The 57,671-nt window shown below is 46.3% G+C and carries 48 protein-coding genes (1 of these 48 running past the window's edge); 42 read left to right on the top strand and 6 right to left on the bottom strand.

Annotated features, from left to right (window positions below; genetic code table 11):
• The 7 genes in view from nikB to AOA56_RS11870 are tightly spaced (at most 32 nt apart) and all read left to right on the top strand, a layout consistent with a single transcriptional unit that may run on beyond the window.
• Nucleotides 1-848, top strand: partial view of a nickel ABC transporter permease gene (nikB, locus tag AOA56_RS11900; RefSeq protein WP_024733831.1) — the 3' portion only. Its footprint begins 76 nt before the window's first position; 848 of the gene's 924 nt are visible here — the last part of the coding sequence; the start codon falls outside the window, past its left edge; it ends in the stop codon at nucleotides 846-848.
• Between the two features lie 15 nt (nucleotides 849-863).
• Nucleotides 864-1,721 carry an ABC transporter permease gene (locus AOA56_RS11895; RefSeq protein ID WP_024733830.1) on the top strand — a complete coding sequence of 286 codons (858 nt, stop codon included), beginning with the start codon at nucleotides 864-866 and terminating at the stop codon, nucleotides 1,719-1,721.
• An 18-nt stretch (nucleotides 1,722-1,739) separates the two neighbouring features.
• Nucleotides 1,740-2,729 carry an ABC transporter ATP-binding protein gene (locus AOA56_RS11890; RefSeq protein ID WP_024733829.1) on the top strand — a complete coding sequence of 330 codons (990 nt, stop codon included), beginning with the start codon at nucleotides 1,740-1,742 and terminating at the stop codon, nucleotides 2,727-2,729.
• Entirely contained in the window at nucleotides 2,722-3,690 is a 969-nt protein-coding gene (locus tag AOA56_RS11885; RefSeq protein WP_024733828.1) for an ABC transporter ATP-binding protein, read from the top strand. The genes AOA56_RS11890 and AOA56_RS11885 overlap by 8 nt, the downstream gene beginning before the upstream one ends.
• An 18-nt stretch (nucleotides 3,691-3,708) precedes the next feature.
• The gene (locus AOA56_RS11880; RefSeq protein WP_048621125.1) at nucleotides 3,709-5,238 is read left to right on the top strand and encodes an ABC transporter substrate-binding protein; all 1,530 of its coding nucleotides are present in this window, start codon (nucleotides 3,709-3,711) and stop codon (nucleotides 5,236-5,238) included.
• Between the two features lie 32 nt (nucleotides 5,239-5,270).
• Nucleotides 5,271-6,728: a chlorohydrolase family protein gene (locus AOA56_RS11875; protein ID WP_053769736.1), complete on the top strand. Its 1,458-nt coding sequence runs from the start codon at nucleotides 5,271-5,273 to the stop codon at nucleotides 6,726-6,728.
• 12 nt (nucleotides 6,729-6,740) lie between these two features.
• Complete coding sequence (locus tag AOA56_RS11870; protein WP_053769735.1) at nucleotides 6,741-8,240, top strand: amidohydrolase family protein; 1,500 nt, start codon at nucleotides 6,741-6,743, stop codon at nucleotides 8,238-8,240.
• A 101-nt stretch (nucleotides 8,241-8,341) separates the two neighbouring features.
• On the opposite strand, the gene AOA56_RS11865 is transcribed toward AOA56_RS11870, so the two are convergent.
• Nucleotides 8,342-9,196: an alpha/beta hydrolase gene (locus AOA56_RS11865; protein ID WP_242843457.1), complete on the bottom strand. Its 855-nt coding sequence runs from the start codon at nucleotides 9,194-9,196 to the stop codon at nucleotides 8,342-8,344.
• Nucleotides 9,197-9,399: 203 nt separating this feature from the next.
• Here AOA56_RS11865 and allE point away from each other — a divergent pair, with 203 nt between their 5' ends.
• From allE to AOA56_RS11755, 21 genes are all read left to right on the top strand, one after another.
• A complete protein-coding gene (gene allE, locus AOA56_RS11860; RefSeq protein WP_024733823.1) occupies nucleotides 9,400-10,188 on the top strand; it encodes a (S)-ureidoglycine aminohydrolase in 789 nt (262 codons plus the stop codon).
• A gap of 308 nt (nucleotides 10,189-10,496) precedes the next feature.
• On the top strand, nucleotides 10,497-11,549 hold the full coding sequence (gene allD, locus AOA56_RS11855) for an ureidoglycolate dehydrogenase (protein WP_024733822.1): 1,053 nt from the start codon (nucleotides 10,497-10,499) through the stop codon (nucleotides 11,547-11,549).
• Nucleotides 11,550-11,563: 14 nt separating this feature from the next.
• A complete protein-coding gene (locus AOA56_RS15615) occupies nucleotides 11,564-14,569 on the top strand; it encodes a bifunctional FdrA/YlbE family protein (RefSeq protein WP_082349985.1) in 3,006 nt (1,001 codons plus the stop codon).
• A gap of 28 nt (nucleotides 14,570-14,597) precedes the next feature.
• Nucleotides 14,598-15,533, top strand: coding sequence for a carbamate kinase (arcC, locus tag AOA56_RS11840; protein WP_053769734.1), 936 nt, complete (start codon nucleotides 14,598-14,600; stop codon nucleotides 15,531-15,533).
• A 17-nt stretch (nucleotides 15,534-15,550) separates the two neighbouring features.
• Nucleotides 15,551-17,161: an L-lactate permease gene (locus AOA56_RS11835; protein WP_053769733.1), complete on the top strand. Its 1,611-nt coding sequence runs from the start codon at nucleotides 15,551-15,553 to the stop codon at nucleotides 17,159-17,161.
• A 12-nt stretch (nucleotides 17,162-17,173) separates the two neighbouring features.
• Complete coding sequence (locus AOA56_RS11830; protein ID WP_053769732.1) at nucleotides 17,174-17,404, top strand: hypothetical protein; 231 nt, start codon at nucleotides 17,174-17,176, stop codon at nucleotides 17,402-17,404.
• A complete protein-coding gene (locus AOA56_RS11825) occupies nucleotides 17,394-18,635 on the top strand; it encodes a M20 family metallo-hydrolase (RefSeq protein ID WP_053769731.1) in 1,242 nt (413 codons plus the stop codon). The genes AOA56_RS11830 and AOA56_RS11825 overlap by 11 nt, the downstream gene beginning before the upstream one ends.
• 130 nt (nucleotides 18,636-18,765) lie before the next feature.
• Entirely contained in the window at nucleotides 18,766-20,430 is a 1,665-nt protein-coding gene (locus tag AOA56_RS11820) for a PucR family transcriptional regulator (RefSeq protein ID WP_024733819.1), read from the top strand.
• A 138-nt stretch (nucleotides 20,431-20,568) separates the two neighbouring features.
• Nucleotides 20,569-21,816, top strand: coding sequence for a Zn-dependent hydrolase (locus AOA56_RS11815; protein WP_053769804.1), 1,248 nt, complete (start codon nucleotides 20,569-20,571; stop codon nucleotides 21,814-21,816).
• Between the two features lie 22 nt (nucleotides 21,817-21,838).
• Nucleotides 21,839-22,996, top strand: coding sequence for an NAD(P)/FAD-dependent oxidoreductase (locus tag AOA56_RS11810; protein ID WP_024733817.1), 1,158 nt, complete (start codon nucleotides 21,839-21,841; stop codon nucleotides 22,994-22,996).
• A gap of 78 nt (nucleotides 22,997-23,074) precedes the next feature.
• Nucleotides 23,075-23,869 (top strand): electron transfer flavoprotein subunit beta/FixA family protein, encoded by a 795-nt coding sequence (locus tag AOA56_RS11805; protein WP_053769730.1) that lies wholly within the window; start codon nucleotides 23,075-23,077, stop codon nucleotides 23,867-23,869.
• Nucleotides 23,869-24,849 carry an electron transfer flavoprotein subunit alpha/FixB family protein gene (locus tag AOA56_RS11800; RefSeq protein ID WP_024733815.1) on the top strand — a complete coding sequence of 327 codons (981 nt, stop codon included), beginning with the start codon at nucleotides 23,869-23,871 and terminating at the stop codon, nucleotides 24,847-24,849. Before AOA56_RS11805 ends, AOA56_RS11800 begins: the two co-directional genes overlap by 1 nt.
• Before the next feature lie 24 nt (nucleotides 24,850-24,873).
• Nucleotides 24,874-25,398 carry a nitroreductase family protein gene (locus tag AOA56_RS11795; protein WP_024733814.1) on the top strand — a complete coding sequence of 175 codons (525 nt, stop codon included), beginning with the start codon at nucleotides 24,874-24,876 and terminating at the stop codon, nucleotides 25,396-25,398.
• A gap of 242 nt (nucleotides 25,399-25,640) precedes the next feature.
• A complete protein-coding gene (locus AOA56_RS11790) occupies nucleotides 25,641-26,975 on the top strand; it encodes a glycoside hydrolase family 3 protein (protein ID WP_053085735.1) in 1,335 nt (444 codons plus the stop codon).
• Nucleotides 26,972-27,757, top strand: a complete 786-nt coding sequence (locus AOA56_RS11785) for a TrmH family RNA methyltransferase (protein ID WP_053769729.1) — start codon at nucleotides 26,972-26,974, stop codon at nucleotides 27,755-27,757. Before AOA56_RS11790 ends, AOA56_RS11785 begins: the two co-directional genes overlap by 4 nt.
• 80 nt (nucleotides 27,758-27,837) lie before the next feature.
• Nucleotides 27,838-28,161: a type II toxin-antitoxin system RelB/DinJ family antitoxin gene (locus AOA56_RS11780; RefSeq protein WP_024733811.1), complete on the top strand. Its 324-nt coding sequence runs from the start codon at nucleotides 27,838-27,840 to the stop codon at nucleotides 28,159-28,161.
• A complete protein-coding gene (locus tag AOA56_RS11775) occupies nucleotides 28,162-28,731 on the top strand; it encodes a Fic/DOC family protein (RefSeq protein WP_034595014.1) in 570 nt (189 codons plus the stop codon). It begins immediately after the preceding gene.
• Between the two features lie 190 nt (nucleotides 28,732-28,921).
• Nucleotides 28,922-29,668: an SDR family NAD(P)-dependent oxidoreductase gene (locus AOA56_RS11770; protein ID WP_024733810.1), complete on the top strand. Its 747-nt coding sequence runs from the start codon at nucleotides 28,922-28,924 to the stop codon at nucleotides 29,666-29,668.
• Between the two features lie 202 nt (nucleotides 29,669-29,870).
• Entirely contained in the window at nucleotides 29,871-32,402 is a 2,532-nt protein-coding gene (locus AOA56_RS11765) for an FAD-dependent oxidoreductase (RefSeq protein ID WP_053769728.1), read from the top strand.
• Between the two features lie 129 nt (nucleotides 32,403-32,531).
• The gene (gene gnpA, locus AOA56_RS11760; RefSeq protein ID WP_053769727.1) at nucleotides 32,532-34,697 is read left to right on the top strand and encodes a 1,3-beta-galactosyl-N-acetylhexosamine phosphorylase; all 2,166 of its coding nucleotides are present in this window, start codon (nucleotides 32,532-32,534) and stop codon (nucleotides 34,695-34,697) included.
• A gap of 116 nt (nucleotides 34,698-34,813) precedes the next feature.
• Complete coding sequence (locus AOA56_RS11755; protein WP_082349984.1) at nucleotides 34,814-35,965, top strand: radical SAM/SPASM domain-containing protein; 1,152 nt, start codon at nucleotides 34,814-34,816, stop codon at nucleotides 35,963-35,965.
• Nucleotides 35,966-36,028: 63 nt separating this feature from the next.
• Here the strand turns inward: AOA56_RS11755 and AOA56_RS11750 are convergent, their stop codons facing one another.
• A complete protein-coding gene (locus AOA56_RS11750; protein ID WP_053769726.1) occupies nucleotides 36,029-37,489 on the bottom strand; it encodes an arylsulfatase in 1,461 nt (486 codons plus the stop codon).
• Nucleotides 37,490-37,581: 92 nt separating this feature from the next.
• Nucleotides 37,582-38,418: an AraC family transcriptional regulator gene (locus tag AOA56_RS11745; protein ID WP_024733806.1), complete on the bottom strand. Its 837-nt coding sequence runs from the start codon at nucleotides 38,416-38,418 to the stop codon at nucleotides 37,582-37,584.
• 294 nt (nucleotides 38,419-38,712) lie between these two features.
• Here AOA56_RS11745 and AOA56_RS11740 point away from each other — a divergent pair, with 294 nt between their 5' ends.
• The 4 genes from AOA56_RS11740 (at nucleotide 38,713) to AOA56_RS16140 (ending at nucleotide 42,133) form a co-directional block, all read left to right on the top strand.
• Complete coding sequence (locus tag AOA56_RS11740) at nucleotides 38,713-40,095, top strand: carbohydrate ABC transporter substrate-binding protein (protein ID WP_053769725.1); 1,383 nt, start codon at nucleotides 38,713-38,715, stop codon at nucleotides 40,093-40,095.
• Between the two features lie 73 nt (nucleotides 40,096-40,168).
• The gene (locus AOA56_RS11735) at nucleotides 40,169-41,059 is read left to right on the top strand and encodes a carbohydrate ABC transporter permease (RefSeq protein ID WP_024733804.1); all 891 of its coding nucleotides are present in this window, start codon (nucleotides 40,169-40,171) and stop codon (nucleotides 41,057-41,059) included.
• 17 nt (nucleotides 41,060-41,076) lie between these two features.
• Complete coding sequence (locus AOA56_RS11730; protein ID WP_024733803.1) at nucleotides 41,077-41,949, top strand: carbohydrate ABC transporter permease; 873 nt, start codon at nucleotides 41,077-41,079, stop codon at nucleotides 41,947-41,949.
• A 13-nt stretch (nucleotides 41,950-41,962) separates the two neighbouring features.
• Nucleotides 41,963-42,133 carry a DUF6903 family protein gene (locus tag AOA56_RS16140; protein WP_167337751.1) on the top strand — a complete coding sequence of 57 codons (171 nt, stop codon included), beginning with the start codon at nucleotides 41,963-41,965 and terminating at the stop codon, nucleotides 42,131-42,133.
• Nucleotides 42,134-42,215: 82 nt separating this feature from the next.
• On the opposite strand, the gene AOA56_RS11725 is transcribed toward AOA56_RS16140, so the two are convergent.
• On the bottom strand, nucleotides 42,216-43,133 hold the full coding sequence (locus AOA56_RS11725) for an AraC family transcriptional regulator (protein WP_048621112.1): 918 nt from the start codon (nucleotides 43,131-43,133) through the stop codon (nucleotides 42,216-42,218).
• A gap of 209 nt (nucleotides 43,134-43,342) precedes the next feature.
• Between AOA56_RS11725 and AOA56_RS11720 the strand changes: the two genes are divergently transcribed.
• The 3 genes from AOA56_RS11720 (at nucleotide 43,343) to galE (ending at nucleotide 46,549) form a co-directional block, all read left to right on the top strand.
• Nucleotides 43,343-44,269, top strand: a complete 927-nt coding sequence (locus tag AOA56_RS11720; RefSeq protein WP_053769724.1) for a nucleotidyltransferase family protein — start codon at nucleotides 43,343-43,345, stop codon at nucleotides 44,267-44,269.
• Nucleotides 44,270-44,271: 2 nt separating this feature from the next.
• Nucleotides 44,272-45,387 (top strand): phosphotransferase enzyme family protein, encoded by a 1,116-nt coding sequence (locus AOA56_RS11715; RefSeq protein ID WP_024733801.1) that lies wholly within the window; start codon nucleotides 44,272-44,274, stop codon nucleotides 45,385-45,387.
• Between the two features lie 139 nt (nucleotides 45,388-45,526).
• Nucleotides 45,527-46,549, top strand: a complete 1,023-nt coding sequence (galE, locus tag AOA56_RS11710; protein WP_048621109.1) for a UDP-glucose 4-epimerase GalE — start codon at nucleotides 45,527-45,529, stop codon at nucleotides 46,547-46,549.
• Between the two features lie 63 nt (nucleotides 46,550-46,612).
• On the opposite strand, the gene AOA56_RS11705 is transcribed toward galE, so the two are convergent.
• The gene (locus AOA56_RS11705; protein ID WP_053769723.1) at nucleotides 46,613-48,313 is read right to left on the bottom strand and encodes a cache domain-containing sensor histidine kinase; all 1,701 of its coding nucleotides are present in this window, start codon (nucleotides 48,311-48,313) and stop codon (nucleotides 46,613-46,615) included.
• A gap of 181 nt (nucleotides 48,314-48,494) precedes the next feature.
• On the opposite strand from AOA56_RS11705, the gene AOA56_RS11700 reads away from it, so the two are divergent.
• Genes AOA56_RS11700 through AOA56_RS11680 form a run of 5 tightly spaced genes read left to right on the top strand, consistent with a single transcriptional unit; the run spans nucleotide 48,495 to nucleotide 53,968 of the window.
• Nucleotides 48,495-49,772: an ABC transporter substrate-binding protein gene (locus AOA56_RS11700; RefSeq protein WP_053769722.1), complete on the top strand. Its 1,278-nt coding sequence runs from the start codon at nucleotides 48,495-48,497 to the stop codon at nucleotides 49,770-49,772.
• A gap of 12 nt (nucleotides 49,773-49,784) precedes the next feature.
• Entirely contained in the window at nucleotides 49,785-50,663 is an 879-nt protein-coding gene (locus tag AOA56_RS11695) for a carbohydrate ABC transporter permease (protein WP_024733797.1), read from the top strand.
• A 25-nt stretch (nucleotides 50,664-50,688) separates the two neighbouring features.
• Nucleotides 50,689-51,510: a carbohydrate ABC transporter permease gene (locus AOA56_RS11690; RefSeq protein WP_053769721.1), complete on the top strand. Its 822-nt coding sequence runs from the start codon at nucleotides 50,689-50,691 to the stop codon at nucleotides 51,508-51,510.
• Nucleotides 51,511-51,529: 19 nt separating this feature from the next.
• The gene (locus AOA56_RS11685; RefSeq protein WP_053769720.1) at nucleotides 51,530-53,107 is read left to right on the top strand and encodes a glycoside hydrolase family 43 protein; all 1,578 of its coding nucleotides are present in this window, start codon (nucleotides 51,530-51,532) and stop codon (nucleotides 53,105-53,107) included.
• A gap of 54 nt (nucleotides 53,108-53,161) precedes the next feature.
• Nucleotides 53,162-53,968, top strand: a complete 807-nt coding sequence (locus tag AOA56_RS11680) for a response regulator transcription factor (RefSeq protein WP_024733794.1) — start codon at nucleotides 53,162-53,164, stop codon at nucleotides 53,966-53,968.
• Here the strand turns inward: AOA56_RS11680 and AOA56_RS11675 are convergent.
• Complete coding sequence (locus AOA56_RS11675) at nucleotides 53,965-54,897, bottom strand: AraC family transcriptional regulator (RefSeq protein WP_048621104.1); 933 nt, start codon at nucleotides 54,895-54,897, stop codon at nucleotides 53,965-53,967. The two genes, AOA56_RS11680 and AOA56_RS11675, sit on opposite strands and share 4 nt — an antisense overlap.
• Nucleotides 54,898-55,049: 152 nt before the next feature.
• On the opposite strand from AOA56_RS11675, the gene AOA56_RS11670 reads away from it, so the two are divergent.
• On the top strand, nucleotides 55,050-56,933 hold the full coding sequence (locus AOA56_RS11670; RefSeq protein ID WP_024733792.1) for a DUF5696 domain-containing protein: 1,884 nt from the start codon (nucleotides 55,050-55,052) through the stop codon (nucleotides 56,931-56,933).
• A 240-nt stretch (nucleotides 56,934-57,173) separates the two neighbouring features.
• The coding region (locus AOA56_RS11665; protein ID WP_162224706.1) for a Gfo/Idh/MocA family protein at nucleotides 57,174-57,671 on the top strand (498 nt) is incomplete at its 3' end.

Genomic DNA, 57,671 nt, shown 5'->3' with positions numbered 1-57,671 from the left:
TGTTGTCACTGACTCCGGGGGATCCGGTCAGAATGATGCTTGGTGAATCGGCGACGCCGGAGGCACAAGAAGCTTTGCGGGAGGAGATGGGGCTGAATGATCCGCTTCTTGTACAGTATGGGCGGTACATGAAAAATATCATTGTACACCAGGATTTAGGGACGTCCTATACGACCCAAAGACCCGTACTAGGAGAAATTTTAAATGTTTTTCCCAATACAGTTACGTTGGCCGTGGCAGCGGTTATCATTGCTATCGTTGTTGGGATCTTTTTAGGGATTATCTCGGCGGTTAAGCAGAATTCCCTGCTGGACAATATTGTTATGGTACTCGCTCTTATCGGGACGTCAGCTCCGATCTTCTGGATCGGTATCCTGATGATTTTGTTGTTTTCCGTTCAGCTCGGTTGGTTTCCGCCTTCGGGATTTGGAAGCTTTAAACAGTTGATTATGCCTGCCATTGCGCTTGGCCTACAAAGTACGGCCGTGGTGGCCAGAATGACCCGATCCAGTGTTCTGGAAGTCATCCGTCAGGATTTTGTTAAGACGGCAAGAGCCAAAGGTCAAAAGGAGATTGTCGTTATTGTGAAGCATGTATTTCGGAATGCATTGATCCCGATCATCACAGTTGTCGGCCTCCAGTTCGGTACTCTTCTCGGAGGTGCGATGCTGACAGAGATCGTGTTTTCCATTCCGGGGGTCGGTCGTCTGATGATTGATGCAATTAAACAGAGAGATTTCCCGATTGTGCAGGGCAGCGTGCTTTTTGTGGCGGCGTGCTTTTCCCTTGTTAATCTGGCGGTTGATCTTTTGTATGCGGTAGTTGATCCGAAAGTATCGAAAGAATAGGAAGGAGGATGGAAAATGGAAGAAAAAAAATCCAGAAGCCAGTTTATGATGGTTTTAAAAAGATTAAGTAAAAACAGGATGGCGATTCTCGGTCTGATAATCCTTCTTCTCTTAATTATCATGGGGATTTTTGCTGATTTTATTGCTCCATACGGATATGCGGAAATGGACTGGAAGAGTCCGTTTCAGCATCCAAGCGCACAGCACTGGTTTGGCACAGATGAGTTTGGACGGGATATTTTCAGCCGTATTGTTTATGGAGCGAGAATTTCTCTTCTTGTAGGATTTGTATCAGTCGGAATTGCGGTTGTAGTAGGGGGAACACTGGGAGCAATCGCGGGATTTTATGGAAAACGAGTAGACAATGTAATTATGCGTCTTATGGATATTCTTCTGTCTATCCCGCAGACTTTGCTGGCAATCGCGATTGTGGCGGCGCTTGGAACCGGACTTGTCAACCTGATGATTGCGGTTGGCGTCTCATCAGTTCCGACTTATGCCAGAATCGTGCGGGCGTCTGTGCTTACGATCCGTGAAGAAGAATACATTGAGGCAGCCAAGGCGTCCGGTACAAAGAACTCAAAAATTATTATGAAACATATTCTTCCAAACTGTGTGGCTCCGGTGATAGTCCAGGTGACGCTTGGAATGGCAGGGGCAATCCTGACGGCGGCCGGCATGAGCTTTATCGGACTCGGAATCCAGCCGCCGAACGCAGAGTGGGGCAATATGCTCTCGGCAGGACGTGACTATATCCGGGGATATTCTTATATGACCCTGTTTCCTGGACTTGCAATCGTCATCACTGTGCTCTCACTGAATCTTTTGGGCGACGGACTTCGCGATGCGTTGGACCCGAAACTGAGAAATTAAAGAAAGGCGGAGCAAAATATGGGAAACGAGAAATTATTGGATATTAAAAATTTAAGTGTGACGTACAAGACGGAAGATGGGATTGTCTATGCGGTCAACGATCTGAATATGGAGATCGGACATAAGGAGACGCTCGGATTTGTAGGTGAAACAGGAGCTGGGAAGACGACAACTGCCATGACTATCATGGGACTTCTGCCGACGCCTCCCGGGAAGGTGACTTCAGGGGAGATCCTGTTTGACGGCCGGGATATGCTGACAATCAGTGATAAAGAGCGAAGAAGTATCTTGGGAGAGGAGATCTCTATGATTTTCCAGGACCCAATGACTTCTCTGAATCCATCTATGCGGGTAGGGGATCAGATTGTTGAGATGATTCGTCTCCACAAGAAGATCGGGAAGAAAGAGGCCATGGTGGAAGCGGAAAATCTGCTGGAAATGGTGGGGATTCGTAGAGAACGTGCAAGGTCTTATCCGCACCAGTTTTCCGGTGGTATGAAACAAAGAGTTGTGATTGCTATTGCGTTGGCGTGCCGGCCGAAACTTATCATTGCGGACGAACCGACGACGGCGCTGGATGTGACTATCCAGGCGCAGGTAATGAACTTAATCAAAGAATTGAAAGAGAAATTCGGGACATCTATGATTCTGATTACTCACGACTTGGGAATTGTAGCCGAGATCTGTGATAAGGTCGCAATCATGTACGCAGGGCAGATTGTCGAGTATGCAAGTGTAGAAAAAGTATACAATAATCCGAGCCATCCGTATACAAACGGGCTGTTCAACTCCATTCCGAAGCTTGATACGGAGGAAGAGTGGCTTGAGGAAATTCATGGTTTACCTCCGGAGCCGACGGAGCAGATCGAAGGTTGTGCATTCAGTCCTCGTTGTCCAAATTGTATGGAAATCTGTAAACATAAAAAACCAGGCATCACCCATATAGACGAAGAACATTATGTGAGATGCTTCTTATACGAAAAGGAGGAGGGAGAAGCAGATGACTAAAAGTTCGGAAAAACTGGTGGAAATCAATCACCTAAAAAAATATTTCAAAGTGGGAAAGGGTTTTCTACATGCGGTCGATGACGTCAGTTTTTATATTAACAAAGGTGAGACGCTCGGTCTCGTAGGGGAGTCCGGATGCGGCAAATCTACAACGGGACGAACGCTCATCCGACTTCTGGAAGCTGACAGCGGTGAAGTGAATTTTCACGGAAAAAATGTTTTATCTCTCAATAAAGCAGAAATGCAGACGTTTCGGGAGAATGTGCAGATGGTTTTCCAGGACCCGTATTCTTCTCTGAATCCTCGTCTGTCTGTCTTTGATTTGATTGCGGAGCCGCTCACCAATATAGAAGAGTATCGAAAAGACAAGAAGAAATTGGATGCGAGGGTGCGGGAGATGATGGATGTCGTTGGGCTTTCCAGGAGACTGATTAATGCCTATCCGCATGAGCTGGACGGGGGGCGCAGACAACGTGTTGGTATTGCACGGGCATTGTCTGTCAAGCCGGAGTTTATCGTTCTTGACGAGCCTGTCTCCGCACTGGACGTCTGTATTCAGGCGCAGATCATCAACCTCCTGAAACGACTGCAGCAGGAGTTGAACCTGACGTATCTGTTTATCTCCCACGATCTGAGCGTCGTGAAACATATCAGTAATCGAATTGGGGTTATGTATCTTGGAAAGATCGTGGAACTCGGAGATTACCGTACGATTTTTGGAGATTCACGCCATCCGTACACGAAAGCACTTCTGTCGGCGATTCCGATTCCCAAGATTGGTGTAGAACGGAAACAGATCATTTTAAAAGGCGATGTACCAAGTCCGGTAAATCTTCCTGGAGGATGCCGTTTTGCGGGGCGCTGCCCGTATGCAACAGATAAATGCCGTCAGGAGGAACCAAAGTTAAAGGATGTTGGGAATACACACTATGTGGCATGCCACTATGACAATCTGGAATAGACGGGGAGGAGAGAGAATATGAGAAAAGGGAAGAGATATTTCAGTCTCATTCTGGCAGGTTTACTTGCGGTGTCTTTGCTTGCAGGCTGTGGCGGCCAGGAGAAAAAAGATAAAAATACATTGACTGTTGCGATTGCGGCGGATCCTCCAACGTTAGATCCTCATGCGGCGTCGATCGATTCTGCGGTCAATAATTTGAATCCGGTATACGAGACGCTTGTAAAATATGACGATGACGGTGAAATTGTGCCGTGTCTTGCGACCGAATGGGAGCGGATCGACGATCTGAGATGGAGATTTAAGCTTCGAAACGATGTGAAGTTCCACAATGGGGAAAAGATGACGGCAAATGATGTTCTTTTTAGTTTTAAGAGAGCAACTGGACCGGAAGGAGCGAAGGTAGCGTACATCATGTCTGCGATTGACGCGGAAAATTGTGTGGTGGAGGACGACTACACCATTGTGATCGCAACCCATGAACCTTTTGGTCCTCTGATTGGGTATCTTCCGTATATCGGGGCGGTTGTAGTCAGCGAGAAAGAATTTACAGAAAATCCGGAGAAAGCTGCTATGAACCCGGTTGGCACGGGTCCGTTTAAGTTTATAGAGTGGAAAAAGAACGACCAGTGTTCTTATGAACGATTTGATGATTACTGGGGCGAGAAGCCTTCTTATAAAAATCTGATTATTAGAACCATTGTTGAAGCAAACAGTCGTGTCATCGAGCTGGAATCCGGAACGGTAGATATTGCCTATAGTATTCCGGCCAATGATATCGAGAGACTAAAAGAAAACGAAAACACAGATGTGGTGGAACGTCTGAGTACAACTGTGGAATATCTGGATATGAACGTCACGAAGAAACCACTCGACGACGTACGTGTGCGTCAGGCGATTGATTACGCGATCAACGAGCAGGCGATTGAGGATATTGTGTATCGTGGAACAGCGTCGTACTCTCCAACGACCGTCACACCGGGAATGAAGTATTTTGATGATTCAGATACTGACTACCGGTATGATGTGAAGAAGGCAAAACAGCTTCTGAAAGAAGCTGGAGTATCCGACCTAAAGCTGACGCTGATCTGTTCCGAGAGTGTAACTCGTCTTAATGCGGCAACAATTATTCAGAGTATGCTGTCAGACGTGGGTATTGATGTGGAGATTCAGTCTTATGAGTCCGGAACTGTCCTCAATATGATTGACGCTGGTGAGACAGAACTCTTTATCATGGGATTTGGTGCGGTTGGATTTCCGGAGCCGGACAATAATATTTACGGTCCGTTCCACAGCAAACAGATTCCGACCAATAATATGGGATTTTACAAAGATCCAAAACTTGACGAGATGCTGGATGAGCAGAGATTTATGACGGATGGACCGGAGCGAGAAAAGCTTATAAAAGATATCCAGAAATATCTAAGGGAGAATCTTCCGGTTATCCCGCTTGCGAACACAAAGCAGGTGATCGGAATCCGTAGCAACATCAAGAATTTTGTTCCAACACAGGCTTCCAGCCATTTTGTGGACAAAGTGGATATTGAATAAGAGTCTGACAGAAAGATTCCGGGAGGAACACTATGATTACAAAAATAAAAGCTGCCTACGTCGTTGGATTTGACGGCGTAGGACATGAAATCATCACCAACGGCGAGGTAGTGTATGAAAACGATACAATTCTCTATGTTGGAAAACATTACGAAGAAGCGGTGGACAGGACAGAGGATATGGGTAACGCGGTTGTGATGCCGGGATTTATTGATCTCAATGCTCTTGGAGATATTGACCATGATATTATTCACCTGGAAGTATACCCGGATGTACGCAAAAGCCTGAGCCCGTCAGAAGAATATTTTGACAAAGGTCCACATGAATGGATGACACCGGAGGAGGAGGCATTTAAATCACTGTTTGCCTATACTCAGCTCATTATGAACGGAGTGACGACAGCGATGCCAATCACATCCACCTATTATAAACGGTGGGCCGACACCTATGAGGAGGAGGAAGCGGGCATACACCACGCAGGGAAGCTTGGGCTTCGTCTTTATACCTCTCCAAGTTACCAGTGTGGATTTAATGTTGTCCAGCCCGACGGTACGATGACGGTTCGTTTCCTGGAAGGTGAAGGAGAAGAAGGACTGGAACGGGCGGTTCGTTTCATTCGGAAATACGATGGAGCTTACGGCGGCCTGATCCGTGGAGCACTGCTTCCGGAAAGGATCGAAGTACAGACGGAGGAAAATCTGATCCGTACAAAACAGTATGCGGATGATTTGGAATGTCCCATCAAACTTCATGCCGCACAAGGGCTGTTTGAGTATCGGTATATCAAGGAGAAAACAGGACTTAGCCCTATCGAGTATCTGGACGGTATCCACTTTCTGGATGATAAAGTGGGGATACCGCACTGCTACATTGTGAAAGGGACCCGCTGGGTTTCAGACGATGGGGACGATCTCGGTATCCTGGCAAGAACCAAGGCGACCGCTATCTATTGCCCGGTTATCATCGGACGAAGCGGCGGATATCTGGATTCATTCCCAGAATACCGGAATTCATCCGTCAATGTAGCCATCGGAACGGATACTTTTCCACCGGATTTCTTCCAGAATATTCGTGTTGCGTCCATGTATGCCAAGATGGTGAGCGGAACGGCCGAAGGGGCTTCCTACGCGGATATCTACAATGCGGTCACACTGGGCGGAGCGCAATATCTGGGACGTCCGGATCTGGGACGGCTCTGCAAAGGCGCCAAGGCGGATCTGATCGCTGTGGATCTTGACAGTTTCCATATGGGGGCTGTGGACGATCCGATCCGGACGATCTTCCTGTGCGGTTCAGGAGCGGATGTAAAGCTTTCCGTTATCAATGGACGTACGGTTATGAAAGACCAGCAGATAGAAGGCGTTGATCTGGAGGAGATCAAGGCAAAAGGACAGATTTATTATAATAAAATGAAGCTCGGTTACATGGAGCGGGATTATCAGCATCTGCCGGCGGAGAAATTGTTCCGACCGTCATTCCCGATGAGATAGAGGAGGAAAATCATGTACGACGTATTACTGTCAAATGCGACCGTTATTACGATGGATGAAAAACGCCGGGTTCTTGATAACGGAGCGGTAGGAATCGAAAATGGACGGATTGCTTTTGTGGGAACAAGTGAGGAAGCAGAAAGCCTGGAGGTAAAGGAAGTCATCGACTGTAAAAATCACGTCGTGATGCCAGGATTCGTAGATGCCCATGGACATGGCGGGCACTCCGTTTTCAAATCGATTGTGGAGGACACAAGCTACTGGATGCCGGTTATGACCCATGCGTATAAAAACTATATCACTGACGAGTTCTGGTACAATGAGGGAAGATTGTCCGCACTGGAGCGGCTTCATGCGGGCGTGACAACCGGAGTGTGCGTGCTTGGTTCCCAACCAAGATGCGACTCTCCGGTACCGGCTAGAAACAATGCGAAGGCATATGCGGAAGTCGGGGTGAAGGACATTGTCTGTACAGGACCTTGCCATACACCGTGGCCGCACCGGTTCAGCCGGTATGTGGACGGTGTGCGGAACATGCGGGAAGTCAGCTATGAAGAAGTGCTGGAGAGCCTGGAAACAGTGATATCTGAGCTCAATCATGCAAACGACGACCGCACGAGAGCATACGTGACGCCATTTGGCGTTGTAACCAGTGTGGATCCTTCCGCACCGACGCCGGCAGATCGCTGTGTGAAGCTTACGGACCATGATATCCGTCAGGCAAAAGAAATGCGCCGGATTGCGGAGAAATACAGTACAAGAATTCATACGGACGCATTTGGGGGAATGATCCACCTGGCATACCAGGATAAGGAAAACGCTCTTCTCGGACCAGACGTCCATTTACAGCACTGTACCGGGCTGTCCTTTGATGAGGCGATGATTCTGGCAAAGACAGATACCCACGTCAGCTTTGCGCCTGGTATGGGCCAGATCGTGAACCGGACGCCGGTGATCGAACTTCTGAATCTGGGGGCGACGGTTGCTATTACAACGGACGGTTCCATGCTATCATCTGGATTTGATATGTTCGACGCCATGAGGAGAGCTCAGATGATATTCCGCCGTGCAATGAATGATCCGTATTATCTGCCATGCGAAAAACTTCTGGAGATGACGACCATAGACGCCGCGAAATGTGTCGGCATGGAAAAAGAAGTCGGATCTCTTGAGGTAGGAAAAAGAGCGGATATCATTGCGATCAATCTGATGAATCCTAGACTGATGCCAAGGATCAATATTATAGATACTCTGGTTGGAAACGGACATCCATCCGACGTGGATCTTGTTCTTGTTGACGGACAGATTGTCCTTCGGGACGGAAAAGCCACGACTGTGAACGAGGAAGAGGTACTTCTTGCGGCCGAGCGGGAAGCGCTGGAGACAGCTTGGAGGGCGTCTCACCTACATCCGTTCTTAAATCGTCAGCCACAGTGGGGCAATGTAAAAATATATTTTGATGAAGTTCGATTCAATATGGAGGAGAATCGCAGAGACGGCGGCCACTATTAAACCCTCCTGGAAGCCGGATATTTTATAGAAAGGACGCAGCCACCTCAACTGTTTACGGATTGTAAATGGTTGAATGGCTGCGTTTTATAGATTTTTGATAACTAGTTGACTGTTTTTTTGAGAAAGGCCAGCGTCTCGTCCAGCAGCTTTGCTGTATCCGGGGAAGTCTCATCCCGGTCAAAGTCGTGGGTGTTTCCGGCGCAGAGAAAGCGGGATGGATGATATTTATCGCAAAGCGCCAGAAACTCCGCATACGGTACGTCCGGATCGCCGGTGCAATGGGCAGCAAACAGCGGACACGGCAGGAAATCGCACGTCCGCAGAGAGTAATCGAGATAGAAAAATTTTTCCCGGCCTTTGTAGATCAGGGATTTCCATTTCCCGGTCTGGCGGGCGTATACATAGACGCTGTAATGGGTATCCAGATCCCCGGATGTGTGGATTTCTGATGGAATGGCTTTCAGACAGTTCTCCGATACCGCGGGGAGAGAGGCGTAATAGCTGCTTTTTGTCTCAAACCAGTTGTCGCACAGAAAGCCGTATCCGTAGTAAGAGAGGATTCCGGCGGGCTTTTCGGCCAGAACTCCGTGAGCAGCGGCGATCAGGCAGAGGTAGGCTCCTGCAGAGCGGCCGAAGAGCACATACGGAAGCTTGTGGGATACATACTGTTCAGGATGACAAAGGTAATGATTGATGGAGTACGTCACGCTGGACAGGATCATACGCAGATCTGCGGCCGGAGCAAGCGGGTACTCAAATGAGGCCACCGGGTATCCGGTGCTAGTGAGCCGCTCCAGGTGTGTGCGTGGCAGATCATCCGAGTGACCGTAGAGGAGGCCGCCGCCATGAAAATAGAGGATACATGCCTTTGGGACAACGTCCGGATTGTCGTACAGAACGACGCGGACCGGACAGGTATTTCCCTGAGTGTAAAATTCTTTCTTTGATATCATCATCGGATTCCTTTCTTAAAAATATGATATTGATTTTTATTATAACACGAAATCTGTCGTGAATTTTTTGTCAAAACGGAAAACATGGATAAAAAAAAGACAGGATTTTATCTGATATTTTGATTGAAAAAATAGAGAAGAACTGCAATAATAAACATAGAAAGACTGAAATGGTCGTTGATGAAAAATGAAAGAGAGGTTATGTTATGAGCTACTTAAATGGTCAGACAGGCTATCGTGAAGATCTTCTGAATACAAGATCCGTTGTGAAAATGGGAAGTTATGCGGTGATCGAACCGGACGGAATCGTAAAGAACGCAATTCCTGGATACGAAAACTGTGACGTGACAATCCTTGGATCACCGTCTATGGGAGCATCTTTTGCGGATTACCTGATTACCGTACATGAGAACGGGGGCAACCCTTCATTTGGCGGAGAAGGACTGGAATCTTTCATCTATGTCGTAGAAGGTAGCATTACAGTAAAGAACGAGGATGAAGAAGCGACTCTGACAGAGGGCGGATACATCTACTCTCCGGCCGGCAATACGATCGCGATCAAACATGCCGGCACAGGCGACGCGACATTGTTCGCTTATAAACGCAGATATGTGGCTGTAGATGGATACAGTGCGCACACCGTTGTCGCTAATATCAACGACACACCGTGGATGCCATACGAGGGAATGGAAAACTGCCATAGCAAAGATTTTCTTCCGGCAGCAGGGGACTTTGGCTTTGATATGAATATGCACCTGCTGAAATTCAAACTTGGAGGATCACATGGATATATCGAAACCCATATCCAGCAGCACGGTATGTACTTCCTTCAGGGTAAGGCGATGTACAGAATCGGTGACGACTGGATTCCGTTAAAGAAAGGCGACTATGTGTTTATGGACTGTTACTGCCCGCAGGCTTGCTACGGGGTAGGAAAAGAGGAAGATCTGATCTACATCTACTCAAAAGACTGCAACAGGGACGTGCAGCTCTAGGCAGTACTGATTAAAGGCAGTTCCCTATAGTTTAAATAAATTTGTTTGCGCTGAAATCGGCATTATCCATTTTGGATAATGCCGATTTCGTACTGTCCGGCAAAATTTGCGTATCATTTCGACAGGAAGTCATACAAATTTACAGAGTGAAAGAACAGGAATTGATAAAAAACAGACAAAATGCACAAAAGTAGATAAAAATGATTTCGCACTTTATCTACATACCTGCTTGAAAAAAGAGTGGTAAATTGGGATAATAAAATCATGAAGTTTTAGAAGGGAACGAAATTTAAGGAGAGGATGAATTTATGAAACTATCGAGGGAAGAACTGAAAGGCCTGATGAAGAACAAACTAGTAAAGGCTGGACTGAACGAGAAACATGCCGATATCGCGGCGGAGGTTATGACTTGGTCGGACGAGAGAGGATACCATTCACACGGAGCAGTTCGGGTAGAATACTACAGCGAGCGAATTGCAAAGGGTGGTATTACGGCAAATCCGCATTTTACATTTAAAGAGACAGGACCTTGTTCAGGGATGTTTGACGGAGATAATGGCTGCGGATACGCTGCGGCAAAAGAGGCGATGGATAAGGCAATCGAGATGGCAAAGAAGAATGGAATCGCAGTGATCGGTATCAGTAATATTTCCCACAGCGGATCTATCGGATATTATACGGAGATGGCAGCCAAGGAAGATCTTGTGGCGATTTCTTTCTGCCAGTCAGACCCGATGGCAGTACCTCCGGGCGGAACAGAACCATATTACGGAACGAACCCTATTTCCTTTGCGGCTCCGACAGCAGATGACAGAACAGTCGTATTTGATATGGCAACGACAGTACAGGCGTGGGGGAAGATTTTGGACAAGAGATCCAGGGGAGAGTCTATTCCGGATACCTGGGCAGTAGATGAAAAGGGAAATCCGGTGACGGATCCGAATAAGGTTAATGCTCTGCTTCCGATTGCGGGAGCAAAGGGATACGGACTCATGATGATGGTAGACATTTTCTCAGGAATCCTGACGGGAGTACCATTTGGCAAACATGTCAGCTCCATGTACCACGATTGCTCCAAGGGAAGAGAGCTTGGACAGATGCACATTGTTATGGATCCGAACCGCTTCGTAGGACTGGAGACATTTAAGAAAAATATGTCCGCTACCTGCGACGAATTAAATGCGATGCCGACGGCGGAAGGATATGATAAAGTATACTATCCGGGCGAGCGTGCGGTAATGAGAAAGAAGAAAGCGTACGAGGCAGGTGGAATCGAGATTGTGGATTCCATCTACAAATATCTCAAGAGTGATGATATTCACTATAATCGTTACGATCATAAAAACAGATTTGCAGAATAGGAGAGATACGAAGAATGTTAAAGACAGTAGTAAAAAAGGGCAGTTACCATGACTCGGTTGTATTAATGCTTCTGACAAACAAGATTTCGGCAATCGAAGGTGTCAAAAAAGTTTCTATTATGATGGCAACGCCTGCTAACAAAGACATTTTCAAACAAAGTGGGCTTGATACTGAAGAGCTGATGGCAGCTTCCGCAAACGACATGGTTGTTGTCGCGGATATTGACGATGACGCGCTTCTGGATACGATTATGGAGCAGACAGAAGAGTTTTTCCGTCAGCAGTCTGCCAAGAGCGGCGAGAAAAAGGGCGCCGAAAGTGTGAAATCCTGGGATAAGGCGCTTCAGAAGCTTCCGGACGCCAATCTGGCCGTTATCTCCATCCCGGGCGCATATGCTGCCCTGGAGGCGGATCGTGCCCTGGACGAGGGCATGAATGTCTTCATGTTCAGTGATAATGTGACACTAGAAGACGAAGTGAAGCTGAAACAGAAGGCGCACGAAAAGGGACTGGCTGTGATGGGACCGGACTGTGGTACGGGGATCATTCAGAGTGTTCCGATTGCATTTACAAATAATGTAGCTCCGGGCTCCATTGGTATTATCGGGGCATCGGGGACGGGAATCCAGGAACTGACAACGATCATCGACCGTCTGGGCGAGGGTGTGACAAATGCCATTGGTATCGGAGGAAGAGACTTGAACGCCGCGGTAGGTGGGATTACCATGATGGACATGATCGACGCTATGGAGGACGACGATGCAGTGAAAGTGGTCATCATCGTTTCCAAGCCACCGGCAAAAGAAGTACGTGACAAGATTGCCGCAAGACTGAGTAATTTCAGCAAACCGATTGTGACGCTGTTCGTAGGAGAAAAGCCAGAATACCATGAGGAGAACTTCTACCATGCATACACGCTGGATGAGGCGGCAAGACTTGCGGTCGGCCTGGTAAGAGGCGAGAAGGTTCCAGAAGCGGTTGCTGATGTAGATGAAAGTACCTTCTATAAAGCAGAAGATCATAAGACAATCAAAGCTTATTATTCCGGTGGGACGTTGGCGAATGAAGCGGCGATGCTCATCAAGGACGCCATGGATGTCAAAGTACCGCCGGAAGATATCGAAGGATATATGCTTCAGCTTGATGGCAATATCGTCGTGGATCTCGGTGACGACGCCTATACGCAGGGCAAGCCGCATCCGATGATCGACCCTGCAAAGCGAATTGAATGTATGCAGGAAGCGGTTGATGACGAGACGACTGGCGCGGTTCTTCTGGACATTATGCTTGGATACGGTTCCCATGAGGATATGGCAGGAGCGCTGCTTCCGACGATCAGGGAGCTCAAAGCAAAGGCAGAGAATGCCGGAAGAAAGGTATTTTTTATTGCCACAGTATGCGGAACGAGAAGAGATTACCAGGGGTATGACGAGGCAGTCCATAAATTAAGAGAGGCAGGTGTGATTGTCTGCGAAAATAATAAACTGGCATGCCGTACGGCGATCCGCGCCATCGGAAGGGATTTTGTGGAGCCGGAAAAGGAAGTACGTGTAAAAGAAGTTGTGGACGCTCCGAAAGGAGTTCCATCCGAGAAGCTTCGTGCACTTCTCTCTGAGAAACCAAAGATTATCAACGTCGGACTCAAGAGTTTTGCGGAAGTCGTAGAACAGTTTGGATGCGAAGTCGTACAGTACGACTGGATGCCGCCGGCAGGAGGAAATGTGGAGCTGATCAAAGTGCTTAATTTCCTGCGTCACTACGACGGATTGGATATTGATGAGGCAAATCGTGAGGTCATTGCAAAGGTTGTTGCAAGCCAGCCGGTGATTATCGATAATGTCAGAGCAAAGGAAGTGATCCCGGATCTGAATACCGGAAAAGTGATTCTTCATGCAGGACCTCCGGTTGCATATGAGAATATGCCGGACCCGATGCAGGGATCTTGTGTGGGAGCCGTTCTCTTTGAAGAGTGGGCTGACAATGAAGCGGACGCAAGAAAGCTTCTCGAATCAGGTGAAATTCACTTTATCCCATGTCATCATGTAAAGGCGGTTGGGCCGATGGGAGGTATCACCTCTCCGAATATGGCAGTTTTTGTTGTCAAGAATATGACAGACGGAAATGAAGCATACTGCACCATGAATGAGGGAATCGGGAAAGTACTGCGCTTCGGAGCATACTCCGAAGAAGTTGTTGACCGGCTGCGATGGATGAGAGATATTCTGGGACCGACCCTTGGAAAAGCCATTCGCAAGCTTGGCGGTATTGCGGTGAATCCGCTGATCGCAAAAGCGATTGCCATGGGAGATGAGTTCCATCAGAGAAATATTGCGGCGTCCCTTGCGTTCTTAAAGGAAGTGGCGCCGACGATCACAAAGATGGAGATGGATGAAAAAGACCGTTACGACGTCATCAAATTCCTCTCCGATACAGACCAGTTCTTCCTCAATATTATGATGGCGACCGGAAAAGCAGTGATGGATGCGGCGCGTACCATCGAGAGAGGAACGATTGTCACCGCAATGTGCAGAAACGGTTATGAATTTGGTATCCGCATTGCGGGAATGGGGGATCAGTGGTTTACAGGTCCGGTCAACACACCACAGGGGCTGTACTTTACAGGATATGACGGAGAAGACGCATGTCCGGATATGGGGGACAGCGCTATCACAGAGACTGTTGGTGTCGGCGGCATGGCCATGATTGCGGCTCCTGCCGTTACAAGATTTGTCGGCGCTGGAGGATATGAGGATGCGCTTCGTACCAGTACAGAGATGACAGAAATCACGATTGACCGGAACCCGAACTTTATTATCCCAAACTGGAATTTCCAGGGAACCTGTCTTGGAATCGACGCAAGACTAGTAGTGGAAAAGGGTATTACTCCGGTGATCAATACAGGGATCGCACATAAAATTGCCGGTTACGGACAGATCGGAGCAGGTACGGTGCATCCGCCGATCGAATGTTTTGAAAAAGCAATCAAAGCTTATGCGGAAAAATTGGGCTTTACTTCATAAAGTATCACAGCCGGAATAGGAGGAAGCCGTGGAAAAGAAAAAGATTGTGATCGCCCTTGGCGGAAACGCACTGGGCAACGATGTGGAAGAGCAGAAAGAGGCAGTTGCGAAGACGGCGGAAGTGATCGTCGATCTGGCGCAGCAGGGACATCATCTGATCGTGACGCATGGAAATGGACCGCAGGTCGGAATGATACAGAATGCAATGGACAACTTTGACAAAGATCTTGCGGCATCCAAGAAAGTTCCGCTTCCGACGAGCGTGGCCATGAGCCAGGGATATATCGGGATTGACTTGCAGAATGCGATCAAGTATGAGCTTTACAAAAGAGACCTTGATATGAAAGTTTCTACCATACTTTCCCAGGTGGAGGTTGATGAGAACGACGAGGCATTCGCCCACCCGACCAAGCCAATCGGAAGATTTATGACAGAAGAAGAAGCAAAAGAAAAAGAAGCTGAGGGCATCTACTGCATGGAAGATGCGGGGAGAGGCTACCGTGTAGCGGTAGCTTCCCCGATGCCAAAGCGAATCCGGGAGCTGGAAACAATCCGGACGCTGATGGAAGCAGGACATATTGTAATTACCTGCGGCGGCGGCGGTATCCCGGTAATCAACAGAGGAGGAAAGCTTGTCGGCGTCAGCGCCGTGATTGACAAGGATAATGTGAGCAGCCTCCTGGCATCTAAGATCGGGGCAGATTACCTGGTGATCCTGACCGCGGTTGAAAAAGTTGCTATCAATTTTGGAAAGGAAAATCAGGAATGGCTGTCCGACCTTACCGTGGAACAGGCAAAGAAATATATTGCCGAGGAGCAGTTCGCCAAAGGATCGATGCTTCCGAAGATCGAAGCGGCGGTACGTTTTGCCGAGTCCGGCGAGGGAAGAAGAACACTGATTACGTTGCTTGAGAAGGCAGCGGACGGAATCGCGGGAAAGACAGGTACAGTCATTCATAAGTAAATCAGGTGAGATAAACTATGAATATACCAGTAAATATATTTATGTGGCTGCTGGCATGTCTGCCGATCATTGTACTCCTGGTGCTGATGATTAAATTTCAGTGGGGAGCGACGGACGCTGCTCCGATTGGTCTTGCCATCACCATATTCACAGGAATTGTATTTTATAAAGCAGATTTGAAAGTGATCGTATCAGAGGCAAGTAAGGGAATCTGGAACGCTCTGACCATTCTGGTTATTGTCTGGACGGCGGTTCTTCTTTATCAGGTCGGTAATGAGACGAGGGCGTTTCTCGTGATCCGGGACGGGATGAGAAGGCTGCTTCCGAACGAACTGCTTTTAGTACTTGCCATGGGGTGGATCTTTGAAAGTTTTCTCCAGGGCATCACGGGATTCGGGGTACCGGTGGCAGTCGGAGCTCCGCTTCTGATCGGGATCGGAGTGAAGCCGATGTGGGCAGTCATTATCCCGCTTTTAGGCCAGTCTTGGGGGAATACTTTTGGGACTCTGGCAGCAGCGTGGGATGCCTTGGTGATGAGCGCAGGAATCAGTTCGGGAAGTAAGGAATATCTGATCACCGCATTCTGGACAGCGCTTTTTATCTGGTTCTGGAATCTGATTATCGGCATAACCATCTGCTGGTTCTACGGAAAAGGGAAGGCCATCCGCAAAGGTTTTTTGCCGGTACTTTTGCTTTCCTTGGTCCAGGGCGGAGGGGAGCTCCTTCTGACCCAGGTCAATACAACGATTGCATGTTTCGTGCCGGCCTGCATTTCTCTCATTGTTATCCTGCTGCTTGGAAGACTTCCGGGTTACAAACAGGAATGGAGTGTTCGGGACAGCCGGGTGATGGACAGAGAGAAGTCTGCCGAGAAGGGGGAAGTAAAGCCGGAGGGAATGACCCTCATACATGCGTTTGTGCCATATTTTCTTCTCTCCGTGATCGCGCTGATCGTGCTTCTGGTGGAGCCGGTACATACATTGCTTGGCAAAGTGCAGATCGGATTTTCTTTTCCGGAGACGGTCACGGGGTATGGATATGTCAATGAAGCGGTGGAAAGCTTTTCACCGTGGACGCCATTTACACATGCAAGTATGTTCCTGTTTGCGTCGGCCGTCATCGGGATGATCTACTACAAGAAAAAAGGATGGATCGTATCCGGCGGAATCGGGAGAATCTTTCTTCGTGCGGTCTCCATGACAATGCCGTCCGGCATGGCGATTATCGGACTTGTTATCATGTCCAAAATCATGGCAGGAACCGGACAGACTGAGGTACTGGCTAATGGAATCGCGGGAGTACTTGGAAAGGTTTATGTCATCTTTTCCCCGTTTATCGGACTTCTTGGATCATTTATGACCGGAAGCAACATGAGTTCCAATATCCTGTTTGCAGGATTCCAGTCGACAACGGCGAATCTTCTGGAAGTTCATTCTGCTATTGTTCTTGGGGCGCAGTCATCGGGCGCATCGATCGGAAGCGCGCTTAGCCCAAGCAATATCGTTCTTGGTACGACAACAGCTAATATTTTGGGAAGCGAAGGAAAGGTGCTCAGAAAGATTATTGTGATTACTGTTCCGGCAGCGTTGATGATTGGTGTATTTGTACTGGTGCTGACCAGCCTGTAGAGGAGGACGAAAATGGAAGAGAAAGGATTTTTTCAGACAAGAGCAGGGAGGCTTACGATTGCTTTTTGTATTATCATGGTGGCATTTGCCCTCATGCTGAACGGGCTACGTTTAAACAACGACATCTTATGTCTCGTCGGGTTTCTTTTGACAGCGGGCGCTTTGCTTTACTCCCCGATGGAAGGACATCTGTATGCGCGTTTAAAAAAAGATAGAAAGGTGAGGAAAGAACATGGAAATTGAAGAAGTAACAGGGAGAATCGCGGAAAATCTGGAACACTTGAAACGGTACACAGCTACACCTGGAGATGGATGTACCAGACTTCCTTTCACAAAGGAAGCAAGGGAGGCAGCAGAGTATCTGAAAAGCCTGATGACAGAAGCGGGACTGGAAGTCCGTGAGGATGCGGCGGGAAACGTAATCGGCGTAATGAAAGGAGAAGATCCGGCGCTGCCGTGCGTTATGATGGGATCTCATTATGATTCTGTTGTAAATGGCGGAGATTTCGATGGAATCGCAGGTGCGGTCTGCGCGATTGAAGTGGCAAGACAGTTAAAAGAAAAGGGCGTTACGCCGAAAAGAAATTTTGTGGCGGTTGGTTTTTGTGATGAAGAGGGGATGCGCTTTGGAACCGGATACTTCGGATCCGGAGCAATGCTTGGAAACAGGGATGTGGAGTATTGCAAAAAATTTAAAGACACGGATGGCGTTTCTATCTATGACGCAATGAAAAGTTATGGCCTGGATCCGGAGAAGATCACAGACGCAAAATGGCCGGAAGGCTCAATCGGCCATTTTTTGGAAGCACATATTGAGCAGGGTCCTGTTCTGGATGCCGAGAATATTGAAATTGGACTGGTAGACTGCATCGTAGGAATCCAGCGTTATATGGTAACGGTACATGGAAGAGCAGATCATGCAGGAACGACGCCGATGGATATGAGATTAGATGCTGTGGATGCGGCTACAAAGGTCATCTCTAAGATTGCTGACTGGGCAAGGGAAAAAGCGGACGGTACGGTATCCACAGTAGGATATATCAACACGGTCCCGGGAGGTATGAATATTGTTGCGGAAGAATGTCAGTTTACTGTAGATATCCGTTCTAAAAACAATGATAACATTAACGATATCGCAAACCGTATTCGTGCGGCACTTGATCGCGAAGTAAAAGCGATGGGTGGCAGCTATGACATAGAGACAAAACTTATTATTACACCGGTAAACCTTTCTCAGGAAATGCTTGGTATTATGGAAGAAAGCTGTAAAGCACATGGATATAGTTATAAATATCTTCCAAGCGGTGCCGGACATGACGCATTGGAGATCGGACAGGTACTTCCGACAGTAATGCTGTTTGTACCAAGTAAGGAAGGAAGAAGCCACTGTCCGGTTGAATTTACAAAATACAGTGACTTCGCGAAAGCATCTGTCATTATGACGGAACTTGCTGAGAAACTGCTCTCTGAATAGTAGAGAAAATGAATAAGGCAGGGAAGATGTTTGCTGCGGTGAACATCTTCCCTTTTGTTTTTTCCACTTTTTCAAAAATCTATGCTATACTGTTACTATTATAGATATAGAAAGAAACGGATGAAGAAGCATGGGATTTATGGTGGAAGATCTCCTTCGCACAGAGGAGTGTAGGGAGATGAAATTGATTTGCGGGGAACAGGGGCTGAAAAATGAAATTAAGGGTGTTACAATCATCGAAGCTCCGGATATTGTGAAGTTTATTAACGGAGGAGAGTTGCTTTTGACAGGGCTCTATGCCTTTAAGTCGTGCAGCATCGAAGAGTTCCAGAATTACCTTCAGGAGTTACGGAAGAAGGAGATCAGTTGCCTTGTCATCAAGAAAGGACGTCTGGTAGAGCACGCAGACAGGAAAATTGAGCTGTTGAGGGAATATGCATGCAAGAATGGGATTCCACTTTTGGATGTTCCATTTGATATGTCATTTCAGCGGGTGCTTGCAATCGTCATGGAGCATCTGTTCAATGAAGAGGTCACATTATTAAAGTATTTTAAGACAACACATGATAATTTTACGGCACTGACACTCGGAAATATCAGATCAGAGAATCTCACCCGGCCCATTCTGGAGATGCTGGAGAAACTGATCCGTAATCCGGTTGCTCTTTACAATCAGAACCGGACTTGTTTTGAATCGACTGCGGAAGACCGGTCTGATCTGGTATTTCTTGACAATCTGGAAGATTATGATCCGGATGTGCTGACAAATTATCAGTACTGGAGGCAGAAGGGGGAACAGAACCAATATGTGATCCGGATTCATATGAGTGTCGGTGTGCAGATGTATCTGGTTGTTACGGAGAAGACGCCGCCCTTTACCAAGATGGATTGTATTGCGATTGAAAATGCTATTGTGGCTCTTCAATACGAGTTTTCCAGACAGTTTGCGATCGAAGAGCTGGAGAAGAAGTTCCAGAATGATATCCTGAATAATATTCTGAATGGTAAGGTGTCGTCTGATGCCGAGATGGAGAAAAGTGCGAATCTCCTCCAGATGGACAAGAACGGCTCCTATCGGGTGATTGTATTCGGAGTAAAGAATGAGGGGAGAGCAGCAAAGAATGTCAATGACAGGCTGATGCATATTAGTTGTCTGGAGGAGGCAGTGAGACACCGGTTTTCCGATATGAAGCTTCACCGGGAGATTGATAAAATTGTCGCTGTCAGAAAAGCCGATCTAAATGCTACGCAGGCGGATTATCGTAAAGAGATGCGGGAGATGATTGAGCAGGTGCAGACAGAGATGCGCTACCAGAATAAGAATCTGAGCGTCCGGGCAGGAGTCGGAAAGATCGTTACAGGTCTTGGTCAGCTTCCGGAGTCTTATAAGGAGGCAGAAGACGCACTGTCCTTTATTGACATTGGAGGAGATATTTCCGGGGATGGAAATGCTTCTGTTATGATGTTTTCCGATTTTGGTATCTTTAAGCTGCTCTGTCAGTTGGATGAGCCGAAGATTCTGATGGAGTACATACCAGAGTCACTGCAAAGGCTTTTGTCATACAAAAAGCCGCAGCAGGAGGATCTGATTGCGACGCTTAAGGCCTATCTGAAAAACAATCAGAATCTTTCCAAGACTGCCCAGGAGCTCTACGTCCACTACAAGACAGCAGCTTACCGGATTGAGAAAATCGCAAAAATCACGGGAATGGATTTCGACAATGCGAATGAGATGCTGGCGGTTCGGATTGGTCTTGTTGTATGCAAAATGATAGAAAATTACAATAAAAAGTGAGATAGAGCAGTGTTTTTAGGCAGTTTATCCAAAATGGATAAACTGCTATCTTTTTTTTATCATATTCCGCCGATGCCAACTGTTAAAAAAATATCTATACTTGAAATCATGAGGAACAGCCAGAAAGGAAGGGATTACGTGGAAGTTGATGTAAAGAAAGTCATGGAACATCTGAACGAAATCTACCAGTGCGGTGCAAAACCGGATGGCACTTTTACAAGGATGGCATACTCCCGGGAGGATAAAAAGGGAAGAGAAGTCTTCTGCGGCTATTTTGAAAAGCTGGGTATTCCGACACGGGTCGATCAGGCAGGGAATCTGATCGCACGCATGGAGGGTACAGACCCGTCTCTTCCGGCGATTATGGTCGGCTCCCATTTGGATACGGTGCCGGATGGCGGGAAGTACGACGGAGCGGTCGGATGCATGGGAGGACTTGCCGTGTGTGAGACACTGATTCAGGAAGGACGAAAATTAAAGCATCCCCTGGAAGTTGTTGTCTTTACCGATGAAGAAGGATTCCGGTTTGGTAGTGGACTTCTGGGAAGCAGCGCCTTGTGCGGAGAAGAGCTGGACATCCATCCGGAGGATCTGGATATCGAAGGAAAAACGAGAAGAGAAGTGTTCGAGGGTTGCGGCATGTCTGTAGAGCATGTTGCCGGAGCAAAGCGGGATCCGGAGTCGATCCACTGCTTTATTGAGCTTCATGTGGAGCAGGGGGGAACCCTTGATAAAAAGCAGATTCCGGTAGGTATTGTATCTTCCATCGCAGGGGTGAGCCGGTTTGAAGTGACGATCACTGGAGAAGCGAACCATGCGGGAAGTACAATGATGGAAGACAGAAAGGACGCGCTTGTAGCAGCATCACATTTTATCGGACAGGTTCCGGAAACAGTGCGGACACATGGAAATCCTTATACTGTGTCAACTGTAGGAACGATCCGGGTAACGCCGAATTCTGTCAATGTGGTGCCAGGTACCTGTACATTCCAGTTAGAGATCCGGGATCAAAATGACGCGGTTATGAAAGAGATTGAGACAAGACTTCACACGACACTTGAGGAAATATGCCAGAGAGAAGATGTCAGCTATACATGGGATCCAATTTCCTACCACGCACCGGCCCCGATGAATGAGGCAGTGAAAAAAGCCATCGAGACGGCGGTAAAGAAGACTGGAACAGACTATATGGTTCTTCCAAGCGGTGCGTTTCACGATTCTCTCCTGATGACAGGGCTCGTCCCGACAGGAATGATTTTTGTACCAAGTGAAAATGGAATCAGCCATTCCCGGTATGAATTTACAAAAGAAGAAGATATCGGACTGGGATGTGCAGTATTATTAGAAACAATTTTAGAAGTAGATAACATGGAAATGTCATGTTAATGATAAGAAAGGAGAACATCTTATGGAGAAAAAAAGAATTGGAATCATTGGCGGAGGAATTTCCGGAACATGTCTCGGCTACCACTTAAGCCTTTATGACAATGCAGAGGTAATCGTATTTGAGAAAGATACGATCGGCGGAGCCTCCACAGCAAAATCAGCGGGGACGGTATGTCTGTTTGATGATTCTTTGAAAAACAGATACTGGGATGTCAGACTGTACGGTTTTGAGTCCTACCTCAAAATGGAAGAGGAAGAAAAAGGCTCCGCAGGGTTTGACAAAACAGGAACACTTGTTGTTGCGACGAATGAGCAGGTAGAAGCAACCATTAAGACCGGTATCGCACTAGCGAAGGCAGCAGGATATAACGGAGAATACATTACAGATAAAGACAGAATCAAAGAGATACTTCCAGATATCTCTACCGATAACATCCTCGGGGCAGGATATACCGCAGACGACGGATACTTTGACGGAACCATGATCTCCAATACATATGCTAAGAAAATGCAGAAAAACGGCGGCGTAATTAAGACGGGCGTCAAAGTGACAGAGGTCGTAGTAAAAGACAACAAGATCAAAGGATTAAAGACAAGCGAAGGCGAAGAATATGAATTTGATTATGTTGTAGACTGTACAGGACCATGGAGTAAGTTCACAGGAGAACTTGTAGGACTGGATGTACCGATCTGGCATACAAAAGCCGAGGCATTTTTCCTCTGCCCTCCGGGAAAGAAATTAGATTACACCTTCCCGGTACTGAAATACCCGGAATTTTATGGATTAAGAGCGGGAGATAACATCTTCATCTGTAAGTCTCACCTCTCCATGGACCTGAACAACCCTATGCACGCAGGACAGTGGGATCCGGATAAACTTCCGGCAACAGGCGGAACAGACGATTACTTCATCGACTTCCTTCTTGACCAGCTCGAAGTAAAGGTTCCTGGAATCGTAGACAGCGGACTTGTATCTTCCTGGCTATCCTATCGTGCGGAGCCGAAGGATTTCCTTCCGATCCTCGGAGAAACACCAGTCGAAGGTTACATTCTTGCTACAGGTTATGGCGGAAACGGTGTCATTGAGGCACCGGCAGCAAGCAGAGACCTTGCAAAACTTATTATGCGTGGAGAGTCCACACCATTACTGGAAGACTGGGCATTCAAACGTCTGCTTTAATATTAAAACAATCAGTAACAGCTCGGCCATGGATGTTCGTTCATGGCCGGTCTGCTATTAAAATTTTAGGAGGAAAACATGGATATAGCGGTTCTTATTAAACAGGTACCTGTTTCAAACAATGTATCAGTAGATCCGGAGACACATGCCCTGATCCGTGCAAGTGCGGAAGGCATGATTAACCCGGCAGACTTAAATGCGATCGAAGAGGCAATGGTGCTCAAAGAGCAGACCGGCGGCAAAGTTGTAGTATTTACGATGGGACCTCCGGATGCGGAGAAAGCGCTTCGTGAGGCTATGGCTCATGGATGCGACGAAAGCTGTCTGATTACAGACCGTGTCGTAGCTGGCGGAGATACGATCGCAACAGCAAGAGTACTCGCAGAAGCGATCAAAAAATACGGCCATTTTGATTTGATTCTCGGTGGTGCGCTCTCCGCGGACGGTGCGACCGGACAGGTAGGGGCAATGGTGGCAGAATGCCTCAGTATTCCACATATCTGTGAGATCCAGAGTATTCAGTACGACGAAGCGGCACCGGATAAGATCGAAGCGGTCAAGAAAGTATACGGAGAGCGTTTTCGTGTACGCGTATCCCTTCCGGCTGTTATCTCCGTAAACTTTGGATGCAATGTTCCGAGACTTGCGACACTTCGGAGTACGAGAGCGGCGAAGAGTAAACCGCTTACAACCTATACGAACGCAGACCTGGAACTTCCGGAAGACCAGGTGGGAATCAAAGGTTCCCCGACAACAGTGATCGATTCCTTCGAACCAACCGGAGGACGTATTGCAGAGATGATTGAGGGTACACCGGAAGAACTGGCAGCGAAACTAAAAGATCTGATCGAGGAGGAGAAAGGAAATTTATAATGGCGAATGGAATTTGTATTTTTGCAGAAAATTATAATGGAAAATTAGAGCCGGCATCCGCAGAACTTGTCTCCGCAGCGCGTCGGATTCAGGAAACGACAAAGGAAGAGATCAGCGCCCTGGTTGTGGCGGAAAGCTGTGACGGTATCATTGAAGAATTAAAGGGAATCGGCGTGGAGAAAATCTATGCGATTAAGACAGACCACGACCTGCTCCTTCAGGACGATGCGGCAAGTCAGATGATTGCGGATATGTTAAAGAAAATCGATCCGTCTTCCGTACTGATTCCGGCGACACCGACGGGAAGATCCCTGTTCTCACGTGTGGCGATGAAATTAAACTGTGGTCTGACAGCGGACTGTACCGAGCTTTTAGTAGGAGCAAAAGAAGACGGTACTTACTATATTAAACAGAACAAACCGTCCTACGGCGAAAATGTCTTTGTCACGATCATCACAAGAGAAGGATACTATCCGCAGATGATGACCGTACGTCCGGGCGTATATATGGTTCCGGAGCAGACTGAAGGACAGGCGGAAGTCATTTATATGGATGACATCCAGGCGCCTGTTTCCCAGGTAGAGGTGGTAGAGATCCTTCCGCAGGAAGAATCCACAGACAGCATCCTCTCTTCCGAGATTGTTGTCGTCGGAGGAAGAGGAGCGCTGGAAGACGATAACTTTACGCTCGTGAAGGAGTTCGCGGATAAAATCGGGGCGGCGATAGGAGGCACCCGCCCGATGGTTGACACCGGAACAATCCCGTTCGATCACCAGATTGGGCAGACCGGTCTTACGATTCGTCCGAAGATCTGTATCTCCCTTGGTGTGTCCGGAGCAATTCAGCATACAGAGGGTATTAAGGATACGAAGCTTTTTGTGGCAGTCAACACCGATGAAAACGCGGCGATTTTCAAAGTAGCCGACTATGGAATCCAGGCAGATTTAAGGGAAGTTCTGGAAAACTACATGAAACTGTAGTACAATACAACTGAGGTGAGATATATGGAATTATTAGAATTAATGAGAACAAGACGCAGCATCCGGAAATACACCGACGCGCCGGTATCTGAAGAAAATATTACAAAAATTCTTCAGGCAGGAATGCTTTCCGCAACAGGAAAGGGAATCCGGCCTTGGGAATTCATCGTCGTGACAGACAAAGATGTCCTTCAGAAGATGGCAGACTGTCGTGCGGGTTCTGTAAAGATGTTAAAGGAAGCTCCGTGTGCCATTGTAGTACTTGGAAATGAGGATGCGTCCGACGTCTGGACAGAAGACTGTTCCGCAGTGATGAGCAACATGCATCTGATGGCTCATGCTCTCGGACTTGGAAGCTGCTGGGTACAGGGGAGACTCAGAAAGGCAGAAGATGGAAGAGATACCGAAGCCTATGTCAGAGACATTCTGGGCTACCCGGAGAACGATAAGCTTCAGGCGATTCTGACGATTGGGGTACCGGATGAAGAGAAGGCACCGTACGAATTAAGTGATCTTCCTATGGACAAGGTTCATTATGGAACATACTAAAACACAGACGACAATGACCTCTGACGGAGAACGCCAGAGGTCATTGCCTGTTTATGGGGAGAAAAGGGATGCAAGCTTGCGACAAATTGTTACTGTTTCAGGCCGCATGGCTGAATAGATACCGCAAACAGGCGATTTTGAGGGAAACGGGGTTGACATGGTGCGTCGATTATAATACTCTAAAAGTTAATATAATTAAGAGTTTATAAATTTTTGAAAAAGTTACCAGATAAGGGGAGTATATGAGCAAAAGGAAAAGAAAACAAAGAAGAATGGGGAGATGGGCTCTTGGGATCGGCTGTATGCTGCTTTCCGCAGGAGCGTTTGCGGCAGTGATCTATTTCAGCCATGCAGGCCGTGATGAAACGGATGGCACAGACGGGACACAGCAGGTGAAAGAAGATCAGAAGGAAAAAGACATACAGAAGAAAGAGGAGAACAAAAGGCAGATTGATGAGAAACTGGGGGAGCTTTCTATAGAGGAAAAAGTGGCACAGATGTTTATCATTACGCCGGATGCCCTGACGGGAGTCGAAGGCACATGGAATCCAGGGAAAGTCACAGAGACTGCCTATCACGAGACGCCGGTAGGAGGTCTTATTATGATGGGGAATAACCTGATTTCCCAGGAACAGGTTCAGACGTGGAACGATGCAGTCACTGGGTTTTCTAAAGAGGCGGTGGGACTGGTTCCGTTTTTATCAGTCGAGGAAGAGGGCGGAACAGTGGCTCCAATTTCCGGGAATCCGAATTTCGGAATCGAAAATGTAGGAAATATGTCTGAGATCGGGGCAACCGACGACAGTAAGAAGGCATACGAGGCCGGAAAAACGATTGGAACCTATCTGAAAGAATTGGGATTTAATCTGGATTTTGCCCCGATGGCGGACGTAAGGCTGAATTCGGAGAACATTACTGCTCAACACCGGTCTTTCGGATCAGACCCGAAGCTGGTATCGGATATGGTATCTGAGTCAGTGGAAGGATTTCACAGCCAGGGAATCTATACTGTGGCAAAGCATTTTCCGGGAGATGGCGGCACTGAGGGGGAATCCCATGAGAAAAGCGTTCCTTTGAACCGAACAAAGGAGGAGCTAAAAGAGAGTGAACTTCTGCCGTTTGAGGCAGCGATCGGGGCTGGTACTGAGTTTGTGATGGTAGGGCATATTTCCCTGCCGGAGATTTTGACAGACGATACCCCTGCGTCATTATCGGAGGACGTTGTCACCGAAATGCTGCGGGAAGAACTTGGCTACGAGGGGATTATTATTACCGACTCCATGGACATGGGAGCGATTACAGATCATTACACTTCCGGGGAGGCAGCGGTCAAAGCCGTGCAGGCAGGGGTCGATATGATCCTGATGCCACAGAATTTTGAGGAGGCATACCAGGGAATTCTGGAAGCAGTCCATCAGGGGACAATCTCCGAAGAGAGGATCGACGCCTCAATAAAACGGATTCTGGAAGTCAAGATGAATGAAACATCCAACCTAAAGACAGGTGATTCATCAGAAAGGCAGACTGCAGACCGGACTACGAATTACACAGGAGAGCAGGGAGCGGATAGGCCATGATTATAAGTACAGCAAACCAAAAAGTAAAACGGATTTTAAAACTGCAGAAGAAGGCAAAGGCCAGAAACGAGGAGCATGTCTTTTTGGTAGAGGGGATCCGGTTGACAAGAGAGGCTCCAAAGGAACGCCTTTTGGAGCTGTACATTTCGGAAACCTTCTTACAAAAGCATCCGGGGCTTGACGATAGACTTCTGAGGAGGGCGGAGGTCGTTAGTGACGAGGTCTTCGCGCATATGTCGGACACAAAAACGCCGCAGGGGATTTTGGCGGTCATCAGGAGAGAGGATGCAAGACTGGAGAGCCTTTTTGAGAAAAGGGACGGCACGGAGCCGTTTCTAATCGTGCTCGATCATCTTCAGGATCCAGGTAATCTTGGAACGATTCTTCGGACGGCGGAAGGAGCTGGGGCGACTGGCGTTATCCTTACAAAGGACTGCGCCGACCTGTACCAGCCAAAGACGATCCGTTCTACCATGGGAGCTATCTACCGGATGCCGGCGGTGATCGTGGAAGATCTGAAAGCGACGCTTGGAAAGATGAAGGAGTGTGGGATTCATACATATGCCGCGCATCTGGATGACAGCCGTTTTTATGATGAGGAGGATTATACGAAGGCAACTGCATTTCTGATCGGAAACGAAGGGAACGGATTGCCGCAAGAGATCTGCGCCGAGGCAGAGCACAGGATTAAGATTCCGATGCACGGGCAGGTGGAGTCGCTGAATGCGGCAATGGCGGCAGGAATCTTGATGTATGAGGTGTGCAGACAGCGACGAAGATAAGCAGATCATGTTGCCCCTGCGTATCTGTATTGACAATGTAAATACAAAAAAGTAAAATAGAATCCAGGAGGTGCGAAACAATGGCGAAGACTTTTTTGCAGGTGCGGACAGACGAGAGAGATAAAGAGCAGGCCAGCGTGATTTTAGAGCAGCTTGGAACGAATCTGTCCTCTGTAGTGAATATGCTGTTGAAACAGATTATTATGACAAAGAGTATTCCGTTTGAAGTAAGGATGTCGAAGGATTACACAGAAAAGGAAAAGACAGAAGAAGTCAAAGCCTCCATGGAGATGGAAAGACTGACGCTGACTGAGGAAGACCTGGAGCTTCTGAAGCAGTATCAAAGAGCGGCGGACAAAGAGAAATTCAGGGAGAAGATCCTGGCAGAATACACGGAGGCATAGATGAGCGATACGATTTACTGTTATCCGGATTCGGACGTTTTGATGAACAAGATGGATATTCGTGATCAAGCGAAGCTGGAGGAGGCCGAGAGGCGCCTTACGATGTTTCGTATGAGTGATCTTCTTGATACGCCTGTCAAAGGCGATTTTGATCTGAAGCATCTTCAGAGTATTCACAGATACCTGTTCCAGGATCTTTATTCCTGGGCAGGTCAGATCCGCACGGTCGATATTTCCAAGGCAGCGGTCTTTTGCAAAGCACGATTTATCGAGGAACAGGCACACGTGCTGTTTGGAAAACTAAAAGATGAGAACTGCCTCTTAGGGATTTCCAAGGACCGGTTTATCAGAAGGATTGCCTATTATTTTTCTGAGATCAATGCCCTGCATCCATTCCGGGAGGGTAATGGGAGAACGCAGAGAGAGTTTGTTCGTGAGCTGGCGCTCAAAAGAGGATATGTGATCCGGTTTGCCCGCATTTCGAGAGATGAGATGATGGAGGCGAGCAGAGAATCGTTTTTGTGCAGATATGAAAAGATGGAAGAGGTGTTCTGGAGGGCAATACAGTAACAGCAGCTTACATAGAATATATGGATCAAATGTGGAGAGTGGTCCGGTAGAAAGTCAGTTGATTTCTACCGGACCATTTTAGTAATTGCGGAAGAAAGTTTATCACACGATTGTGAGCTTGTCACTGAAAAATCTGAGAAAAGTGTTATAATAACTATATAAACGGACGATAGTAAAGGAGGTATATCGTATGAAGCTAAAAGAAAAAGTTGCGATTGTTACCGGGGGAAGCCGTGGAATCGGATTTGCCACGGTGAAGAAATTTCTGGAAGAGGGGGCGACAGTGGTCCTGACGGCCAGCAGGAAGGAGACAGCAGAGAAAGCGGTGACACGGGTCAAAGAGAGCTGTCCGGACGCAAAAGTGGAAGGGATCTGGCCGGATCTTTCCAGTTTGGAATCTGTCAAAGAGTCATTCGCAAAGATCCACGAGAAGTATGGGCGGATCGACATCCTCGTAAATAATGCGGGGATGTCCGACAGTGCACCGTTTACGAATTATACTGAGGATTTGTTTGAGAAAGTAATGGATCTGAACGTGAAAGGTGTATTCCATGCTTCCAGAGCGGTAGTGGACTATATGGTGGAACAGGGCAGCGGCGTGATTCTTTCTACCTCCTCCATGGTCAGCATCTCCGGACAGGCTGCGGGGGTGGCTTACCCGACATCCAAGTTTGCGGTAAATGGATTTACGATCTCTCTCGCAAGGGAACTTGGGCCGAAGGGAATCCGTGTCAATGCGGTGGCGCCTGGTATCACGGAAACGGATATGATGAAGGCTGTACCAAAGGAAGTTATTGATCCGTTGATTGCCCAGATTCCGCTGCGAAGATTGGGACAGCCGGAAGATATCGCCAATGCCTTTACGTTTCTTGCTTCCGACGAGGCGTCTTATATCACGGGAGTGATCCTGAGCGTGGACGGTATGAGCAGGGCGTAACTCTTTCAAAGGGCTTGCACAGAGAAGTATATACATACCGCAAAATTGAATAAAGAGCAGAATAAAAACCGGCAGAGGTAATTGCTTTTGCCGGTTTTATAATGAAGATAAAACAAAAGAAAAAAGACTGGATTTTTTTGGAAGAGGGGATTATACTAGAAACAATAATTGTTATTTTTATTGTCGAAAATCGGAGGTAAATATGAAAACACTCAAATTAAGGGAGAATTTTTATTGGACGGGGATTGTAGATGCCAACTTGCGTGTCTTTGATATCATTATGTACACGGAATTTGGTACAACATACAATTCTTACGTGCTGAAAGCAGGGGACAAGACCATTCTTTTTGAAACCGCAAAGGAGAAATTTTTCGACGAATATCTGGAAAAGCTGAGGGAGATCATCGATGTGGAGCATATCGATTATCTTGTAGTGGAGCACACGGAGCCGGATCATGCAGGAAGCGTAGAGAAGCTTTTGGATCTGAATCCGGGCATGAAGATCATTGCGACCGGATGCGCTCTCGGATTTTTAAAGGAGATCGTGAACCGGGATTTCACAGGGATAGCGGCGAGGGACAATATGGCGATGACCATCGGGGATCGGACACTTCGTTTTCTGTTTGTGCCAAATCTGCACTGGCCGGATACGATGTACACTTATATTGAGGAGGAGCAGATCATGGTGACCTGCGATTCCTTCGGATCCCATTATGCATTTGACGGCGTGCTTTTAAGCAAAGTGACAGACTGGGAAGATTATATGAAAGCTACGAAATACTATTACGACAATATCATCGGGCCGTTCAAGCCTTTTATGTTGAAAGCACTGGCGAGGGTCAGAGATTTCGATATTTCCATGATCTGTACGGGGCACGGGCCGGTTATCGACGACAAGATTGACCAGATCCTGAATCTTTATGAAGAATGGAGTACGGTGGTCAATCCGAATCCGCATAGAACAGTAGTTATTCCGTATGTAAGCGCCTACGGGTATACGAAATCTCTGGCGGAAAAAATTGCGGACGGAATACGGGCAAGCGGGGAGATTGACGTGAGAGCCTATGACATGGTAGAGGCAGATCCGTCGAAAGTCCTGGAGGAGCTTGGCTTTGCGGATGGAATCTTATTGGGGTCTCCAACGATCCTTGGAGAAGCACTTAAACCGATCTGGGATCTGACGACGTCCATTTTTGCGGGCACCCACGGGCAGAAGCTGGCAAGTGCTTTCGGAAGTTACGGGTGGAGCGGGGAGGCAGTACCGCATCTGTTGGAGCGGCTCCGTCAGCTAAATATGAAAGTAGAAGAAGGATTTAAGGTGCGGCTGAAACCAGATGAAAATAATCTTCAGGACGCCTTTGATTACGGATTTAATTTTGGATGCATGTTACAGGAAAAGGAGAACCCGAAAAAGAAGCAGGGCAGCAGAACACTTGTCAAATGTCTTGTTTGTGGAGCAATCTTTGATTCTTCTATTGACATTTGCCCGGTCTGCGGCGTGGGACGGGAGCAGTTTGTGGAAGTGGAGGTGGAGGAGACTGAATTCTCTAACGACACAAAGAATTTCTATGTCATTCTTGGAAACGGAGCGGCGGGACATTCCGCAGCGAAGGCTGTCCGGGAGCGGGACCGCACAGGAACGATCGTGATGATTTCCAATGAGCCGTACCGGACTTATAATCGACCTATGCTGACAAAGTCTATCATGGCCGATCTGAGTGAAGAACAAATTGCTGTGGAGGACGCGTCCTGGTATGAGGAGCAGAAGATTTATCAGATTCTTGGGCGAGAGGTTGTGGGGATCGATCCTGAGACAAGAGAAGTCCATCTGGACAATGGAGAAAAATATCATTATACAAAGCTGATCTACGCTCTGGGATCGGAATGTTTCATTCCTCCAATCAAAGGGGTGGACTTAGATGGCGTGGTAGCTGTCCGAAGACTTGCGGACACCCGGAAGGTGGCAGAGAAACTAAAGGAAACGAAACACGTTGTTGTCATCGGGGGAGGCGTTCTGGGACTGGAGGCCGCATGGGAGTTGAAAAAAGCAAAATGCGAGGTAACGGTTCTGGAGCTGGCTCCGGTGCTGATGGGCCGTCAGCTCGACCGGGAAGCGGGGGAGATGCTGCAAAAAATCAGCGAAGGCCAGGGGATACGGATTCACACCGGTGTCCAGATCGAAGCCATCGAAGGGGAAGGCAGTGCCAGTGGAGTTCGTCTTGCCGACGGTACAGTCTTTCCGGTGGAGCTTGTGATAGTTTCCTGTGGTGTGCGGGCAAACACTGCCATTGCAAAGGAAGCGGGTATCGGGACAGATCGGGCGGTCATCGTCAACGAGAAGATGGAGACAAGCCTGCCGGATATCTACGCATGCGGTGACTGCGCTCAGTATGAGGGCATGAATTATGCCATCTGGCCACAGGCACTGGAAGAAGGTAAGGTGGCAGGCGCGCAGGCCGCAGGGGATGATCTGGTTTACAAAGGTGTTTCGGCGGCATTAAGTTTCCATGGAATGAATACATCCCTTTTCGCTGCGGGTGACAACGGGCAGAATCCGAATTTGATCTATAAGACGGTGGAATATAAGGACGAAGGAAAGAAACAGTACCGGAAATATTACTTCCTCAACAATCGGTTATGTGGTGTGATCCTGATCGGGGATACGAGTCGTATGGCGGATATGACAGAGGCGCTGGAGCATCACCGGCATTATCAAGAAATTATCAATATTTAAACTAGGTTTCTATATAAAAGCAAGAATCCTAAAAATCTAAGCAAGATGCAAATTGACAAAATGTACACCTTTTTCGTATCCTTATGTCATAAAAACCAGCAGATTTGACAGAAAGAGAGGAGAATCATTTTGAAAGAGTGTACGAGCGGAAGAGTAACGATCCCGACAGACATCGATGTGGTGCCGGAGACACTGGAACTGGTAAAGCGGTGGGGAGCGGACGCTATCCGGGACTGTGACGGTACGGATTATCCGGAAGAGTTAAAACATGTGGACGCCAAGGTCTACTCCACTTACTACACGACCCGGAAGGATAACGAGTGGGCCAATGCCAATCCGGATGAAATCCAGCAGATGTATATTATGACACCTTTCTGCACAGCGGTGGAGGAGAAGCTTTCCATTCACCTGATGGATCATCTGTATCCGGACATGCTGAAAGTGAATGACCGGGACGACATAAAAAGATGGTGGGAAGTCATTGACAGGACTACGGGAGAAGTAGTGCCGGCGTCCAATTGGAGTTACTGCCCGCAGACCGGGGATGTGACGATCGAACATGCGGCTGAGTTTCACGATTATACCGTGAGTTTCCTCGCATACATTATGTGGGATCCGGTACATATGTATAATGCCGTGACGAATGGATGGACGAACTTTGAAAAGCAAGTTACCTTTGATGTGCGTCAGCCCAAGACCCACAAATATTCCATGGAACGCCTCCGTAAGTATATTGCGGATAATCCTCATATTGACGTCATCCGATATACGACCTTCTTCCATCAGTTCACCCTTATTTTTGATGAACTGGCAAGGGAAAAATATGTGGACTGGTATGGATATTCCGCATCAGTCAGCCCATACATCCTAGAGCAGTTTGAAAAAGAGGCAGGTTATCCATTCCGCCCAGAGTATATTATTGATCAGGGATACATGAACAATACGTATCGCATTCCGTCCAAGGAGTTTCTGGATTTCCAGAAGTTCCAGAGAAGAGAAGTGGCAAAGCTTGCCAAAGAAATGGTGGACATCACACATGAGTGTGGAAAAGAAGCGATGATGTTCCTTGGTGATCACTGGATTGGAACGGAGCCATTTATGGATGAATTCAAGACTATCGGTCTCGACGCTGTAGTAGGAAGTGTCGGCAACGGCGCAACGTTGCGGCTTATTAGTGATATTGGTGGAGTGAAGTATACAGAAGGAAGATTCCTGCCGTACTTCTTCCCGGATACGTTCCATGAAGGCGGAGATCCGGTCAGGGAGGCGAAGGTCAACTGGGTGACAGCAAGACGTGCCATCCTCAGAAAGCCGATTGACCGTATCGGATATGGCGGGTACTTAAAGCTTGCCATGCAGTTCCCGGAATTTATTGATTACATCGAAAGCGTATGTAAAGAATTCCGTACTTTGTATGAGAACATCAAGGGCACGACTCCATACTGCATCAAGACCGTAGCAGTACTGAACTGTTGGGGTAAGATGCGCGCATGGGGCAATCATATGGTACATCACGCCATTTACTATAAAGAGAACTACTCCTATGCAGGTATTATCGAGTCACTCAGCGGCGCACCGTTTGATGTGAAATTCTTAAGCTTTGATGATATTCGCAAAGATCCGTCCATCCTCGAAGGTATTGACGTGATATTAAATGTGGGAGACGCAGACACCGCATACACCGGCGGCGAGAATTGGACAGACGAAGTCATTGTTACCGCAATTAAGAAATTTATCTATAATGGAGGCGGCTTCATCGGTGTCGGAGAACCGGCGGCGCACCAGTATGAAGGGCATTTCTTCCAGCTTGCCACAGTTATGGGAGTTGAGAAAGAGACAGGATTCACACTCAACGTGGATAAGTACAACTGGGAAGAGCACGAACACTTTATTACAGAAGACTGTGCAGGTGAGATCGACTTTGGAGAAGGTAAGAAGAGCATTTACGCTCTGGACAATACAACTATACTGGTTCACAGGAACAAAGACGTACAGCTTGCGGTCAATGAATTCGGAAAAGGGCGCTGCGTCTATATCAGCGGTCTCCCGTATAGCTTTGAAAACAGCCGGCTTCTATACCGTTCCATTATCTGGTCTTCCCATGATGAGGAGAATCTGCACAGATGGTTCAGCAGCAACTACAACGTAGAAGTACACGCATACGTTAAAAATAAAAAGTACTGCGTTGTCAATAATACTTACGAACCGCAGTCTACAACGGTATACAAAGGTGATGGTACAAGTTTTGACCTGAATCTGGGGGCAAATGAAATCATCTGGTACGAAATCGAATAGCACAGATAAAATCATACAAAAAACAGCAAGCTTCCGCACAACGAAATCATGTGCGGAAGCTTGCTGTCATTTGGTCGATATGAATTTCAAAGAAATCATAAAAGGGAGGAAACAGGATGCGTGCAAGGCAGCTATTAATAAAGCCGGTATCGGCATACTGTGATTTACAATGTCGATACTGTTTTTATAAGGATGTGGAAAAACATAGAAGCAGACGCACTACGGCACGAATGAGCGATGATGTCATGCAGGCTGTTGTGGAGAAGGGACTCGCTGACGTGGATATCTGCACATTTGGTTTTCAGGGGGGTGAGCCACTTCTGGCTGGGCTGGGATTTTTTCAAAAATTTGTGGAGGAAGTTGGCCGGTTGAAAAAATCAGATCAGAAAGTATTGTTTACGGTACAGACGAACGGTTGGAGTGTGGATGAGCGTTGGGCAGACTTTTTCAAAAAACATGAATTTTTGGTCGGACTTTCCCTGGATGGGGTGCGTAAAAGCCATGACAGCAACCGTCTGGGGCCATGTGGGGAGGGGACTTTTGAGAAGGTATTTGCGGCGGCGTGTCTTCTTCGGGACGCAGGAATTCCTCTGAATATTCTCTGTGTGTTGAACAGACAGACAACGGAGCGGATTGAAGCGATTTACCGTTTCCTGATGCGGAAAGGTTTTTTCCGGCAGCAGTATATTCCCTGCCTGGACCCACTGGATTTATCGGATCCGTCAATTTCACGGGATTGGGTAGATGTTTCGGAAAGTCTGGATGAGTTTTCTCTGACCCCGTCCATGTATGAAAATGCCATAAAGAAACTATTTGATCTGTGGGCATCAGATCGGATGCGGGGAGTTCCGGTCTATATCCGGCAGTTTGAGAATGGTTTGCAGGTGTTGAGAGGAAAAACGCCGGAGGCCTGTACGATGTACGGTAAGTGCTGTATGCAAAATGTCATCGAGGTGGACGGCCGGGTATATCCCTGTGATTTCTATGCTTTGGACGAGTACTGCATGGGAAATATCCTAGAGACAGATTTTGACACGATGCTGCAGGAATCTATGGAGGAAAGGGCGGGAAGTTTCTTTGAAGATCCGACAAGACGAGATGACCGATGCCCGGACTGCCGCTGGTATCCTTTATGCCGTGGTGGGTGCAGGAGGGAGTGCGCTCAGGATGCTAAAGGAAGGTGGAAAAATCGGTACTGCGAGGCAAACAGTCATTTTTTCGAGTATGCGATTGAACGGCTGGAATGGCTGGCCGCCAGGGGATCGTGAGAAATTGAAAGAGAAATAAGAAAGGCCACAGAAAACATAACTTACTTTCTGTGGCCCTTCGGGTTATTCTGCCGTGGCGTTTGGCAGGGTTGGCGGATATGGTCTGCCAGGGATGAGATGCACACCGTCGCTCATGCCTTCCGGACGATCTTTCAGGCAAGCAGCAAGATGGGAGCGGAGTTTATGAATACGTTCCCGGCAGGATTTGTCATGGATTCGGTCATGGAGTTCATGCGGATCCTCACTTAAAAGGAAGTACTGCTCTTTACCGGATTGACTATGCCAGATATATTTATCTGTCTCCGTTACGATCCAATGATTCGAGTGTTCCCCATAGGAATGTTCCCCGTGGAGCCATGGGCGTACGCTTCCGGAAGGATTGGCCCCAAGTGGGAGAAGATTAAAACCGTCCACCGTATCCGGTATCGCTCCCCCGGCCGCCAAGAGCAGAGTCGGCATGACGTCCCGAAGTTCTACAACTGCATGGCAGACAGAACCGCTTTTCATATCCGGGAGGACATTCTTTCCGGCGGCAATGAGAAACGGGATCCGACAACTCCCTTCATATGGACGGGATTTGCGGAACATGTGGTGATCACAAAGCTCCTCGCCGTGGTCGGATGTAAAAAGGATGAGCGTATCATCATATAATTCCTGTTCAATCAGGGCCATAATGAGGCGGCCGATCTGATGATCCAGGTGGGTGATACAGGCGTAATACCCTATCTGAGCCTGTTTCTTTAGTTCCTCGTCCAGAGGTCCGGTCTTGGAGTCAAAGATGCGTCCGTTCTTCATCAATTCCTCAGTGTCTTCCCAGTCGCCTACAAATGGAGGACGCAAATCTTTATCCTTATAAAGATCAAAATAGTACTGCGGAGCGTCAAAAGGTGGGTGCGGCCTTAAATATGACGCCATAAGGAAGAACGGCTTTCGCGGATCTCTTCGGCGCAGGAAGTCAAGGCTTCGGGCCGTCACCCAGTTGGTTGGATGATATTTTTCCTCGTGCATCCACGGACGGGCCAGATAGCTGTTGCAATCAATGCCGGTATCTGTCACGTCGGCGGTGACGCCAAGCTCCTGCTTCAGCCAGTAGAAATAGTCGTCTGCCACAAACTGAGATTCCCGGTAAGGGACGCTTGCGTAGCGGGCGGCGTGGAGATATCCGTCGTGAAGGTCCACATGGTGGAATCCGAGATAATTCCGGAGTGGATGGACATGCATCTTGCCGACACATTCCGTATAGTACCCGGCGCCTGCAAGCTCGGACGCAAGGGTATGGGTGTAGTTCCACGGTACATTGTCTTCGTATCCCACGCGCCCGTGATGGGACTGTTCCATGCCGGTATGAAGAGCTGCTCTGGCTGCAATACAGCTTGGGCAGGCGCTGTAGGCTCTGTCAAAGGATACCCCCTTTGCTGCCAGAGAGTCCAGATACGGAGTTTTGACGTCGGGGTGTCCGGCATAGCCGAGACAGTCTCCCCGAAGCTGGTCTGTCATAATCAATAGGATATTTGGCTGTTTCATAATAGACGCACCTCTGCTTCATAATCATTGCTTTCACCTTAATACAAATCCGAAAGAAAAGCAAGAAAAAGCGTCGTTCAGGAGAAAGGCTTTTAAGAGGGAGCTGTCTCGCCGTGAGTTTGGCGGTACATGACCGGGGTCATACCGAAGGCCTTGCGAAACGTCTGGGTGAAGTACGACTGCGAGGAAAACCCGGTCAGGGAGGAGATATCCGATATCGAATGATTGGATGACTCCAAAAGATGGCAGGCGATCTCCAGACGGCGGCGGTTCAGATACTGAATGGGGGAGAGCCCTGCATACCTGGTAAAAGAGTGGACCATATAATACTTATTCATATGAGTCAGATTCGTCAGCGTATCCAGAGTGATCCGGTTCGCGTAATTGACGTCCAGGTACTCCTTGATCTGGGCACATTCTTTGGTAATGCGGACAGAGTTGATGGATACCGGGATTAAGTGTTTGGAGCGGATGATCTTCAAAATCAGAATTTCCAGCAGTCTCTGGCAGATGGCCTCGGAACCGTACTGGGAGTTGCGGATCTCCTGGAGCATCTGGCGGAAAAGATTGAAAATACTGGTATCATCATTAAAATTACAGATAATCTGCCCGGTGGTCTTGTCGGAAGCAAGAAAGGAAATCCCGTCGATCCCGAGAACATAGTACTCAAGTGGCTGGTTGGGCAAGGAGCGTTCGGTGTGTTCCGTATAAGGAGGAATGATGACCAGGTCTCCCGGATAGATTGAGTGGGTCGTCTGATCAAACAGAAAACTTCCCTTTCCGTCAGACACAAAGAAAAGTTCGGTGAACGGGTGCGTGTGGGGAATACTCTTCCAGTCTCCTTCATCCCTGGCATTGGAGATAGAGAGCAGTTTGGAATTGAATTTCTCTACGTCTTGTTCTTTCACAGAATAATGCCGGTTACTCATACCATTTCCCTCCTGACAAAATCAAATTATTGTGCAATCTATTTGTCCGTAACATACTAATTTAATATTATAATACATAATATGCACAAAAAAAGCAAGATTTATAAAAAATAGAGCAATAGAAGGATAGAAAGCGGAGGAAGGGTAGGCTATAATCGAAATCAGATAAGGGCGGACCGGTCAAGATGCCGGAAATCATAGAGCCGTCCGGATAGAAGGGGTGTGACAGAAGCGCGTGTCATCGCCTTGAAATGAAGTATGCCGTGTGCGCTGACGGCAGAGAGGAGAAATATTATGAAAGTAAAATTTGTCAAAAAGCTGGTAGCTTTATCTTTAGTTTCCGCAATGACATTGACAGGCCTTGCGGGATGTGGAAGTAAAGACAGCGGAGACGGCAAAAAGGAAGGCGGCGATGGAAAGACCTTGAAAGTTGCCGCATTCAACGGTGGAAACGGAGAGCAGATCTGGAAAGATATTGCGTCTGCGTTTGAAGAAGAGAACGACGGAGTGAAAGTGGAGCTGGAAATTTCCTCCGAGCTCGACAAGGACCTTACAAAAGAGATCAAAAACGGGGACGTCCCGGATGTTGTTTACTACAACCTGGGACAGGAAAGTGGATTTACGGAGACGATGCTGAAAGAAAAAGCGGTTGCGGATATCTCTGACGTATTTGAAGGAGAGCTTGGCGATAAGATGCTTGATGGTATTCTGGACAGCACCATCTCACAGCCATATGGAGACGGAAAGATCTACCTGGCTCCGATTTTCTACACGCCGACCGGATTCTGGTACAATAAGAACCTGTTTGAGGGAGAGAACGCAAAATATACCCTTCCTACTACATGGGAGGAGTTCTTCGCACTGGGTGATCAGGCAAAGAAGGATGGTATCTCACTCTTTACATTCCCACAGTCCGGATACTTTGACGCAACCATGTACACTATGCTGGAGCAGGCAGGCGGAATGGATTTCTACAATAATGCGTTAGAGTATGACGCAGATACATGGACGTCCGACGCTGGAAAGAAAGTACTGGATACATTAGGAAAGCTGGTTACACCGGATTATACACAAGAAGATACAGTTGCCAACGCAAATGCGGAAGGCGGATTCAAGATCAACCAGCAGAATGTCATCGATGGCAAAGCACTCTTTATGCCAAACGGAAACTGGGTTATTGGAGAGATGGCAGCTTCTACACCGGAAGATTTTGCCTGGGGCATGATGCCGGCACCGAAGTGGGGAGGCGACGAGACACAGGCTGTTTATATGTTTACAGAGCAGATGTGGGTACCAGCAGACGCTGAAAATATGGATCTTGCAAAAGAATTCGTGAAATTTATGTATTCCGATACAGTAGTAGACATTCTGTTAAACAACACGACAACAGATAAAGAGAGCGGAAAGACAACAGCCGCGCCGATTGTTGCACCGGTTAAAGGCGCAGCAGAGAAACTTCCGGAAGGCACAACAAAAGACGTATATGCTTCCACAGCAGCAGACAATATCGTATCTGTTACAGGAACATGGGCAACCACAGCTCCGATCGAAGGTCTTGACATGAAGAAGAACGTATATGGTCCTGTAGAGTCCATCAATACGGGAGATATGACGGTTGATGATTGGCAGAAACAGCTTGTGGAAACATGGAAAAAATGTGCTGACAACATGGAATAAAGTCGGCCCGCATGAGAACGAGCAGCAACGGTGAGTTTTTATAACTCACCGTTTTTAAAAGAGGAGGAAAAATATGAACAGAGCAAAATCACAGCGGAGATTTGTTTTTGCATGTCTCGCACCTGCAGTCATCCTGGTGGCGCTCTTTATGTTCTGGCCAACCGTCAATGTCTTCCGGATGTCACTGTACCGCATGGGTGGAATTACAAACCGGAAAGAGTTTATCGGTCTGCAGAACTTTAAGACATTGATGGAAGATAAAAATTTCCTGGAAGCGATGCAGAACACAATTTTGATTATTGTGATGGTTATGATTTTTACTATTGTATTTGCAATTCTGTTTGCGGCGATTCTGCAAAGAGGGAAATTCAAGGGGAAGAACTTTTTCCGCGTTATTTTCTACATACCGAACATTCTCAGTATCGTTGTAATCGGCGGTATTTTTGGCGCGATTTATGATCCGAGCAACGGACTTCTGAATACGTTTCTTGAAGCCGTCCATCTGGATTTTCTGACTCATAAATGGATGGGCGAACCGAAGATCGTGATCTATTCTATTATCTTTGCGCTTGTATGGCAGGCAATAGGATATTATATGGTAATGTACATGTCTGGGATGTCGGCGATTCCGGAAGATCTTTATGAGGCGGCGTCTCTGGACGGCTCTTCTGAGATCAATACGTTTTTTACGGTAACGCTTCCGTTAATCTGGACAAATATCAGGACAACACTGACATTTTACATTATCAGCACGATTAACTTAAGTTTCCTGTTCGTACAGATTATGACAGACGGAGGACCGAACGGAAAGACCGAGGTATTTCTGAACTATATGTACAAACAGGCATACGGAAACGGTGCGTACGGATATGGTATGGCAATCGGAGTCGTTGTATTCATTTTCTCGTTTGTGCTTGCGGCGATTGTCAATAAGATTACTGACAGAGAAGTTTATGAGATGTAGAAAGGAGGGCGAAAGATATGAATAAAAATCAAAAACCGGGCAGCATTGTTGGCAAAGTGATTATCTATGTAGCTCTCATTGTATTTGCGATTACGATCATTGTACCTGTGGCGTGGGTATTTATGGCAAGCTTTAAGCGGAACTCTGAGTTCATCGGAGCCGGTACCAACCCATGGGCTCTCCCGAAACAGCTCTTTGTGCAGAACTTTCAGGTGGCGTTCCAGGATGCTCAGATGGGAGAGTATCTGCTGAATACGGTGCTTGTTACAGTTCTTGCGCTGGCGCTTATCCTTGTGATTGCGCTTCCGGCGGCATATGTACTTTCCAGATTCCGATTCAAGGGGAACAAGATCCTCAACACGGTCTTCATGGCAGGTCTGTTTATCAATGTAAACTACATTGTCGTACCGATTTTCCTCATGCTGAGTGACTGGGATAAGGCGCTGGGCTTCCAGCTTTTCCTGGATAACCGGATCGTACTTGCGCTTGTGTACGCATCTTGCCACCTGCCGTTTACCATCTATCTTCTGAGCAGTTATTTCCGGACGCTTCCGAAAGGGTTTGAAGAGGCTGCCTACATTGATGGATGTGGTTATTTCAAGACCATGGTGAAGATTATGATTCCAATGGCAAAGCCAAGTATTATTACGGTGTTATTGTTTAACTTCCTGACGTTCTGGAATGAATACATCATCGCTTACACTTTGATGGACGAACACGGAACGCTTGCCATGGGACTTCAAAATCTGATGGCAGTAGAGAGAACGGCGACAAACTATGGTATCATGTATGCAGGACTTGTCATCGTCATGCTTCCAGTATTGATCTTCTACATCTGTGTACAGAAACGTCTGACAGAAGGTATGACACTCGGCGGACTGAAAGGTTAGGAGGAAGATCGGGATGAGTAAAGGTATCATAAGAAATGTAATTATGGTTATTGTCTTTATTGTTTGTCTTGCGCTGATTATTATCGGACAAAAGAATATCAGCGCAGCCGGACTTGGCATGGAGCTGATCGGATTGGTCGGTCTGCTGACCCTGCTGTTTATCTATAACCATCGATATAAATAAGAGTATAAAAAGAAGGAGCTATTGCTAAACAGAGATACGCTAAATCAGCGTGTGATCTGTGAGGCAATGGCTCCTTTTTACTTTATTTTCGATGGCTTCGGTCGGCCATGGCTTTGATAGAGGAGGCATACTCAGAGGGGGTCATGCCTGTTACTTTCTTAAACTGTCTCGAAAAGTAGTGAATCGAGGTATAGCCCAGCTTCTCGGAAATCTGTGTAAAATTCATCTGGCCTGTACGAATCAGCTCCTTGGCGGCCTCAATTTTCATCTGAGAGAAATATTCTATGATGCCAAGACCGGATTTCTTGCTGAACAGCTTCTGTAATTGTGATCGGCCGATCAGATTGTCTTTGCAGATCTTTTCTATCGTAACCCTCCCCGACAGATTTTGACCGAGATAAGAGACGATCCGATTGAAAACTTCCGTGTCGATATTCTCTCTTACGGTCTTGTCCGGTTTATCCGGCTTTTCTTCGGCAACGGAAGAAAGATCGGAGTACTTTCGGTAAAAATAAATCATCAGCTCCTCAAGATAAAGCTGAATGAGCTGTCCAGATCCTGGCGGGAGGGAAGACTTCGTGTGCAGAGTGGTCTGGTATGGATCGTCCAGACGCCCCTCCAGAAAATTTCCGGCCTCCGTAATAATCCGGGCCAGAATATTTCTGGCAAAATCATCAGTCCTCAGAATCTTTTTTCGAAAAAAATTCATCATCGGGCTTTTGGAGGAAAAGGAAATGACAATCAGGTTCGGGGCTATGCTGCCGTTGGCTCTGACCCAGTGAAACTCATTCGGCTCATGGAAAGCGATATCTCCCTTTTTCAGTGTGTGAACCGCATCCCCGGCGCCGATGGTAACTTCCCCTTTGTCTACACAGACAAATTCCCAGAAATTATGCGCTTCCCCGGGAAAAGAGAAGGTACTCATATACTCAAAATAGTGCAGAGAAAAGATCTGATCGATATGCAGTTCCTTGCGAAACGTAATTCCTTTGTAAGCCATAGTACGGTCCCCCTTTCCGGATCATAGACGGTAAGTTTCCTGTTTCCATCATAGCGCATTTAGACAGCAGATGTCAAAGTAAAAATGCAGATTGTACAAATCAAATCGAAAATCAGACAAAGATTTTTCGTCTATTTTATCATACAATGATATCAGAAAGAAAATCGCGAACAGGAACAATGTGATGGAAATCAAAGGAGGACATGAACATGAAAAAACCGGTTTTAGTGATTATGGCAGCAGGAATGGGAAGCAGATACGGCGGCTTAAAGCAGATCGATCCTGTTGACAAAGAGGGACATATTATTATGGACTTTTCTATCTTCGATGCGAAACGTGCCGGATTTGAGAAAGTGGTATTTATTATCAAAAAAGAAAACGAGGCGGATTTTAAAGAGGCGGTAGGAAAGAGGATGGAAGAGATCATGGACGTTTCCTATGTGTTCCAGGATCTCCACAATATTCCGGAGGGATTTGAGGTACCGGAAGGACGTGTGAAGCCATGGGGAACCGCACATGCGGTATTGAGCGCTATTGATGAGGTGGATGGACCGTTTGCGGTGATCAATGCGGACGACTACTATGGACGTCATGCGTTTGAAGTGATCTATGATTATCTGACAACACACGAAGATGATGAAAAATACCGTTATACAATGGTTGGTTACCGTCTGAAGAATACGGTGACAGACAACGGTCATGTGGCAAGAGGAATCTGCGAACTGAATGAGGACAAACAGCTTGTGGCCATCAATGAGAGAACACGGATCGAAAAGAGAGACGGCGGCATCGCTTACTCTGAGGATGACGGCGAGACATGGGTGTCTGTAGATCCGGATACACTTGTTTCTATGAATATGTGGGGATTTACAAGAAGTATTCTCGACGAAATCAAAGCGGGATTTCCGGCGTTCCTGGAGAAGGGCCTCAAGGAAAATCCGATGAAATGCGAGTATTTCCTTCCAGCAGTTGTCAGCAAACTGCTTGGAGAGGACCGCGCGACTGTCAGGGTACTGGAATCTGAAGACAAATGGTATGGAGTGACTTATAAAGAGGACAAACCGGTCGTGGTAGCGGCAATCCAGGCGCTCAAGGACGCGGGGGTATATCCACAGAAATTATGGGAGGACAAATAGAGATGGCACGGGTAAATCAGGTACAGATCGATGAAGCAATCGCTAATTTTCAATATGAGGGAATTCTGGTAGAGGAAAGACCATATGGAAACGGACATATTAACGATACATTTCTTCTGACTTTTGAAATCGCAGAGATGGGACGGATCAAAGTGATTCTCCAGAGAATGAACAAGGAAGTTTTCACCAATCCGGTAGAACTCATGGAAAATGTCATCGGGGTGACATCCTACCTTCGTAAGAAAATAATTGAGAACGGTGGAGATCCGGACAGAGAGACTCTGAATGTCATTCCGGCTGTGGATGGAAAACCGTATTTTATTGATTATAAGGGAGAATACTGGCGTTCCTACAAATTTGTCACGGACGCATCCAGTTACGATCAGGTAGAAAAACCGGAAGATTTCTATCAGAGCGCCTATGCGTTTGGAAATTTCCAGAGACTTCTTGCGGACTATCCGGCAGACAGTCTGCATGAGACGATCAAAGGATTCCATGATACGAAAGCAAGATTCGAGACATTTAAAAGGGCAGTAGAGGCCGATGTCTGTGGACGCGCAAAATATGTGCAGGATGAAATTCAATTTGTTCTGGATCACGAAGATGTAGCGAATGTATTCGGTGAATTGCTGGCAAAGGGTGAGATCCCTCTGCGTGTGACCCACAACGATACAAAGCTGAACAATGTTATGATCGACAATCTGACTGGAAAGGGGATCTGTGTCATCGACCTGGATACCGTGATGCCTGGTCTTGCTATGCATGATTTCGGTGATTCCATCCGGTTTGGCGCAAGTACCGCGGCAGAAGACGAGCAGGATCTGAGCAAAGTATCCTGTGATATGGATTTGTTTGACACCTATGTGAAAGGTTACCTGGAAGGATGTGGAGGCAAGCTTACGAACAAGGAAGTGGAGCTTCTTCCTATGGGCGCTAAGGTGATGACATTTGAGTGCGGAATGAGATTTCTGACAGACTACCTGGAAGGAGATCATTATTTCAAGATCCATAGAGAAAATCATAATCTGGACAGATGCCGTACCCAGTTTACACTGGTAAAAGACATGGAGAAAAAATGGGATACAATGAGAGAAATCGTAAAAAAGTACCAAAAGTAATCCCAAAGATGGTATAATAACAAGGAAGGCGCGGCTTGTCCTTGTACAGAGCCGCATTTGACGAGAAACCCATTGAAACGAAGTTGAGATGGGATACCTGGTAATAAGAAATGCGTCAGCTTATGAAAGGAGAAAAGATATGTCTATTTTAGTAACAGGAGGAGCGGGCTTTATCGGAAGCCATACCTGTGTAGAGCTCTTAAATGCAGGCTATGAAGTTGTTGTTGTAGATAATTTATATAATTCGTCTAAAGAAGCTCTGAAAAGGGTGGAGGAGATCACCGGAAAAAGCGTGAAATTTTACGAGGCGGATATCCGCGATAAAGAGGCGATGAACGCAATTTTTGATAAAGAGACGGACGTTGAGTCTGTGATTCATTTTGCGGGACTCAAAGCAGTTGGAGAATCTGTTGCAAAGCCGATCGAGTACTATGACAATAATATCGCAGGAACACTGGTTCTGTGTGACGTGATGAGAAACCATGGAGTGAAGAACATTATTTTCAGTTCTTCTGCGACTATTTACGGAGATCCGGCATTTATCCCGATCACAGAAGAGTGTCCGAAAGGAACCTGTACAAATCCATACGGATGGACGAAGTGGATGCTGGAGCAGATCTTGACAGATTTACATACGGCAGATCCGGAGTGGAACGTAGTACTGCTTCGTTACTTCAATCCGATTGGAGCGCATAAGAGCGGTAAGATCGGGGAAGATCCGAAGGGTATCCCGAACAATCTGATTCCGTATATTACACAGGTGGCAATCGGTAAATTAGAGAAGCTCGGAGTATTCGGGGATGATTATGATACACATGATGGTACTGGGGTACGCGATTATATCCATGTCGTAGACCTTGCACTCGGACATGTGCGTGCGGTAGAGAAGCTGAAAGAAAAAGCAGGCGTATCTATCTACAATCTGGGAACAGGAAACGGTTATTCGGTACTGGACATGGTAAAGGCATTCAGCAAAGCATGTGGAAAAGAAATCCCTTATGAGATTAAGCCACGTCGTGCTGGAGACATTGCAACCTGCTACTGCGACGCTACAAAGGCGAAGAATGAGCTTCACTGGGTGGCAGAGCGGGGACTTGATGAAATGTGTGAGGATTCCTGGAGATGGCAGAGCCAGAATCCAGACGGATATGGCGATAAATAAAAAAGGCACTAAATGAGAAACGAGGACGGAGCCGGATGGCATCGTCCTCGTTTTAGTTGCGCATTACTGTTTGATTTGGACACGGATACGTGTACCCGGATAATCGGGGCAGGACTCCACAGACAAGGAGGAGGTTTCTCCAAAATACAGATGAATCCGTTTGTATAGATTAGCCAGTCCATAACTCTGAGAAACACTCCCAACGGGTTTGTCATCCTGGAAAGAAAGCAGAATCTGATCCAGAACATCCTGGGAGATACCGATACCGTTATCTGAAACAACGATCTCCACATCAGATTGCTTCTGACGAATCAGAAGATGAATTCTAATTGTAGTAGAGGTGGCTTCTACCGCATGTTTGACAGAGTTTTCTATCAGAGGATGAATCAAAAGCTTTGGGATCAGCATCGTCTTTAAAGACGGCTCCACATCATAGGACCATTGCAGTTTTTGACCAAATCGGAATTTTTCAATCTGAAGATATTCATCAATGAAATCCAGCTCTTCTTGAATCGAAATCCAATCATTTGCCTTTAGAATATAGCGGAAGAGACGGGCAAGGGAGAGCATAATTTGAGAATTCTCCAAGTCTCCCTTTTTAATCAGACACCAGTACACAGATTCCAGTGCATTTATAATAAAATGCGGGTTTACCTGAGACTGGAGTGCTTCAATTTCCGCCTTGGTTTTCATAATTTCTTTTTCAAATACCTCCTGAATCAATTCGTTATTTTTATCCACTAACTGATTATAATGCAGATTCAGCTCATTCATATCCGAATTCCAATATACTTTGAGGTTTTTCTGAAGCTTTCTATTGGAAATATACATTGCTTTTTTCATATCTCTGATAGGGGCGGAAATCATTCGTGCGATCAGCAGACAGAAGAACAAAGATAATGTTGCGCCCATTCCAAAGGTTGCCAGTAGGGTTTGGTTCAGCCATGGCAGATCCTGATTTAAAAGATCCAGCGGGATGCATATAGTAAGTTCCCAGTTGGAATAGGCTGATGTCGAAGTCACAAATCGATACGACTTTGAAGTGACAGTATCTATGGAAATTTCCGGATTATTGGAGGAAAAATAAATCAGATTTCCGGTGGTGTCTTTCAAAAAGACTGCACTATTGCTAAACTGCTGGAAGTCCTCTTGAAAAAATTCTAAAAAGTCAGGACGCAATAACATAACAAGATAGCCTCCATGTACAAATTGATAATCTGAAAGAAGCAGGCGTTTCCCAGCGCGAATGTAAGAATTTTCTTGTTTCGTATTGCTTAACCAGACAATTTTTCCATTTTGTTCGTCAATCAAATCCAGTTCCGTTTTGGTAAGAAAATCAAAAATACTTTTCTGTGCAAAGGGATAGATCTGGTGTGGAGAAGCGGCTGTATAAATTTCAATTTGTTGAACCGCATCGGTATAATTTAGAGTTTCCATGACTTTTTGACGTAATGTCATCTGGTCTTCGGACGATAAAACGTTGTTGTTCTGGCTTCGATAAAGGATATTCTGAATCTGAATATCATTACAAAGCTGCTGGATATTAGAATCAATTTCCGAAAGTGTTGAATTTAGGCGTTGCTGTACCTGTTCTGCGATAGAATCAGTATATTTCGTGGACTGCTCCAGAATATAAGTAGAAAGATGCCTGTAAAGACTGGAACCAATGATCAGGAACATAATCAGCATCGTTACCAGTGTAGAAAAGATAATGAGCGTTGAAGTTTTCAAAATCCATGATCTTAAAAAATAACGTATTTTCATATTGGAAATCCTTTCTGAATCTAAGTTCTCCTATTATCATATCAAAAAAGAGAGAAAAACACAAAAAACACAGAAAACACAGAAAAATATTAGAATTTTACGGAAATATATTGTGGTTTCAAATGAAAAGTTTTTATTTATAATGGATACAACAAAAAAGACAAAACAAAGGAGGAGACAAATGAAAAAAAGAGTTGTAGCTGTTTTGTGTACTATCATGATGGCATCGGGGATGCTGGCAGGATGTGGTCAGGCCAACAGTCATTCGGAAAAAAGTGGATCGGGGGAAACGGAAATCACATTTTGGGGAACAAGCAGTAGTACAGAGGATAAGCAGGCAATCGAAGACATGATTGACCGTTTTGAAGAGGAAAATCCGGATATTACCGTGAAGTATGAGGGAATGGAAGGAGAGGCATATAAAACGAAGATCAAAACTGTGATCAGTTCCAATAGCCTTCCGGATGTTTTCACTTACTGGGTAGGGGAGCAGTTTGAAACCTTGGTCAGTTCCGGGAATGTGATGGATCTGAGTACCATGTATGAAGAAGATACGGAATTTACAGATACTTTTGTAGAAGGTGCTCTGGATGAAGTAACTTATAATGGGAAAATATATGGCGCGCCTACAGACATTACCTGCATGACAGTCTGGTATAATAAGAAAATTTTTGAGGAGAACAATGTGTCGGTTCCGAAGACTTATGAGGAACTAAAAGAGGTAATAGCAAAACTGGAGAAAAATGGGGTAACTCCGATCGTAGTCGGGGGAAAAGACAGATGGCCGTTCCTCGGATGGTTTTCCTATCTGGCGCAGAGAATCGGAGGAGTGGAACTTTACAATGAGGTGTGTCAGGGAAATAAAGACTTTACAGAAGATGCGTTCGTCAAAGCGGGGGAAGAGCTGAAAGCACTTTCTCAGCATGGATTTATCAATGGAAGTCTTTCTATCGATTCTGCCACGTCAGAGTCACTGTTTGCGGCAGGAGAAGCTGCGATGCTTGTTTCTGGTTCGTGGTCTGTGACGACTATAACATCAAATGAAAAGACAGCAGATGACTTTTCATTTTTCCCATTCCCGGCAGTGACAGGAGGTAAAGAAGAGGAGGCCGGATACCTGTATGGAGGTGTGGCAAATACGCTGGCGGTTAGCAATAATACCGAGCACAAAGAAGCGGCTCAGAAATTTTTGAAATTCTATCTGAGCGAAGATGAGCAGACAAAAAATGTAGAACGGACAGGAACATTTTCTCCGGTGCAGGTAAGCCCTGATTCGAATAATATGACAGCATTGGCTTACGATTTCAGCCAATATGTTTCGGAGGAAGTGGATGGATTTTTCCCTTATACGGACCAGGCACTTGCGTCTGAAGAATCGGAGAAATTATTAAATGCACTTTCCGCAATCGTTTCAGACGCAAATTCAAATGTAACAGAGGAATTAGGAAAGGTAAAATAGGAGGGATGAAATGTGAAGAAAGTACGAACAAGCACACGTCTGCTTTTTATTCTTCCGGCGGTAATTTGGTTCTCTGTGATAGTAATCCTGCCGGTTCTTGTTTCTGTTTATTATAGTTTTTTCGACTGGAACGGGATCACGGAAAAAGTATTTGTGGGACTTCGAAATTACAGAGAGATGTTAAAAGATGAGATTGTATGGAACGCTCTTAAGAATTCATTGAAAATGGCATTTTGGTGCGTGATACTGCAATTACCAATCGGTATGTTTTTTGCAATCATGCTTTGTAACAAAAAACTGAAAGGAAGAAATTTTTTCAGGACAGCGTATTTTCTTCCCGTCGTACTTTCTTCTTCTTTAATCGGAATCTTGTGGTCCCAGATCTATGATCCAAACTATGGATTGATTAACAGTTTTCTGGAAAAAATCGGACTGGGCGAATGGCGCCAGTTATGGCTGGGGGATGTGAAACTCTCGTTGGGATGTGTGATTGTGGCGGTAATCTGGCAGTTTATCGGGAACTATGTGTTGATCTATTATACCTCCCTTCATGATGTATCGGAAGAAGTAATGGAATCTGCCAGACTGGATGGAGTGAATGGAATTCAGATGTTTTTTCATATTCAGCTCCCGCTAGTCTGGCCTACAGTGAGACTCACACTGGTTCTGGCTACGGTGAATTCTCTGAAATATTTTGACCTTGTCTACATTATGACCGGAGGAGGGCCAAATTCATCCAGCGAGGTACTGGCGACGTATATTATCAGAAATGCATTTAGCTCCATGAGGATGGGATACGCAAATGCGGTGGCGGTATTACTTTTGCTTTTGGGAGTTTTCTTTGTAGTCCTGTTTAACAAAATACTTACGACAAAACAGGAGCGAGTTTAAGTATCTGGTTTGAAAAGGAGAGAACATGATGAAGAAACCTTGGAAAGTACTCACTTATATTATTCTGGGAATACAGGCTGTAATTACAATCTATCCACTGGCCTGGATGATTATCGGATCTTTAAAAGATAATATTTCTTTCCTTGCGGACCCATGGGCGCTGCCGGATAAACTGCGGTTATATAATTACCAGGTAGCATGGGAAGAAGGAATTCAGAATTATATGGTCAATAGTATTTTGATTACAGTAGTTACGGTATGTTTTGTGATTCTGTTAAGCTGTACGTTTTCCTTCATGCTTGCAAGATTTCCGTTTAAGGGAAGCGGGATATTAATTGGATTGTTTTTTGTAGGTATGATGATTCCGGTACACTGTACCTTGATTCCATTATATAATATGATGAACATGGCCGGCCTGATAGATCATTTGTGGGCGTTACTGTTCCCTTATGTGGCGTCATCCCTTCCGATTGCGGTATTTCTTACATATGGACATTACCAACAGCTTCCAAAAGAGCTGGAGGAAGCGGCAAGAATTGACGGATGCAGTGTTACAGGGATGTTTTTCAGAGTTTTCCTGCCATTATCAAAACCGGTGATTTCAACCATCAGTATTCTGACGGCGCTGAGTGCCTGGAACGAGTTTATGTTCGCAAATGTATTTCTGTCGGATCCGAACCAGAAAACATTGCCGATTGGACTTTTAGCGTTGAAAGGAACGTATTCTACTGATTATGCGGCACTGTGTGCGGCATTAACGATGTCGGCCGTTCCTATTATTCTTGTATATGTATTGATGTCAAATAAGATACAGTCCGGTATGGTGGCAGGAGCTGTAAAAAGCTGAGAAAGGTGGAAACAAGAAAATGAAAACAATCATAAATCCGATTCTGCCGGGATTTCATCCGGATCCGTCCATTATCCGTGTGGAAGAAGACTACTATATCGCGGTATCTACGTTTGAATGGTTTCCTGGCGTATGTATTTATCATTCCCGTGATTTGCAGAACTGGGAACTTATAGCAAGACCATTGGAAAGAACAGGCCAGCTTGATATGCGGGGAAATGATGCGTCGGGCGGTGTCTTTGCTCCGTGCCTTTCGTATGATCAGGGGACTTATTATCTGGTCTATTCTAATGTCCGTACACACTGGTATGAATTTATGGACTGCCAGAACTATCTGGTCACGGCAAAAGATATCAAAGGACCGTGGTCTGATCCGGTTTATCTTCACAGTGCAGGATTCGATTCTTCTTTGTTTCACGATACAGATGGAAAGAAATATCTGGTCGGTCTGATAAGACATTACAGGAAAGACAGAATACAAAAAATATTTCTTCAGGAATACGATGATAAAGAAAAACGACTGATAGGAAAGCTGAAAGAAATCTATGCGGGAAGTGGAATTTCTATTCCGGAAGGACCACATCTGTACAAGAAAGGAGGATATTATTATCTGCTCACAGCAGAAGGAGGAACGGAATACGGACATGCGGTCACGATGGCAAGATCCAGAAACATAGAAGGACCGTATGAACTGCATCCGGGGAATCCTATTTTGACATCCAGAGATAATCTGAGAGCAGATTTACAAAAGGCGGGTCATGCGGATCTTGTAGAGACGCCGGACGGACAATGGTATATGGTCCATCTTTGTGCCAGACCGCTTCCGCCTTTCAGGAGATGTCCGCTTGGAAGAGAGACGGCGATACAGAAAGTGGTCTGGAAAGATGATGAATGGCTGTATCTGGAAACCGGAAAAAGGGAACCGCAGGTAAGAGTCCCGGGAATTACGAAAACCAGGAAAAGAGAAAAGAGAAAATACTTTTATAAGTTCCATGATAAGATCAGCAAGGATTTTCATTCACTCAGGATTCCAATGGAGTCATTTGCCACGCTTAGTGAACGGCCGGGATATTTAAGACTGAATGGACTGGATTCCCCAAATTCCAGGTTTGAACAGGCATTTTTGGCAAGAAGACAGGAAGATTTCTGTTTCCGAATGGAGACCAGGATGGAATTTCATCCTGTTTCTGAACGGCAGATGGCAGGGCTTATGTATTTCTATGATGAGGAAGATTTCTATTATTTATATTTGTCCAGAAATCCGCAAGGTGAGAACTATGTTCATGTGATGCAGATGGACAGAGGAAAGCTAAAGTTCTCCGTTTGCGGGGAAATTACCGTTGAGGATAAGCCGATTTTTTTAAGACTGGAAGTCAGAAATACCCGAGGGAAGTTTGCTTATTCCATGGACGGAAGAAACTGGAATCCGGTGGGAAAGGAGTGGGAGGCGGATAAGATTTCAGACGAATATCCGTTAGAGGGCGCCTATACAGGAGCGATGACAGGGGTTGCATGCCACGATATGCTTTATCGAAATGCCAAAGCGGACTTTGAATATATACTATATCAAGAAATATGTGAAAATATGGAACATTAAAAAGTATCAAAGTCATGTTATACTGGAAATCGGGATTGGTAAGGATGTGAAAGGATGAAAAAAAACGATACACTTTTGATAGTGGAAGACGAAGAAAATATTCTTTATGGTATGCAAAGCGTACTTTCCTGCCATTTGGATTTTATTTCAGAAGTATATACAGCCAGAAACGGCAAAGAGGCCCTTACAATCATTCAGAACAAGCCGGTCAGTATGATTGTGACGGATTTACGTATGCCGGAAATGGATGGGACGACAATGATAAAGAATATCAGGAAAATGGGGTATCAGATGCCGGTGATTGTGCTGACAGCGATTGCTGATTTTAAGAAAGCCCAGGAGTTGATTCCGCTGAAAATACAGAACTATGTTCTGAAGCCATTCAGCGTGGAAGATATATTGAAAGAGATTGACAATGCGTTTTGTGAACTCAGAGAAAAGGAGTCTTTAAAAAAGGCGGAAAAACTGTTGGAAAAGTTCCCGGAATTAAGTATGGAGCAGGAATATAAAGGGAAAAATCCGCTGATCAGAGAGGCACAGAAGTATATATCGAAGCATAGAAAGGAAAGTATTTCACTTCAAATGTTGTCGGAACAGTTGCATGTCAGCAAGGCATACCTTTCTACTTTGTTCAAGCATGAGATGGATATGACATTGACAGAGTTTATTACAAAGCAGAAGGTGAAGCTCGCGAAAAGATATCTTCTGGACACGGATCTGCGTATCTGCGAGATTGCAGAAGAAACGGGTTGGCAAAGTGATAAATATTTTATACAGGTATTTAAAGAACAGGAAGGGCTTACACCGCTCGCTTTCCGTAAAAGATGGAAAAACAGGACTTTTGAAAAAGGGGAGGATTAAATCCCCCCTGTATCTTTTGGGCGTAGAGACTGGCTGATTCCTTTGACGGAAGACGAATATTCCAGAGGCGACATTCCAGTCGCCTTTTTAAACTGTTTGGAAAAGTACTGAGGTGAGCTGTAGGAAAGAAAGTAAGCGATCTCAGTAAAATTCATCGTACCATCACGGATGATGTCCTTTGCCCTTTGAATCTTCATATTATTAAAGTATTCGATGACGCCGCATCCCTTTTCCTTGTGGAACAGCGACTGGAGAGCAGAGCGGCTCAAGGAATGAGCCTCACAGATCTGAGCGATAGTAAGCTGCTCACAGATATGGTATTCCAGGTATTGCAGGACTTTTGTAATCCGCCCGGACTCATGCGGAGAAGATTCCTTCCGGAAAATCTTAGAGATCTCTTTTGGAGAGACGGCATTTTCTCCGTTATGATTGCGGATAACGGTGATTAAAAAAAGCTCCAAATATAATAAAATCAGTTGCTGAGAGCCAAAAGGAAGTTCGGGGCGCAGTTTAACCTGCTCGACAGAAGGAAGATTCAGCGGTGTGCTGAACGTCTCTCTTGCCGTATGAATCAGATGCGAAATCATAGTCCGCTCTTCCATGGTCAAAGTACAGTTTTTCTTGCGAAATAGGTCCATAGCGGGCGAATGTGAAAGAAAGGAGACAGCAACAAGGTTTGGTGATTTATCGCCGATTGCCTGGATCGCGTGAAATTCATTTGGCTGATGGAAAATAATATCGCCGGTATTCAGATGCAGGTGATCATCTTCCGAACGGATCAGAACACTTCCTTTATCTACATACATAAATTCCCAGAAGTCATGGGCTTCTCCATTAAAAACAAAGTCCTTCATATATTCAAAATAGTGAATCGTGATGATGGAATCGATTGTAATATCCTTTTTCAGATGAGTTTTTACATAAGTCATCGTATCATCTCCTCTGCATTATTGTAGCAGGACTAGGATAATAAAACAAGAAAATTAGTTGATATGATAAGTGACCTTGGTAAAAAGCGTGTATAATAAAAAACAGAAAGACATGTATATGTGCAAATATAACAAGAAAAGGAGGAAAAAGGATGAAGATTGAAAAGAGAGGTATCATTCTTCAGTTTGACGAAAATACTTTGACCTATTCAATGGAACGCGATCATCAGACATGGAAGTGGCCAAAGAATTATGTGCCAAGAATGATCTGTGAGGAAGGGGAATTTTGCTTCCGGGATGCATGCCAGATTTCCCATGAGGTCATTCATTTCGGGACTGGCGAAGGAATACACAGCCGGTTCAAAGGCTTCAAAAAAGGCGGAGAAGAGATCTCGTATCATTTTGAGACCCTCGTGTGGATCGAAGAGGCAAGTGGGGATGTATTCTTCGAGTGGATCCCGGTAGAGGAAGAGGGGCTTCACGTTCTGAAAGTGCTCTGGCCGGGAGAGATGGAGTTTGATGAGGCCAGGGATGATTGGTATACCCTTTTGAACCAGGAACAGGGAATGATGATACCTAATACATGGCCGGAGGAGCTGCAACCGGTTATCTTTGATGGGTTCTTTGGTACCGCAGGCGGCTATATGCCATGGTTCGGTCAGGTGCGCGGACGTGAGGGGTATATTGCGATCTGTGTGACTCCGTGGAATGCAGGATACCAGGCCGAGCATCCGGCGGGCGGACCGTATACCCATGTCAGCGTGCGTTTTGAACCAAGCCTTGGAAAGATGGATTATAGACGAATTATCAAATATACTTTCTTATCGGATTGCGATTATAATGATCTCTGTAAGGTGTACAGAACATATGTGAACGAGCAGGGAAGACTCAGAACGCTGGAAGAGAAAGCGGCCAGAAATGCATCTGTGAATGATTTGATTGGGTGTGCGTTTGTACATAGAGGCATTAAGACGGTTGTTCAGCCGAACTCTGATTTCTTTGATCCGGAAAATCCGGAGAAGAACAATAATCTGACAAGGTTTGAGACAAGAGAGAAGGAAATCCGCCATTTACATGACCTCGGAGTGGAAAAGCTGTACCTGCATCTGGACGGATGGGCACAGCCAGGATATGACAACCAGCACCCGGATTATCTGCCGGCATGTAAAGAAGCAGGAGGATGGGAAGGCATGAAGTCTTTGGTGGATGCAATGCATGAATGTGGCTACATGTTTGGAATCCACGATCAGTACCGGGATTATTATCTTGCGGCTCCAAGCTTCGATGAGAATTACGCATGCCGTCTCACAGACGGAAGCATTCCGAAACATCAGAAATGGGCGGGCGGACCGCAGTCTTATTTGTGTGCGACACAGGCTCCTTACTATGTGAAAAGAAACTTCCAGGAGATTGAGAAAAACGGAATCAGGCTGGATGGCGCATACTTGGATGTATTTACATGTAACGAAGGGGACGAGTGCGATAATCCGATGCATAGAATGACGAGAAAAGACTGCTACGATTTCCGCTGCAAATGCTTTGAGTATCTTCTGTCCAATGGTATTTTGCCAAGTTCAGAGGAAGTAAGCGACTGGGCGGTACCAAGCCTGGTATTCTGCCACTATGCTCCATACGACTTCATGCTGCGTCAGCCTGGTTCACCGAAACAGGGAATTCCAGTACCGCTTTATAACCTCGTATATCACGACTGTGTGATCGAGCCGTGGATGATGGACAAGGTAAGTGAGGAAGAAGACTATATGCTCTATGCGCTCCTAAACGGCGGCGCTCCGTACCTCATCAGAGATGCGGCATACCCGAACTTTGACGGTGCGTTCGACGGTGCGATCGAGAAAAAGCTGGAAGAGGATATCGAAAGATGCAAAGTAGTATCGGATCTGCATGAAAAGATAGCAAAATGCGAAATGGTGCGCCATGATATGGTGGATGGTAATCCGATGGTACAAAGAACGACTTTTTCTGATGGAACAAAGGTGACGGTAGATTTTGAAAAACAGACGTATGTCATTGAGTAATCAGGTCATAAATGAAAACGGCGGCAGGAAATCCTGCCGTCTCTTATATTGGCGAATATCTATGTCAGTATGAACATATAAAATCTAATAATTAAAAAAAGTATTATGCAATATGACAAACGAAAGACAATATGACAAGAGATAAGGACAATCGTAAAAGATTTTATGCCGAAAAAACTATATAATTAAGTAAATTGATAGTTGCAAATCACTAATTAAGGAAGAAAGAGGGGAGTAATGATGGGCAAAAAAATATCCATCGCACTGGCTGGTCTTGGGAGTCGTGGGAAGGACGCTTACGCACAGGCGGCCAAGGAGTTCCCGGAGAAAATGGAAATCGTCGCTATCGCCGATATTGATCCTGCAAAGGTAAAGGAAGTGGCGGAAGAGTTCCATATTCCACAGGAAAGATGCTTTGCAAGTGCGGAAGAGCTGATTGCTCAGGAGAAGCTGGCTGACGTTATGTTTATTACGACTCAGGATCGTCAGCACGTCGGACAGGCAATTCCGGCTTTGAAAAAAGGATACCACTTATTATTGGAAAAACCGATTTCACCGGATCTTGAAGAATGTCGGGAACTTGTAAGGGTGGCAAAAGAGTGCGACAGACTGGTCATCATATGCCATGTACTTCGGTATGCTCCGATTTATTCGAAATTAAAAGAAGTCATTGATTCTGGTGTGGCGGGAGACATTGTATCCGTAATGTCAATCGAAAACGTAGGGTACTGGCATCAG

It is taken from the genome of Sellimonas intestinalis (assembly GCF_001280875.1).
GTDB lineage: Bacteria > Bacillota > Clostridia > Lachnospirales > Lachnospiraceae > Sellimonas > Sellimonas intestinalis.
The sequence above is the reverse complement of the archived record's forward strand: the minus strand, read 5'-3'. Positions and strand labels throughout refer to the sequence as shown.

Coding starts and splice junctions, on each gene's coding strand:
- AOA56_RS11895 (WP_024733830.1), top strand. CDS start 864: ATGGAAGAAAAAAAATCCAGAAGCCAGTTTATGATGGTTTTAAAAAGA.
- AOA56_RS11890 (WP_024733829.1), top strand. CDS start 1,740: ATGGGAAACGAGAAATTATTGGATATTAAAAATTTAAGTGTGACGTAC.
- AOA56_RS11885 (WP_024733828.1), top strand. CDS start 2,722: ATGACTAAAAGTTCGGAAAAACTGGTGGAAATCAATCACCTAAAAAAA.
- AOA56_RS11880 (WP_048621125.1), top strand. CDS start 3,709: ATGAGAAAAGGGAAGAGATATTTCAGTCTCATTCTGGCAGGTTTACTT.
- AOA56_RS11875 (WP_053769736.1), top strand. CDS start 5,271: ATGATTACAAAAATAAAAGCTGCCTACGTCGTTGGATTTGACGGCGTA.
- AOA56_RS11870 (WP_053769735.1), top strand. CDS start 6,741: ATGTACGACGTATTACTGTCAAATGCGACCGTTATTACGATGGATGAA.
- AOA56_RS11865 (WP_242843457.1), bottom strand. CDS start 9,196: ATGATGATATCAAAGAAAGAATTTTACACTCAGGGAAATACCTGTCCG.
- allE (WP_024733823.1), top strand. CDS start 9,400: ATGAGCTACTTAAATGGTCAGACAGGCTATCGTGAAGATCTTCTGAAT.
- allD (WP_024733822.1), top strand. CDS start 10,497: ATGAAACTATCGAGGGAAGAACTGAAAGGCCTGATGAAGAACAAACTA.
- AOA56_RS15615 (WP_082349985.1), top strand. CDS start 11,564: ATGTTAAAGACAGTAGTAAAAAAGGGCAGTTACCATGACTCGGTTGTA.
- AOA56_RS11835 (WP_053769733.1), top strand. CDS start 15,551: ATGAATATACCAGTAAATATATTTATGTGGCTGCTGGCATGTCTGCCG.
- AOA56_RS11830 (WP_053769732.1), top strand. CDS start 17,174: ATGGAAGAGAAAGGATTTTTTCAGACAAGAGCAGGGAGGCTTACGATT.
- AOA56_RS11825 (WP_053769731.1), top strand. CDS start 17,394: ATGGAAATTGAAGAAGTAACAGGGAGAATCGCGGAAAATCTGGAACAC.
- AOA56_RS11820 (WP_024733819.1), top strand. CDS start 18,766: ATGGGATTTATGGTGGAAGATCTCCTTCGCACAGAGGAGTGTAGGGAG.
- AOA56_RS11810 (WP_024733817.1), top strand. CDS start 21,839: ATGGAGAAAAAAAGAATTGGAATCATTGGCGGAGGAATTTCCGGAACA.
- AOA56_RS11805 (WP_053769730.1), top strand. CDS start 23,075: ATGGATATAGCGGTTCTTATTAAACAGGTACCTGTTTCAAACAATGTA.
- AOA56_RS11800 (WP_024733815.1), top strand. CDS start 23,869: ATGGCGAATGGAATTTGTATTTTTGCAGAAAATTATAATGGAAAATTA.
- AOA56_RS11795 (WP_024733814.1), top strand. CDS start 24,874: ATGGAATTATTAGAATTAATGAGAACAAGACGCAGCATCCGGAAATAC.
- AOA56_RS11790 (WP_053085735.1), top strand. CDS start 25,641: ATGAGCAAAAGGAAAAGAAAACAAAGAAGAATGGGGAGATGGGCTCTT.
- AOA56_RS11785 (WP_053769729.1), top strand. CDS start 26,972: ATGATTATAAGTACAGCAAACCAAAAAGTAAAACGGATTTTAAAACTG.
- AOA56_RS11780 (WP_024733811.1), top strand. CDS start 27,838: ATGGCGAAGACTTTTTTGCAGGTGCGGACAGACGAGAGAGATAAAGAG.
- AOA56_RS11775 (WP_034595014.1), top strand. CDS start 28,162: ATGAGCGATACGATTTACTGTTATCCGGATTCGGACGTTTTGATGAAC.
- AOA56_RS11770 (WP_024733810.1), top strand. CDS start 28,922: ATGAAGCTAAAAGAAAAAGTTGCGATTGTTACCGGGGGAAGCCGTGGA.
- AOA56_RS11765 (WP_053769728.1), top strand. CDS start 29,871: ATGAAAACACTCAAATTAAGGGAGAATTTTTATTGGACGGGGATTGTA.
- AOA56_RS11755 (WP_082349984.1), top strand. CDS start 34,814: ATGCGTGCAAGGCAGCTATTAATAAAGCCGGTATCGGCATACTGTGAT.
- AOA56_RS11750 (WP_053769726.1), bottom strand. CDS start 37,489: ATGAAACAGCCAAATATCCTATTGATTATGACAGACCAGCTTCGGGGA.
- AOA56_RS11745 (WP_024733806.1), bottom strand. CDS start 38,418: ATGAGTAACCGGCATTATTCTGTGAAAGAACAAGACGTAGAGAAATTC.
- AOA56_RS11740 (WP_053769725.1), top strand. CDS start 38,713: ATGAAAGTAAAATTTGTCAAAAAGCTGGTAGCTTTATCTTTAGTTTCC.
- AOA56_RS11735 (WP_024733804.1), top strand. CDS start 40,169: ATGAACAGAGCAAAATCACAGCGGAGATTTGTTTTTGCATGTCTCGCA.
- AOA56_RS11730 (WP_024733803.1), top strand. CDS start 41,077: ATGAATAAAAATCAAAAACCGGGCAGCATTGTTGGCAAAGTGATTATC.
- AOA56_RS16140 (WP_167337751.1), top strand. CDS start 41,963: ATGAGTAAAGGTATCATAAGAAATGTAATTATGGTTATTGTCTTTATT.
- AOA56_RS11725 (WP_048621112.1), bottom strand. CDS start 43,133: ATGGCTTACAAAGGAATTACGTTTCGCAAGGAACTGCATATCGATCAG.
- AOA56_RS11720 (WP_053769724.1), top strand. CDS start 43,343: ATGAAAAAACCGGTTTTAGTGATTATGGCAGCAGGAATGGGAAGCAGA.
- AOA56_RS11715 (WP_024733801.1), top strand. CDS start 44,272: ATGGCACGGGTAAATCAGGTACAGATCGATGAAGCAATCGCTAATTTT.
- galE (WP_048621109.1), top strand. CDS start 45,527: ATGTCTATTTTAGTAACAGGAGGAGCGGGCTTTATCGGAAGCCATACC.
- AOA56_RS11705 (WP_053769723.1), bottom strand. CDS start 48,313: ATGAAAATACGTTATTTTTTAAGATCATGGATTTTGAAAACTTCAACG.
- AOA56_RS11700 (WP_053769722.1), top strand. CDS start 48,495: ATGAAAAAAAGAGTTGTAGCTGTTTTGTGTACTATCATGATGGCATCG.
- AOA56_RS11690 (WP_053769721.1), top strand. CDS start 50,689: ATGATGAAGAAACCTTGGAAAGTACTCACTTATATTATTCTGGGAATA.
- AOA56_RS11685 (WP_053769720.1), top strand. CDS start 51,530: ATGAAAACAATCATAAATCCGATTCTGCCGGGATTTCATCCGGATCCG.
- AOA56_RS11680 (WP_024733794.1), top strand. CDS start 53,162: ATGAAAAAAAACGATACACTTTTGATAGTGGAAGACGAAGAAAATATT.
- AOA56_RS11675 (WP_048621104.1), bottom strand. CDS start 54,897: ATGACTTATGTAAAAACTCATCTGAAAAAGGATATTACAATCGATTCC.
- AOA56_RS11670 (WP_024733792.1), top strand. CDS start 55,050: ATGAAGATTGAAAAGAGAGGTATCATTCTTCAGTTTGACGAAAATACT.